This window comes from Actinomadura sp. WMMA1423, from assembly GCF_006547145.1.
GTDB lineage: Bacteria > Actinomycetota > Actinomycetes > Streptosporangiales > Streptosporangiaceae > Spirillospora.
This window is the reverse complement of record NZ_CP041244.1, coordinates 1792445-1848096: the sequence shown is the minus strand read 5'-3', so window position 1 is coordinate 1848096 and position 55652 is coordinate 1792445. Positions and strand designations below refer to the sequence as shown.

The window sequence follows — 55652 nt, the reverse complement described above, 5'->3', positions numbered from 1 at the left end:
CACGAGATCCGCGAGCGCACCGAGCGCGACGAGCGCGTCCTCGTCACCACCCTCACCAAGAAGATGTCCGAGGACCTCACCGACTACCTGCTCGAACTCGGCATCCAGGTCCGCTACCTGCACAGCGAGGTCGACACCCTGCGCCGCATCGAGCTGCTGCGCGAGCTGCGCGCCGGCGAGTTCGACGTCCTGGTCGGCATCAACCTGCTCCGCGAGGGCCTCGACCTGCCCGAGGTCTCCCTCGTGGCGATCCTGGACGCCGACAAGGAGGGCTTCCTGCGCTCCGAGACGTCGCTCATCCAGACGATCGGCCGCGCCGCCCGCAACGTGTCGGGGCAGGTCCACATGTACGCCGACACCGTCACCCCGTCCATGGAGCGGGCGATCGACGAGACGAACCGGCGCCGCGACAAGCAGCGGGCCTACAACGAGGAGCACGGCATCGAGCCGCGGGCGCTGCGCAAGCGCATCGCCGACATCCTCGACTCCCTCGCCCGCGAGGACGCCGACACCGAGACCCTCATCGGCGGCGCCGGGCGCCAGCAGAGCCGCGGCAAGGCGCCCGTGCCCGGCCTCGCGTCCCGCACCAGGGAGGTCGGCCGGCACGCCGCCGACCTGGTCGGCGAGCGCCCGCGCGAGGAGCTGGAGGGCCTCATCGAGCAGATGACCGAGCAGATGCACCAGGCCGCGACCGACCTGCAGTTCGAGCTCGCCGCCCGGCTCCGCGACGAGATCAAGGAGCTCAAGCGCGAGCTGCGCGACATGAAGGAGGCGGGCGTCAGCTGACGCCCCGCGGCCCTCACCCGAAGGCGAGCACGACCCGGTCCTCGACCGGGCGGTAGCCGAGCCGCCGGTAGACGCCGTTGCTGGTCGGGTTGGCGAGGTCGGTGAACAGCACGACCTCGCCGGCGCCCGCGTCCCGGGCGGCCCGGGTCACCGCGGCGGTCACCGCCGCCCCGTAGCCGCGGCGGCGGTGCTCGGCCGGGGTGTAGACGGGCGCCACCCGCGCCGCCCCGGCCACCGCCGGGGTCCGGCCCGCCATCGCCACCGGGCGTCCGCCCGCCTCCCACAGCGTGACGCCGCCCTCCGCGAGCCGCCCGTCGATCACCGCCGGGTCGGGGTCGCCGTGGCCGCCGGCGTCCCGGTGGAACGCCGCGAACCAGTCGCGCACGAGGTCGAGATCGCCGCCGTCCGCGACACGCGCGGCGCCCTCCGGCGGCGGGTCCGGCATGACGAGCCCCGCCAGCCGGTGCAGCCGCTGGCGCAGCTCCACCCGGGCCCGGGTCCCGGTACGGCGGGTCCACGCCTCCGCGAACCCCTCGGCGAGGTCCGGGCTCCCGTTGACGCCGGGGACCGCGGCGCCCCGCCCGGCCAGCTCGGCGGCCAGCGCCGGCGCGGCGGGCTCCGGCATCTCGCTGATCAGGACCGGATACGCCCCCGTCCACATGAAGGCGCCCGCGACGTCACCGCCCTCCGCCCACCAGCCGAACAGCGCGGTCCGGTAGAGGGCGGCTCCCTGCCTCCGGATGGCCTCGGCCACGGTCAGCGGGACGGTGTTGGCGACGGGATCGGCGCGCAGGAGCCCTCCCGCCCGCGCGAGGAACTCATGGACATCGTCGGTCAGCTTCCACGCCATGCCTCAGCATGCCCGCGCCCGCACGCCGGACGCAGCCCATTTACGCCCCTCCTCCGGTGCGGCGCAGGCGGTTCGGGGGCGTCGGGGCGGGTCGGTAGCGTGTCGGGCGTGGCTGACATGGCGGGCGCGGCGGGGGACCGGATGCTGGGGTGCCTGTTCGGCGGGGCGGTCGGTGAGGCGCTCGGCCGGCCCGTGGAGGGCCCGTCAACGACTCCAAGGGCTGCGCCGGCACGGTCCGGGCCGCGCCGGGGGGCTTCGGGCACCCCGCCCCGGGTGCCGTCTTCAGCCGGGGGCAGGGCGTCGCGGCCCTCACCCACGGCCACCCGTCCGGCCACCTGCCCGCGGGCGCCCTCGCCGTCGCGGTGTCGGCCCTCGTGCACGGTGCCACCCTCGTTGACGCCCTGGGGCGCGCCATGGCGGAACTGCGCGAGCACCCCGGCCACGAGGAGACGGCCGTAGCGTTGGAGAAGGCGCTGGAGCCGCCGCGCGGCGGCCCGGCGTCCGAGGCGCCCGAGCGGCTGGAGAGCCTCGGCCGCGGCTTCACCGGCCCGGAGGCCCTCGCCATCGCCGTGCGCGCCGCGCTGACGGCCGAGGCCGCGGGCGGGTACCCGCTGGAGATCGTCCCGCGCGGGCTGCTGCTCGCCGTCAACCACTCCGGTGACAGCGACTCCACCGGCGCGATCTGCGGGAACCTGCTCGGCGCCCGGTACGGCTCCCGGGCCGTCCCCGAGCACTGGCGCGCGGGCGTCGAGGCCGCCGGGACGATCGCCGCGCTCGCCGAGGGCGGCGCGGTGGAGTTCGGGCCGAGCCCGCCCGCCGACTCCTACGGCGAGCCTCCGATGGACTGGCACATGCGCTTCTACGGCTGAGCGGCGGCGGAAAACCGCGCGACCGGGCGTAGGGGAGGTGCCTACGATCGCGGCATGGTGCATGAGGTCCGGACGGCGCGGGACGGGGACCTGCCGGGGCTGGCGGAGATCGAGAACTCGGGCGACGCGATGTTCGCCGAGATCGGGATCGTCTTCCCGCCCGGTCCCACGGTGATCGAGCAGGTGGCCGGCAAGGGGGCCGAGATCGTGGTGGCCGGTGACCCGCCGGTCGGTTTCGCGGCCGTAGAGGAGGTCGACGGGGCCGCGCACCTGGAGCAGATCTCGGTGCGCGGCGACCTGGTGGGGCGGGGGATCGGCGTCCTGCTGCTGGAGGAGGTCAAGGCGAGGGCGGCCGCGGCGGGCTCGCCCGGGGTCAGCCTCCTGACCTTCCGGGACGTCCCGTGGAACGGGCCCTGGTACGCCCGGCACGGGTTCGCGGAGCTGCCCGAGGAGCGCTGGGGTCCGGGGATCAGGTCCTACTGGGACGCCGAGATCAGGGAAGGGCTGCACGAGCTGGGGCCGCGCCTCGTCATGTGGGCGCCGCTGGGGCCGCGATCCGGCACCCGTTAAAGATCTACAATGTAAAGGCCGGAACCCGGGACGGCCCCCGGACGTCTGGCCCTTGGGCGTCCGCGCCATGGACGCCGGGTTCGGGGACAGAAGGAGAGCGATGATCAGCCCGGTCGCATGGGTGCGGGGCCGCCTCGGCGAGCGGGGCGCCGCGCTCGCGCTCCTGGCGCTGCTGCTGGCGCTGGCGGTGGTCCCGCTGGTGGTGATGCCGGCGGCGCGGTGCGAGGCCTTCGGCAAGGGGTGCCGCGCTCCGGGCCCCGAGGGCAAGGCGGACCCGGTCGCGGCCACCCGCACGCCCACCCCCCTTGAGGTGGCGACGCGCGGGGCCTACGTGGCGCTGGGGGACTCGTACTCCTCGGGAGTCGGGGCGGAGGCGACCGTGGCCGACCAGAACCCCCTGGACCGGTGCCACCGGACGTCCAAGGCGTACTACCACGAGGTCTCGCAGGCCTTCCGCTTCGCGAAGGGCACCGCGTTCTGGGCGTGCTCCGGCGCCACCACCGACGACGTCCTGGACGGCCGGGGCGGCGAACCACCACAGATCGGCCGCATCGGGCGTGACACCAGCCTGGTCACCATCAGCATCGGCGGCAACGACGTCGGGTTCTCACGGGTGCTCGCCGGCTGCGTCATCAAGCTCCCGTGGGGGAGGGGCTGCACCGGGCAGGGCGAGGAGATCGCCCGCCGCATGGCCGAGCTCCGGCAGAGCCTGCCCGCCCTGCTGTCCAAGATCACCCAGCGGGCGCCGTACGCGCGGGTGGTCGTGATGTCCTACCCGAAGGCGTTCTCGGAGGTCAGCGGCGTGGACGGGGACAACATCACGGTCGCGGACCAGCGCTGGCTGAACGGGCGGGCCTACGAGCTGGGCGGGGTGATCAGGCAGTCGGTGGCGGAGGCCGACGCGCGCAAGGTGGCCGGGCACCGGCCCGGAAGCGTCGAGTTCGTGGACGCCTACGGCGCGTTCGCCGGGCACGAGGTAGGCAGCCGTGACGCCTACATGAACGGCCTGACGGTGAACCTTGCGGCGCTGGAGGCCGAGCCGCGCAGCTACCACCCGACGGTCGCAGGGCAGCAGGCGCTCGCCCGGCTCTTCGTCGACCAGATCAAGAAGGGGCCGGGACGCCCCCTGTCCTGATCGCCGAGGGCGGCGGGGGCCTCCCCGCCGCCCGGATTCCCCCTCGGCCGGTGAGGACCGTCCCGAACGGGCACGACTGTCCAAGGGGTTCTGCGATGCCCATCACGATCGCGCTCGCCGGGGACACGATGCTGGGACGGGGCGTGGCGGAGGAGATCGCCGCGTACGGCCCGCACGGCCTGTTCTCCGAGGGGGTGCGCGAGGTCTTCGGCGAGGCCGACCTCGCCCTGGTGAACCTGGAATGCTGCGTGTCCGACCGAGGGCGGCGGTGGGACCCGGCGGGCAAGCCCTTCCACTTCCGTGCACCGCCGGCCGCGGTCGACGCCCTCGCCGACCTCGGCGTCGACTGCGTGACGCTCGCCAACAACCACGCCCTCGACTACGGGCCGGACGCCCTGGCGGACACGCTCGACGTCCTCCGCCGGGCGGGAATCCGGACGGTCGGCGCGGGAGAGGACCTCGGGCGGGCGCGGGAGCCCGCCGTCGTGGAGGCCGGGGGAGCGCGGGTCGCGGTCCTCGGCGTCACCGACCATCCGGCCGATTTCGCCGCGGCGGAGGACCGTCCGGGCGTGGCCCACGCGGACCTGGAAGGCGGCGTCCCCGGCCACCTGCTGGAGGAGGTCCGGCGGCTCCGCGGCGCGCACGACGCCGTGCTGGTCATGCCGCACTGGGGCCCGAACATGATCCCGGCGCCGCTGCCCTACGTACGGCGCGCGGCGGGGAGCCTGGTGGAGGCGGGCGCGACGCTCGTCGCCGGGAGTTCCGCGCACGTCTTCCACGCCGTGGTGCGGCCGGTGCTCTACGACATGGGCGACTTCATCGACGACTACGCGGTCGACCCCCTGCTGCGCAACGACCTCGGCCTGGTGTTCCTGGTCACGCTGGACGCCGCCGGCCCCTCCCGGATCGAGGCGGTGCCGATCCGGCTCGACTTCTGCCGCACCCGCCTGGCCGGCGGCGCCGACCGCGCCTGGATCGCCGACCGCTTCACCGCGGCCTGCGCCGCCTTCGACACGCCCGTCTCCGTCCGCGACGGACGGCTGGTCGTCGAGCGGCCGTGACGGAACGGACGGCTGCGGCGGATCATCGAGCGGCCCGGACCCGTCCTCGCCGCACGGGAGATGCCTCCGGAGGCGGTCAGCGCAGCGCGGCAGCGACGACCCCGGTCACCGCCCTGCGCACGGCCTCCTCGTCCGGCGGCGCCGCGGCGCGGTCGGCGAACAGCAGGTGGGCCGTGCCGATGAGGGTGGGGGCGAGCAGGTCGACCTCGGCGTCGGGCGCGAGGCGACCGAGGTCGCGCTCGGCCGCGAGGTAGGAGGCGACCAGGTCGACGGCCTCCGTCAGCACCGGGACGCCCGCCGGCCAGGTCTCCCGCAGCCGGGCGCGCAGCTCGTCCCGGAAGGTGATGAGGGGCACGATCGCGACGGCGACCGATCCGAACACCGCCGTGAGCGCGGCGGTGAGGTTGCCGACGACGGTGCCGGCGCCGGCCGCGTCGCGCAGGGCGGCGGTCTCGGAGTCCATCCTGTCGACGCGGTCAAGCACGAACTCGGCGAGGAAGGCGTCGAAGTCGGCGAAGTGCCGGTGCAGGACGCCCTTGGCGCAGCCCGCCTCCGCGGTGACGGCGCGGCTGGTCAGCGCGCTCGCCCCCTCCTTCAGCAGGACGCGCTCGGCGGCGTCGAACAGCTGCCCGCGCACGTCGCGCATGGCGATCCCTGTCGGCACGGCGGATTCTCCTTGACGAGTGGGCATGCGCCCATTCATAGTGGGCGCATGCCCATTGTAGCGACCGACCCTTCCCCCGAGCCGCACCGCGCCCGCCAGGTGGCGGAGTCCTTCGGCACCGATCCCGACCGCTACGACCGCGCCCGGCCCCGCTATCCGGACGCCCTCGTGGAGCGGATCGCCGCCGCCTGCCCGGGGCCCGACGTCCTCGACGTCGGCTGCGGCACCGGCATCGAGGCCCGCCAGTTCCGGGCCGCCGGCTGCACGGTGCTCGGCGTCGAGCCCGACGCGCGGATGGCCGAGTTCGCGCGGCGCGGCGGGCTGGAGGTCGAGGTCGCGACGTTCGAGGCCTGGGACCCGGCGGGCCGGGACTTCGACGCGGTGGTCGCCGGGACGGCCTGGCACTGGGTGGACCCGGTGGCCGGAGCGGCCAAGGCGGCGGAGGTGCTGCGGCCGGGCGGGCGGCTGGCGGCGTTCTGGCACGTGTTCGAGCTCCCGCCCCAGGTGACGGAGGCCCTGGCCGCCGTCTACCGGCGGGTCGTGCCCGACTCCCCGTTCAACGCCGTAGCGAACAGGTCGGCCATGGAGACCTACCAGCTGATGTTCGACAGGGCCGCCGAGGGGATCGAGGCCGCGGGCGGCTTCGGCGAGCCCGAGCAATGGCGGTTCGACTGGGAGCAGACCTACACCCGCGACGAGTGGCTGGACCAGATGCCCACCCACGGCACGCTCACCTGGCTCCAGGACGCCCAGCGGGAGGCGGTGCTGGAAGGCGTCGGGGAGGCCATCGACGCCATCGGCGGCCGCTTCACGATCCCCTACGCCACCGTGGCCGTCACCGCGTCGAAGGCCGCCGGCGCGGCGTGACGGGCCGGGGCCGGTCAGGCCCGCGGCACGGGATCCACTCGGCGCCGGGTGTCGATGCCCGAGGCGTTGCGCGGGTCGCGGCCCGGCAGGTGCACCTCGTATCCGGTCGCGTCCGCGCGGTAGAGGCGCAGCGGGGCGTCGCCGCCGAGGTCGGCGGGCTCGAAGGCCACGGCGCCCGGATCGACCCGGGGGAACGCCTCGGCGCAGCGCTCCGGCAGCTCCTCGTCGGGCACGGCGGAGGCCGCGGCGTCGATGTAGACGGCGCGGCCCCGCCCGATCTCCGCCGAGGAGTCGTAGATGACGATGGCGACCTCCGGGCGGGCGGCGATGTTGCCCGAGTGCCGCGAATCCGGAGAGGAGACCCAGTAGAACGTCCGGTAGCCGGCGTGCGTGAAGTACACCGGTGAAAGGCGCGGCCGGTGATCGGCTTCGCTCGTCCCCAGGGTCATGTACAGGTTCCCGTCGATGACGGTCCGCGCCAACTCGTCCAAATCCTCTGGCAGGCTCATGTGAGTGAGTGTGGCGGGTGGGTCCGACACCGCGCCTACGAAGGAAGGAGTCCCATGACCGAGCCGATCGGGGATTCCGGCATCGCCATCAGGGCCATGCGGCCGGACGACGCCGAGCGGGTGTTGGCGATCTACCAGGAGGGCCTGGACGGCGGTCAGGCCAGCTTCGAGACCAGGGCCCCGACCTGGTCGGAGTTCGACGCGGCCAAGCTGGAGCGCCACCGGTACGTGGCCGCCGACGCGGCCCCCTCGGGTGAGGCCCTCGGCTGGATCGCCGCCGTCGCCGTCTCCGACCGCTGCTGCTACAGCGGGGTGGTCGAGCACAGCGTCTACGTCAGCCCCCGCGCGCAGGGCCGGGGCGTGGGCGCCGCGCTCCTGGCCGCCTTCATCGCCTCCACCGAGGAGGACGGCATCTGGACGGTCCAGTCCGGCATCTTCCCCGAGAACACCGCCAGCCTGCGGCTGCACGCCAAGGCCGGGTTCCGCACCGTGGGCGTGCGCGAGCGCCTCGGCCGCCTCCACGGCCGCTGGCGCGACGTCGTCCTCATCGAACGCCGCAGCCCCCTCGTGGTGTAGCGGCCACCTGGCGGTTCTCGCCCGCCCACCGGAGTGGTCAACCGGCCGGACGGCCGAACCGTACCGCCACGCCCGGCGAGTACAGCACGCTCGCCGGCTCCCCGAGCGGTCCCGGCAGACCCGCCGCCGCCACGAGGTTCTCCTCGCAGCGCAGGAGCGACGCCCGGTGCAGCGGCCACCGCGGATGGACGTTCGGCAGGAACGCGACACGTCCGAGAAAGGCGTTGTGCAGGCCCCAGCGGGCGGTCAGGAAGTGCTCCAGATCCGAGGGCTCCTCCACCCGCTCGCCGATCCGCACGGTGATCCGGCTGTAGGCGCCGCGCGGGCCCGGCCAGCGTCGCGAACCGGCATAGCTGATCACGTCGCCCCGGGCCCGGATGGCCATGCGCGACCACTGGTACGGCAGTCCGAGCCCCGCCCGCGCGATCAGCACAGGGAGCAGGCGAGAGGCGTCCAGCGAGCGGAAGACCACACCGCGCCGGCCCTGCGCGTCCACCGAGTACAGCCGGACGTTGGTCTCCGGGAACGTCCCGAAGTGCGGGACGCCGGGGAGCCGGAACCACCCGACCCGGTGCATCCAGAACGCGATAAGCCCGACATACGTGGCCCCATGCAGCGTGTCCGGAACGACGCCCTTCGGCAGTAGCGGCGCCACCCGTCGCGGGTCCACGCGCCAGTGGACGAACGCCAGGTCACGCCACGACTGCGTGACCCACGGCCTGGGGACCACGCCGGGTGGATCGGCCGCGATGGGCAGGGGAACGGGCACGGCCCCATCGTCCCACACTGTTGATCATGTCCAAGGTCAGGCCGTTCCCGAGGCCCGGGACGGGAGCACGGAACGGGCGACGGCCTCGCGTTCGGCCGCTTCGCGGTCGGCGGCCTCCCGTTCGGCGGCGGCGCGCTCGTCGTAGGCGGCGCGGGCGGCGGCGATGGCGTTCTGGTGCTCCTCGGTCCACACGACCAGCGCGCGGATGGTGCTGTGCAGAGTCGCGCCCATGGGCGTCAACCGGTAGTCCACGCGCGGCGGGACGGTCGCGTGCACCGTGCGGCTGACCAGGCCGTCGCGTTCCAGATGCCGCAGCGTGCGGGTCAGCATCCGCTGGCTGACGCCGTCGATCGCGCGGCGCAGCTCGGTGAAGCGCAGGCTCCGCTTGTCGAGCAGCGCGATCACCAGGAGTGACCACTTGTCGGCGACGCGGTCGAGGATCTGCCGCACCTCGCAGTCGGCGCGCTGGTCCCACTGGAGAACGTCGTCGTCGATGCCGGTATCCGCGCAGTAACCGAGGGACTCGGAAGTGCCGTCTTCCATGCTCACGGATGGTGCCAGACGATGTTGCCGGTTACAAGAGGGAACCGGCAGTCACCAGGGGAACCGCCCCGCCCGGTTCCCCCGTCGAAGGAGAGCCGGGCGACGATGTCCGATTCGAACGAGCGAATGAGCGGGCGCGCATGGGGCGTCCTGATGGTGCTGTGCGGCGCGATCTTCCTGGAGGGGATCGACGTCGCGATGCTGAACATCGCGCTGCCCTCGATCCGCGCCGACCTGGGCCTGTCCACCGGGATGCTCAGCGGCGTGGTGAGCGCGTACGTGCTCGGGTACGGGGGGTTCATGCTGCTGGGCGGCCGGGCCGCCGACCTGCTGGGGCACCGGCGGATGTTCGTCCTGTGGCTGTCGGTCTTCCTGGTCTTCTCCGGCGTCGGCGGGTTCGCCACCGGGGGCTGGATGCTGCTGGCCGCTCGCTTTCTCACGGGCGTCGCGGCCGCGTTCATGGCGCCCGCCGGTCTGGCGCTGGTCACCTCCACCTTCCCCGAGGGGCCGGCGCGCACCCGGGCGCTGGGCGTGTACGCGGGGACGGCGTCGGGCGGGTTCCTGCTGGGCCTGGTGGCGGGCGGCGTGCTCGCGTCCTTCGGCTGGCGGTGGGTGTTCTTCGCGCCGGTCATCATGGCGGCCCTGATCCTGGTCGCGGCGCTGGCCCTCCTCCCCGACGCGGGCGCGGTGCGGCGGCCGGGGGGTTTCGACGTCGCGGGGGCGCTGGCCGTCACGGGGGCGATGCTGCTGCTGGCGTACGGAGTGGTCCGGCTGGAGGACCTCGCCGCGGGTGCCGGCCTGACCGCCGCCGTGTTCGCCGGGGGCCTGGCGCTGCTCGGGCTGTTCGTCGCGATCGAGCGGCGGTCGAGGTCGCCGCTGGTGCGGCTCGGCATCCTGCGGACGGCCCCGCTGGTGCGCGTGAACGTGGCCGCGCTGCTGTTCCTGAGCGCGTTCGCGGGCTTCCAGTTCCTGGCCACGCTGTACTTCCAGGAGGTGCGCGGCTGGAGCACGCTGCGGACCGGCCTCGCCATGCTGGTGATCGCCATCGACACGGTGCTCGCGCCCACGCTGACGCCCCGCCTCGTGGAGCGCTTCGGCAACACCCGCGTGCTGTTCGCCGGGATGCTGCTCGCGGCGGCCGCCTACGCGCTGTTCCTGCCCGTCGGGGCGGACTGGACCTACGCCGCCATGCTGCCGTCGCTGGTCGTGCTCGGCCTCGCCTTCGCGCTGGCGTACGGGCCGCTGACGATGGCGGCGACCGAGGGCGTCCGGGAGGACGAGCACGGCGTGGCGGGCGGCCTGCTGTACACCTCCATCCAGTTCGGGACGGCGCTCGGGCTGTCGGCCGTCACCGCCGTCAGCGTCGCCGCCGGAACGGGCCTGGACGCGCTGCGCACCGCCCTCGTCGTCCCGGTCGCGGCGGCGGCGCTGGGCGCGGTCGTGATCGCGTTCGGCCTCCGCACGCCCCCGGCCCCGGAGGCCGCCCCGGACGGGGGCCCGCTCGCCGAACCCGCCAAGACCACCGTCTGAGCTGGAAGGAGACGCCAGTGGCCACGAAGGTGAAGTCGTTCGCAGAGATCCAGGGGCAGTTCGACGCCTACATCGGCGACATCGTGTACGCGACCATGACCACCGTCGACGCGAAGGGACGGCCCCGCGCACGCGTGCTCATCCCCGTCTGGGAGCCCCGTGACGGCGGCCCGCTGGGCTGGCTCGCCACCCACAGGACGCCCGTGAAGGCCGCGCATCTGGCCGGCAACCCGCACACCACGTTCTCCTACTGGACGCCGAGGCAGAACGCGGTGAGCATCGACGCCGTAGCCGCCTGGGCCGACGACCTCGGGACCAAGCGCCGCGTCTGGGACCTCTACCGGCGGACGAGCCCGAAGGGCGCCGGGTACGACCTGGGCCGGTTCTGGCGCGGCGGGCCTGAGGACCCGGAACTGCACGTCCTGCGGCTGGAGCCCTGGCGCGTCCAGGTGATCAGGGGGACCGACCTGCGCAGCACGATCTGGTACGCCGGAGGGAAACGCTGACCGGCTCGGCGAACGCGGCTCCCCGGCCCTGCCGCCGCTGTGGTGATCCCAGCGGGGGCAGGGCTTCGGGGGCTCCGCTCGTCGCAGGTCCAGGGGCGGGCGGTCTACTCCTCGCCGGTGATGCCGTTGAGGCGCTCCACGGCGTTCGCGAAGTCCTCGACCATGTCGTAGACGACCTGGCGGGCGGGCTTGACGGTGTTCATCAGGCCGACGCACTGGCCGACGAAGTAGTTCGCGAGCGCGCGGGCGCCCGGGTTGCCGGACTCGGCCACCTTGGTGATCTGCCGCATGGCGCCCTCCGCGACGATCATCTGGAGCGGCATGCCGAGCGGGCCGGGGCTGGCGGGGCCCTCCCACTCCTCCGTCCAGGCGGAGCGCAGCTGGCGGGCGGGCTTGCCGGTCCGCGACCGCGACCGGATCGTGTCGCGGGACGTGGCGGCGAGCATCTTCTCCTTCACCGCCGGGGGCGTCTCGGCCTCCTCGGTGGTGAGCCACACCGAGCCGCACCACACGCCGGACGCGCCGAGCGCGAGCGAGGCGGCCATCTGGCGCCCGGTGGCGATCCCGCCCGCGGCGAGGACGGGAATCGGCGCGACCGTGTCGACGACCTCGGGGACGAGCACCATCGTGGAGATCTCCCCGGTGTGCCCGCCCGCCTCCCCGCCCTGCGCGACGATGAGGTCGACCCCGGCGGCGACCTGGCGGCGCGCGTGCTCGGAGGTCCCGACCAGCGCGGCCACGGGGATGCCCGCCGCCTTCGCCTTCTCCACCATCAGCGGCGGCGGGGTGCCGAGGGCGCTGGCGATGAGGCCGATCGGATGGGCGAGCGACACGTCGATCAGCTCCGTCGCGCCCTCCTTGGTGACCCCGCCGCCGCGCGCGTCGGACCGCCTGGCCTTCTCGAAGTCGGGCAGCGGGACGTCGTACTTGGCGAACAGGCCGGTGAGGAACGTCCAGTGCTCGTCGGGGACGGCGGCGAGCAGGGCGTCCATCCCCGCGCCGCCCTCCGCCGCCTTGTCGATCTTGCCGGGGACGAGCACGTCGACGCCGTAGGGGCGCCCGTTCACGTGCTCGTCGATCCAGCGCAGCTCCTCCTCGAGCCGGTCCGGGGTGTACGCGACGGCGCCGAGGACGCCGAACCCGCCGGCGTTGGTGACGGCGGCGACCACGTCGCGGCAGTGGCTGAAGGCGAGCAGCGGGAACTCGATACCGAACCGTGCGCAGACCTCGGTGTTCATGCCCCGACGCTAATGGACCGAACGCCATTCGGTCTAGGGCGGTCGGGCGCCCCGATCCTTGAGACGGCCGAGGAAGCCGCTCCCGGCCTCGGGACGCGACGTGTCATTCGGCGGGGCGGAAGAGGACGAACGACTCGCCCTCGTCCGGATGCTCGAACACCGCGCGCAGCGGGAGCCCCTCGCGCAGGTCCGCGCGGGTCACGCCGTCCAGGCGGGTGTGCAGCCACGGTCCCTCGGCCAGCTCGACCAGCGCCAGGAAGACGGGCTGCTCCTTGGGCAGGATCGTCCAGGTCACCAGGGTCGCCGCGCCGCTCGCCTCGGCCCAGGCGAGGTTCTCCTCGCCGCAGCCGGGGCAGCTGCTCGCGTCCGGCGCGAACCAGCGGTCGCACGCCTCGCAGCGCTGGACGACGAGCCGGTCGGACGCGGCGCCGTCGAAGAACGGGTCGGTCCGGCCGTCGCGGCGCAGGATGCCGATGTCCACCGGCTAGGCCCCCTTCTCGTGCGGGCTGACGATCAGCGTGGAGTGGTGGTCGAGGATCCCGCCGTTCCCGCTGACCAGGATCACGTCGGTGGACGGCGCCTGCCGCTCCCCGCCGTCCCCCCGCGCCTGGATCACGGCCTCCGACAGCGGCGTCATGCCCCACATGTAGTACGCCGACAGCTGCCCGCCGCCGGTGTTGGTCGGCAGCGACCCGCCGGGCGCGAGCGCGCCGGACGCGGCGAACGCGCCGCCCTCGCCTTTGGCGCAGAACCCGTAGTCCTCCAGCGTCACGAGGACGGTGTAGGTGTAGCAGTCGTACAGCTCGCACACGTCGACGTCGGCCGTGGTGACGCCGGCCATCTTCATCGCGGCCGCGCCGGACGCCGCGGCGCCCGTCGTCAGGCCGTAGTCGCTGCCGAGCTCCTTGCGGTGCCCCGGGTGGCCCTGCCCCCAGCCCCACACGTGCACGGGCGGCCGGGCGAGGTCGCGGGCGCGGTCGTCGCTCGTCACGATGACGGCGATCGCGCCGTTGGAAACCAGGCAGCAGTCCAGCAGGTGGAGAGGCTCCGACACCCAGCGGGAGGCCTGGTGGTCCTCGATGGTGATCGGTTCGCGCATCTGCGCCCGGGGGTTGCCGGACGCCCAGGCGCGGGTCGCGACGGCGATCGCGCCGAGCTGCTCGCTGGTCGTCCCGTAGCGGGCCATGTGCCGCTGGGCGGCGAGGGCGTAGTGGGAGTTCACGCTGCGCAGGCCGAGCGCCGCCGTCATCCCCCCGAACCCGTACCATTCGCGGGCGTCGCGGTTGTAGGCCGAGCCCGCCGACTGCTTCGGCTTCAGCGGCGCGTCCGCGAACACGCAGGCGACCGTGGTCGCCGATCCGTTCAGTACCGACATCGCCGCGTACGACACCATCGCCCCGGCGGTCGCCCCGTAGGAGTTGACCAGCGCCAGCAGCCGCAGGTCGCGCAGGCCGAGGGTGTCGGCCAGCTCGATCCCGGGCGAGCCGCCCATGCCGTGGCTGACCAGCAGGCCGTCCAGGTCGCCGAGCTCCAGGCCCGCGTCGGCGGCGGCCAGCCGCACCGCGTCGGCCGCGAGCCGCCGGGGGCTGCGCCCGTACACCCTGCCGAGCTCGGTCATCCCGAGCCCCACGATCGAAGTGCCCATCGCCTCGCTCTCCTCGTCCGTGCCCGTTCACGGTACAGAATCGCATTCGGTAGACGTCCGGCGGGGTGATCAGCGGCCCCGGAACGCGCTCCGGTACGCCAGCGGCGAGGCCCCCACCCGCCGGGAGAAGTGGGCCCGCAGCGTCACCGGCGAGCCGAACCCCGCCTCGGCCGCGACCCGCTCGACCGGCAGGTCCGTGCTCTCCAGGAGCTGCTGCGCCCGGTGGACGCGGGCGCGCGACAGCCACTGCTGCGGCGTCGTCCCCGTCTGGTCGCGGAACCGCCGCGTCAGGGTCCGCACGCTGACGGACGCGTGCCGCGCGATGTCGTCCAGCGTCAGCGGGCGGTGCAGGTTCGCCTCCAGCCATGCCAGGAGCGGCTGGAGGGCGGCCCGCGCGTCCGGCGGGTCGTCGTGGCGGATGAACTGGGCCTGGCCGCCGTCCCGCTGCGGCGGCATGATGATGCGCCGCGCGGTCCGCGCGGCCGTCGCGGAGCCGTGGTCGCGGCGGACCATGTGCAGGCAGAGGTCGATGCCGGCGGCCACCCCGGCGGACGTGAGGACCTGGCCGCCGTCCACGTACAGCACCGACGGGTCCAGGTCGACGCCGGGGAAGCGCCGGGCCAGCTCGTCGGCGAACCGCCAGTGCGTCGTCGCCCGGCGTCCGTCCAGCAGCCCGGCGGCGGCGAGGACGAACGCGCCGACGCAGATCGACGCGATACGGGCGCCCCGGGTCGCCGCGTCGCGCAGCGCGTCCAGCACCGCGGCGGGCGGCTCGGACCGGACGTCATCGTGCCCCGGCACAACGATCGTGTCGGCCGCGGCCAGCGCGTCGAGCCCGAAGGGCGCCTCGACCCGGATCCGGCCGAGCACGGCGGACGTCTCCACCCCGCCCGGCGGCGCGCACACCCGCGTCTCGTAGAGCGGAACGTCCTCCGACGTGGTCGTCACCCCGAACACCTGGCCCGGGACGGCCAGATCGAACGCGACCACCCCGTCCAGCGCCAGCACCGCCACCACATGCATGGCCAGAACGTAGCGCATCCCGGCATTCCGGCCACTGGCCGCCTCCGGACCGGCCGGCGGACGATCGAGGACGACCTGCCGACCGAGGAGTCCCGATGACCGATGCCTTCGCCGAGTTCTCCCTCCCTGACACCGACCTTGCCCGAGAGGCGTACGACCTGGTGTTCGCCGCGGAGACGGTGGCGCTCGCCAACCACAGCGTCCGCACCTACCTGTTCGGCCGTGCGCTGGGGGAGGGCCGCGGCCTCCGCCCTGCCGACGGCTACGACGACGAGGTGCTGTTCCTGGCGAGCGTCCTGCACGACCTGGGCCTGACCGAGCGGGGCGACGGCGGCCAGCGCTTCGAGGTGGACGGCGCGGACGCCGCCGCCGAGTTCGTGAGCGGGCGCGGCCTGGACGACGCGCGAACGCGTCTCGTTTGGGAGGCGATCGCGCTGCACAGCAGCACCGGCATCGCCCACCGGATGCGGCCCGAGATCGCCCTCACCCACGCCGGGACCAGCGTCGACATCACCGGCCAGGGCGCCGGGGCCCTCCCCGAAGGCCTCGCCGACCGGGTCCACGCCGCCTTCCCGCGACTGGAGCGGGACTGCGGCCTCGCCCTGCCCGTCCTCGAACAGATCGCAAGGAACCCGGCCAAGGCGCCCTTCGGCACGCTGCCCGCCGAGATCGCCCGCCAGCACGGCATCGGCCCCGCGGTCCCCGCCTGGGGCGACCTCATGGCGGCGGCCTGGCCCGGCGTCGCCTGACACGGGGTCGTCTGACGCGGGGTCGCCTGACACGGCGTCGCCTGGCACGGGGCCGGGGCACCCGCCGGAACGAGAGTCGCCCGCGTCCCCGGGGCGACGGGGACGCGGGCGACGCGCGGGGACGCGGGTCCCCGGTCCGGTCAGGAGGCGAGGACGGCCTGCAGGAAGTCGCGGGTGCGCTGCTCGGACGGCTCGCCGAAGATCTGGTCCGGGGGTCCCTCCTCGACGATCTGGCCCTGGTCGAACATCAGGACCCGGTCGGAGATGTCCTTGGCGAAGGCCATCTCGTGGGTGACGCAGAGCATGGTCAGGTCGCTCTGCCGGGCGATGTCGCGCAGCAGGTCCTGGACGCCGACGACCAGCTCGGGGTCGAGCGCCGAGGTGACCTCGTCCAGCAGCAGCACCCTCGGCTGCATGGCGAGCGCCCGCGCGATCGCCACCCGCTGCTGCTGGCCGCCCGACAGCTGGGTGGGGTGCGCGCTCTCCTTGTCCGAAAGGCCGACCATGTCCAGCAGGCCGCGGGCGCGCTCGACCGCCTCGTCCTTGGACACCCCGAGCACGCGCACCGGCCCCTCGGTGAGGTTGCGCAGCACGTTCATGTTCGGGAACAGGTTGAACTGCTGGAACACCATGCCGACCTGCTTGCGCATCTCGTGCAGGTGCTTCTGGTTCGCCGGGACGCGCTTGCCGCCGCGGTCCATGTGCCACAGCGTCTCGTCGCCGATCCAGATCAGGCCCTCGTCGAGGGTCTCCAGGGTCATCAGCAGCCGCAGGATCGTGGTCTTGCCGGACCCGCTCGGCCCGATGAGCGTCACCCGCTCGCCGGGCGCGACGGTGAAGTCCAGCTCGCGGAGCACGACGTTGGAGCCGAACCGCTTGACCACCTTCTCGAAGCGGATGCCCGGCGCCTCGCCGCGCGGCAGCGCGGCGGACGGCTCGGCCTCCGCGACGGCGCCCTCGCGCGTGGAGACGCCCGCGCCGGCGTCCGCCTCCTGGGCGGAGGGGGCCTGCGCGGCGGCGTCCGAGGACGGGCGGTCCGCCACGCCCCCGGAGTCGATTTCGTCGGTGTTAGTTGGTGGCATAACGCCTCTCCAAGCGGCGGACGAGTATCGAGGATATGACGCTGACCACGACGAACAACAGACCGACCATGGTGATCGGCTCCAGGAACTGCAGGGTCCTGGACCCGACCTGGTAGGCCGAGAACAGCAGCTCCGCGACGTTGATCGCCAGCAGCATCGGCGAGTCCTTGAACATCGCGATCAGGTAGTTGCCGAGCGTCGGGATCACCCGCCGGATCGCCTGCGGCAGGACCACGTCCAGCCACACCCGCGAGCGCGGCAGGTTCAGCGCGGTGCACGCCTCCCACTGCCCCTTGGGGACGTCGGCGATCCCGGCCCGGTACACCTCGGCCGTGTAGGTCGAGTAGTGGATCCCGAGCGTGATGGTGCCCGCGGTGAGGGACCCGATGGTGATGCCCCACGCGGGCAGCACGAAGAACACGAAGTACAGCTGCGGGATCAGCGGCGTGGACCGGATGAACTCGGTGATCCACCGGATCACCTGGTTGAAGACCCGGCTCGGCGAGCGGCGCAGCAGCGTCCACACCAGGCCGAGGACCAGGGCGATCACGTAGCCGAGCAGCGTCGCGACCAGCGTGTAGCGCAGCCCGTCCAGCAGGTCGGGCAGGATCTCGCCGGAGTAGTGCCAGTCCCAGCTCATCAGGCGCTCACCCCCGCCCCGGGCGCGCCGGCGGAGATGGTCCCGAGGGACGGCTCAGCCGGCAGCCTGCGGCCCAGCATCCGGTCCACGCGCCGCTCGGCGTAGCGGACGAACAGCTGCAGGACCTGTGCGATCACGAAGTACAGGACGAGCACGACCGTGAACGCGGCGACGGTCTGGCCGGTGCTGCCCTGGATGTTCTTGGAGACGCGGGTCAGGTCGACCAGGCCGACCAGGGACACGATGGCCGTGCCCTTCATCAGCTCGATGATCAGGTTGCCGAACGGGGGCAGCATCAGCGCGAACGCCTGCGGCAGCAGCACGCGCCGCATCCGCTGGAACGGCGTGAAGTTCAGCGCGACCGTCGCCTCGTACTGGGCCTTGGGGACGGCGTTGATCGAACCGCGCACCACCTCGGCGCCGTAGGCGCCGACGTTCAGGCCGAGCGCCATCACCGCCGCGAACAGCGTGGTGAACCGGAGGCCGATCAGGGGGAGGGCGTAGAAGAACCAGTACAGCAGCACCAGGGTGGCGTTGCCGCGGAAGAACTCCACGTACACGCGGTTGAGGCCGCGCACCCCCGCGTGGCGCGACGTGCCCGCCATCCCGAAGACCAGGGCGAGCACCAGCGCCAGCGCGCCGCCGAGGAGGGTGAGCCTGATGGTGACCCACGCCCCGTCCAGCCACTGTGGATAGCTGTCGAGGACCTCGGACACGGGTCAGCCCTGGCAGAACTTGGCGGCGGTGTCGTCCGGGCCGGGCATCTCCGCCTGGGTGAAGCCGAACGGCTGCAGGACCGGCAGCAGCTTGTTGCCCTGCTGGAGCTTGGCGAGCTCGCCGTTCCAGGCGTTCAGCAGGTCCGAGTCGGCCTTGCGGAACGCGAACGCGCCCGCGCCGAGCTGCTCCTTGCCGTCGATGACGGGGGTGAACGCGTCGGTGACCTCGAAGCCCTCGCCCTTGTGCTTGGTCAGCAGGTCGGCCAGGGAGATGCGGGTCAGCCAGATGCAGTCGATGCGCCCGGCCTTCAGGCCCTCGTAGGCGCTCGCCTGGTCGGCGAAGGTCTTGATGTCGCCCTTCTTGACGCCCGTCTTCTCGGCGTACCCGGCCTCGACCGCGCCGGTGAGCACGCCGACCTTGACGCCCTTCTTGCCGGGGTCCTCGGCGGCCTTGAGGCCCTTGGGGTTGCCCTCCTTCACCATGAAGGCGCTCTTGGCGACGTACTCGGGGTTGGCGAACGCGGCCGAGGCGCACCGCTCCGGCGTGATGAACATGCCGGCGGCGATCGCGTCGAACCGCTTGGCGTTGAGCCCGCCGATGAGGCCGCCGAAGTCGACCTGGACGCCCTTGATCTCGTCGATGCCGAGGTTCTTGAAGATGGCGCGGGCGAGCTCGGGGGCCTCGCCGGTCAGCTTCCCGGACTTGTCGGTGTAGCCGTAGGGGGCCTCGTTCGCGAACCCGACCGTGATCACGCCGGAGTCCTTGGCCTTCTGCAGCGTGCCGCCGCCGGCCTTCTCCTGCTCCGGATCCGTCGTGGAGCAGCCCGCCGCCGCGAGGGGCGCCGCGGCGGACAGCAGCACGGCGGTGCGGAGGAAGTCTCGTCTCGAGGAAGTCATCGTTGAACTCCTGGTAGGTGTGCTCCGCGCCCGCAAGGAGGCCGAAAGGCCCCTTTACGGGCGCGGGAGCGGGGGTCGGGTTATCGAATTGTTAGGCTCAGACGCCGGTGGTGCCCTCCGCCGGCGTGCCTCCCGGGGCGCTCTCGGCCCCGACGGGAGTGAAGTCGCGGGCGCCGATGAAGGAGGGCCGCGGCGCGGGCGCCGAGAACGGCTCGACGCACGTGTTCTCCACGCTGTTGAACACGATGAACACGTTGGAGCGCGGGAACGGGGTGATGTTCCCGTTCGAGCCGTGCATGCAGTTGCAGTCGAACATGGTCGCAGAGCCCGCCGGGCCCGTGAACAGCTCGATCCCGTGCTTGTCGGCCAGGATCGACAGGCTGTTGGGGTCGGGCGTACCGATCTCCTGCCCGCGCAGGGACTCCTTGTAGTGGTCGTCCGGGGTCTCCCCGACGCAGGCCACGAAGGTCTTGTGCGAGCCAGGCATGATCATTAGCCCGCCATTGTGCACGAAATTCTCGGTGAGCGCGATGGAGATGCTCACCGCGCGCATCCGGGGCATGCCGTCCTCCGCGTGCCAGGTCTCGAAGTCCGAGTGCCAGTAGAAGTCCTTGCCTGTGAAACCTGGCTTGTAGTTGACCCGACTCTGGTGCACGTAAACCTCGGAGCCGAGGATCTGCCTGGCCCGGTCGACGACCCGGGGGTCGCGGACGAGCTCGGCGAACACGTCGCTGATCTTGTGCACCTCGAAGATGGAGCGGACCTCGTCCGAGCCGCGCTCGGTGACCGTGCGCTCGTCGGCCAGGATCTGCGGGTCGGCCGACAGGCGGCGCAGCTCGGCGCGGTAGTCCTCCACCTCCTCCGGCGCGATCAGCTGGTCGACCGACAGGAAACCGTTCGCTTCGAAGGACTCCAGGGTGGCGCCGTCGATGGGGCCGTCCTCCGGCGCGCCGTAGACGACCGGGTCCTGGCGGTACAGCAGCGCGGCCTCGGCGGCCTTCCGGGTGGGGTAGGCGTCGTCGATGGTCGGATGGGACTCGATGATGCTCATGCGTCCTCCTCGGTCAGCAGCGGGTACACGCCGTTCTCGTCATGGACCTCCCGGCCGGTGCAGGGCGGGTTGAACACGCAGACGGTCCGCACGTCGGTGTGTGCGCGCAGCGTGTGGTGCTCGTGGCCGTCGAGCAGGTACATCACGCCCGGCTCGATCTTGTGCTTCTCGCCCGTCTCGTCGTTGGTCAGCTCGCCCTGGCCCTCGACGCAGTACACGGCCTCGATGTGGTTGGCGTACCACATCTTCGTCTCGGTCCCCGCGTACAGGATCGTCTCGTGCAGCGAGAACCCGACGCCCTCTTTGGCCAGCACGAAGCGGCGGCTGCACCAGGTCGGCGCCTGCACGTCGCGCTCCGTGCCGATGATCTCCCCGAGGGAACGAACGATCATTGAGACTCCTTTGCTCTGTCGGTGCCGGCCGGCTCAGGCGGTGACCTTCTGGCGGACGGCCTCCACCGAGTCGGCGATGATCTCCAGGCCGGTGGCCAGCTCGGACTCCGTGGTGGTCAGCGGCGGCAGCAGCTTGACGACCTCGCCCTCGGGACCGGAGGTCTCCATGAGCAGCCCGCGGGCGAACGCCTCGCCGCACACCTTCGGCGCGGTCTCCGGGTCCTTCATCACCAGGCCCCACGCCAGGCCGCGGCCGCGGACGGAGTCGACGTCGCCGGCGTGCGCGATGGCGATCTCGTTCAGCGCCGCCTGGACCTGCTGGCCCTTGGCGAGGGTCTGCTTCTCGAAGTCGTCGCCGGTCCAGTAGTCCTCCAGCGCGCCGACGGCGGTGACGAACGCGGGGTTGAAGCCGCGGAAGGTGCCGTTGTGCTCTCCCGGGTCCCACACGTCCAGCTCGCGCTTCATCAGCGTGATGGCGAAGGGCAGCCCGTAGCCGCTGAGGGACTTGGACAGGCAGACGATGTCCGGGGTGATCCCCGCCTCCTCGAAGCTGAAGAACGGCCCGGTGCGGCCGCACCCCATCTGCACGTCGTCGACGATGAGGAGGATGTCGTGCCGGCGGCACAGGTCCTGCAGGCCGCGCAGCCACTCGGCGGTGGCCACGTTGATGCCGCCCTCGCCCTGCACGGTCTCCACGATGACGGCGGCGGGCTTGTCGAGGCCGCTGCCGCTGTCGTCCAGCATCGTCTCGAACAGCAGGAAGTCGGGCGTCCGGCCGTCGAGGTAGTTGTCGTAGGGCATCGCGACGCCGTGCCCGAGCGGCACGCCCGCGCCGGTGCGCTTCATCGAATTGCCGGTCACAGCGAGCGCGCCCAGCGTCATCCCGTGAAAGGCGTTGGTGAAGCTGACGACGGTCTCGCGGCCGGTGTACTTGCGCGCCAGTTTCAGCGCGGCCTCGACCGAGTTGTTGCCCGCGGGACCGGGGAACTGGACCTTGTAGTCGAGGCCGCGGGGCTTCAGGACGTACTCGTTGAAGCGTTCCAGGAACTCCCGCTTGGCCGAGGTGTACATGTCGAGGCCGTGGACCACGGAGTCGCCGGCGAGGTAATCCAGCAGCCGCTGTTTCAGCTGCGGGTTGTTGTGCCCGTAGTTGAGCGTCCCGGCCCCGGCGAAGAAATCGAGGTAGGCCTTGCCGTTCTCGTCGATCATGTGGCTGCCCTGTGCCGTGGTGAACACCGTGGGCCAGCTTCTGCAGTAGCCGCGGACTTCCGATTCCAGGCGGTCGAAGACGTCCATGTCTGCCTCCAGGCAGTGTCGGAGAGGAGCGGGTGGGGGGCGTGGTGAGGGGGTCAGTTCGCGGCGGTGACCGGGCCGATCCTGAAGAGCACCTCGGGCTCGTGTCCCCCCTCGGGGAAGTGCTCCGCGGCGAACAGCGGGCTGCGGGCGAGCTCGCACCCGCGGGCCCTGGCGAAGGATTCGAACATCGCGGTGGAGGCGGCGTTGTCCGGTGTGACCGTGGCCTCCATGAACCGGTGCCCCCTCGGGGCGAGCCGGTCGGCCAGGTGGTCGAGCATGCGGCGGGCGAGGCCCATGCCTCGGTGGTCGCGGTCGACCGCGACCTGCCACACGAAGAACGTGTCCGGACGGGACGGGCGGACGTAGCCGGTGATGAAGCCGCAGGGGCCCGCGTCGTCGCGCGCGACGACCGAGGTGTCCGCGAAATCGCGGCACCAGAGCGCGTAGCTGTACGGCGAGTTGACGTCCAGGACCTTTGAGTCCCGGGCGAGCCGCCAAAGCGCGGGTCCATCGGCGAGGCTCGGCTCCTGGAGTAGCACTTCCGCGTTCGTCTCGTTCTTCTCGGGGCGTCGGGTCGGTGATTCCAGGGGTTGCGCTGCCATGTCCAGGCAACTTAGCGAATCTCGCGCGATGATCGCAGAGGATTGTTATCGGCGAGATGTTTAGCCTCGCCTACTACTGGGTATGATTAAATGCTTTCCCAATTCGGGTGCAATTTCCGCGGTCTTGATGCGGGCCGCGATCCGCGTTTCCCCGTGATACGCAGGCGGTACTGCCGGATGCGCCGGAGATGTTGCGAGCATGCTTCCTGAATGCAACCTTAACGTTTCGGCGCGGCGCCGGGAGCGCCGTTTTATATCGGTTATGTGAGGTAAGTCACATTGATCGGGTGTCAACGGGGCCGGTGCGGCGGGCGTCACTTCGCATCGCCGGAGGTCGAGCCGCGCGCGGGCGAAGTGTGGCGGGTGTGGGCCAAGGCACTCCCCGAGGCCCTGTGGGCTTACCTTCAAGCGCCAGGTGCTCTACCCGTAGGGTAAGACCTGCCTGACCATTAGGACAGCGAATGTGGGTTTCGGTCCGCTTCGAGGGCGGCCGGGGCCCGGCGGGAAGACCGGGCCCCGGTTTACTTGCGGACGTCCGGAATCGCCGTAACGGTGTGACCGGTTCAGATCCGGCCTCGCACCGGCCGATAGCGCCACGCTATCACGCGGTCACAACGAGTGATCACCTCTCGGCGAAGCGGTCGGTCGCCTCGATCAGATGGTGCAGGATCCCCGGCTCGCTGTAGGCGTGCCCCGCGTCGTCGACGATGTGGAAGTCGGCCTCGGGCCATGCGCGGTGCAGGTCCCACGCCGTCGCCACCGGCGTGCACACGTCGTAGCGCCCCTGCACGATCACGGCCGGGATGTGGCGGATCTTGTCCACGTCCCGGATCAGCTGGTCCTCCTCGAAGAACCCCCCGTTGGTGAAGTAGTGGTTCTCGATGCGGGCGAACGCCACCGCGTACTCGGGCTCGCCGAAACCGCCGGCCAGCTCCGGGTCCGGCCGCAGCGTGATCGTGGAGCCCTCCCACGTCGCCCACGCCTTCGCGGCCGCGATCCGCACCTGCGGGTCCGGCGAGTCGAGCCGCTCGCGGAACGCCGAGATGAGGTCCTCGCGCTCGTCCTCGGGGATCGGCTCGACGTACTTCTCCCACAGGTCGGGGAACAGCAGCGACGCCCCCTCCTGGTAGAACCAGTACAGCTCGAACGGCCGCAGGGTGAAGATGCCGCGCAGCACCAGCTCGCTCACCCGGTCGGGGTGCGTCTGCGCGTACGCCAGCGACAGCGCGCTGCCCCAGCTGCCGCCGAACACCAGCCAGCGCTCGATGCCGAGGTGCTCGCGGAGCCGCTCCATGTCGGCGACCAGGTTCCAGGTGGTGTTGGCCTCCAGCGAGACCTCCGGGTCCTTCGCGTGCGGCAGGCTGCGGCCGCAGTTGCGCTGGTCGAACAGGACGATCCGGTAGGCCTCCGGGTCGAACTGCCGGCGGTGCGCCGGGCCGCACCCCGCGCCCGGCCCGCCGTGCAGCATCACCGCGGGCTTGCCGTCGGGGTTTCCGCAGACCTCCCAGTAGATACGGTTTCCGTCGCCGACGTCGAGCAGCCCGGAGTCATGCGGCTCGATCGGCGGGTACAGCGTGCGAAGCTCCATGGAGCGCGATTGTCCCACCCGGACCGCACGGCGGGCGGATGTGACCCACCGCACCCCGCGGACGGGTCCCACGGGGGGTGATCAGGCGTTCGGCGTGCGCGAACACCGGGCGGATGTCGGCAGGGCAAACCCCAAACTGGGCAAACGTTCCGCTGGTCGGGACTAGAGTGCCTCTAGTGAGCGAAGCGAGGAGCCACAGGGCCGGCAGCGGAGCGAACGAGATGTGCACAACGACCCCCGCGAACGCGGCCGCGCGCCGCCGGGCGAGGAGACACGTGAGCGAAATGACGGGCCGTCGGGCCGGTAACGCTGCGAGCAGGGCGAACGGCGTGCCGCCGGTCGGTCCGCTCCCGTCCGGGAGGCGAGGAGACCGGTGAGCGAGCTGAACGGATCCGGCGGTTCCCGGGGCGTCCCCGAGGGGGCGGCCCCCTGGCCCGCCATGGGACGCGACCCGGGCGGCGCGCAGCATGCGCTGCCGTCCCCCCAGCAGCCGATCCAGATGTCCAAGCCCGGCCAGCCGGGCCAGCCCGCGCAGCAGGGCCGGCACGGGCAGACGGGGGAGATGGTGCGCCCCGACGTCGAGCAGACCGAGGCGCAGCCCTGGGACATCGTCGAGCGGCTCCGCCAGATGGCCGACCTCATCGGCGACGCGCTCGCCGCCGGTGAGCGCAAGGTCAACGAGGCGCAGACCGAGACCGCCTCGCAGGTGGCGGCCGTCCAGCAGGAGAAGGAGTCGGCGCAGCGCGATGCGGCCGCCGCCTGGGGCGAGGTGCAGCGCGCCCGCGGCCAGGCCGAGCAGGCCGACCGCCGCGCCGTCGAGGCCGAGCGCCGCCTCTCCGAGGCCCAGAACGAGACCGCTTCGCAGGTCGCGGCCGTCCAGGCGGAGAAGGAGTCGGCGCAGCGCGACGCGGCCGCCGCCTGGGGCGAGGTGCAGCGCGCCCGGGGGCAGGCCGAGCAGGCGGAACGCCGCGCCGTTGAGGCCGAGCGCCAGGTCGCCGACGCCGAGCGCCGTGCCTCCGAGGTCCAGAACGAGGCCGTCACGCAGATCGCGGCGCTCCAGACCGAGAAGGAGAACGCCCAGCGCGACGCGGCCGCCGCCTGGAACCAGGCCCAGCAGGGCCGCGCCCAGGCCGACCAGGCCCGCGGCCAGGCCGAGCAGGCGCGCGTCCAGGCCGACCAGGCCCGCGCGCAGGCCGAGCAGACCCGCGCGCAGATGGAGCAGTTGCAGGCGCAGGTCGAGCAGGCCGAGCGCCGTGTCGCCGAGGCCGAGGCGACCGTCCGGCAGGCGATCCAGCAGCGCGACGCCATGAGCGAGGCCCGCGACGACGCCCTGCGCGCCGTCGAGGACGCCGTCGGCGGCCGCCGCTCCGCCGAGGCCGAGCGCGACCGCGTCGCCGAGCAGGCCGGGGAGCTGTCCCGCGCGCTGGAGACCGCGCACGGCGAGCTGTCGGCGCTGCGTGCCAAGGTCACCGACGCCGAGATGACCGCGCAGAACCTCCAGCACGCCGTCGTCGCCGCGGGCAAGGAGGCCGACGAGTCCCGGCGCCGCGCCGAGGTCGCCGAGCGCCGCGCCCAGGAGAACGAGCGCCGCGCGCAGGAGGCCGAGCGCAGGGTCCAGGACGCCGAGCGCCGCGCCCAGGAGGCCGCCGGACGCGCCGACGTCGCCGAAGGCGAGCGGCAGCAGGCCCTCGACACGGCCGCCCAGTCCCTGGAGGCCGCCAAGAAGGCCGAGCGTGAGCGCGACGGCAGCGCCAAGGCGCGCGAGTCGGCCGAACGCGCCCGGGAGGCCGCCGTCCAGGCACAGGCGCGCGCCGAGTCCGAGCTCACCCTGGCCCGCGGTCGCGCCGACCAGGCCGGACGCGAGCGCGACCAGACCGTCGCCGCGATGCGGCAACTGGCCGCCGAGCGCGACGCCGTAGCCGAGAAGCTCGCCGAGCGCGACCAGTGGGTCGACCAGCTGGCGCAGGCCGTCACCGAGCAGCGCGCGCAGATCGCCGAACTGTCCCAGGAACGCGACGCCGCCCGCCAGGCCGCCGACCAGGCCCGCTCCCTGATCGACGAGCTGACCAGGCAACTCCGCACCATCATGCCCACAGCCGCCACCCCCCGCCTGTAAGCCGCAGCCCAGCCACCGGACGCGACAACCGCCAAGCGCCGCCTCGACGGCAACGATCGCGTCCGGTGGGGACGTCTTAAGCCACCGCCGCGACCGAGAACGACCTTCAGGGCGACGGATCGCGCCCGGAGGCCAGCCCGGCAGGGCTGGCGGAGACCGCGACGGCAACGCCACAACGACGAGACAACCTCCGCCAACGCCTCCGAAGGATGCGGCGAGACGCACCTGCCGCAACCGGCAAGTAACGAAGTCCCCCGAAGGTGACGGCAGCGCAGCGACATCAGCCAGCACCGCAACCACGCAACGACCTCAATGGTTGCGATCGCGTCCGAAGGCAGGTTCGAGCTTGCGAGAACCTGATCGCGCAGCGAGCCGCCAGGCGAGTCGGAGCGATGCCAGCGATCGCCCGCAGTGCTCGACGATGGAGGGCCGCCAGGCCCGAAGGAGGAGAGCACTGCAGTAGGCACAGCACGCCGCCCTCAGCCGTCGCCGCAACCCCGCAACAACCTCAGGGGCCGCGATCGCGTCCGAAGGCAGAGGCAAGCGAAGCGAGCCTCTGATCGCGCAGCGAGCCGCTAGGCGAGTCGGAGCGATGCCAGCGATCGCCCGCAGTGCTCGACGATGGAGGGCCGCCAGGCCCGAAGGAGGAGAGCACTGCAATAGACACAGCAGCGAGCCGCAAGGCGAGCCGGAGCGATGCCAGCGATCGCCCGCGTTTCTCGACGATGGAGGGCCCTCAGGGCCCGAAGGAGGAGCGAAACGCAGGCAGTACAGAAATGCAATAAGCTAGAACCCCGTGGACAGTGCGGTACCGTCCGCCTCGCAACGACCACGGGAGCGCCTTCTTGCCTTCGGCTACCACTGGTAGGTCACGTCCTACCAAGCATCTCTTCGTCACCGGCGGTGTCGCCTCAAGCCTCGGCAAGGGTCTGACGGCGTCCAGCCTCGGGCGGCTCCTGGCCCTCCGCGGGCTCCGGGTCACCATGCAGAAGCTCGACCCCTACCTCAACGTCGACCCCGGCACGATGAACCCGTTCCAGCACGGCGAGGTCTTCGTCACCGACGACGGCGCCGAGACGGACCTCGACATCGGGCACTACGAGCGGTTCCTCGACACCGAGCTGCACGGGTCCGCGAACGTCACCACCGGCCAGGTGTACTCCAACGTGATCGCCAAGGAGCGGCGCGGGGAGTACCTGGGCGACACCGTGCAGGTGATCCCGCACATCACCAACGAGATCAAGGACCGGATCCGCGGGATGGCCGACGACGGCGACGTCGACATCGTCATCACCGAGGTGGGCGGGACGGTCGGCGACATCGAGTCGCTGCCGTTCCTGGAGTCGGTCCGGCAGATCCGGCACGAGATCGGCCGGGAGAACTGCTTCTTCCTGCACGTGTCGCTGCTGCCCTACATCGGGCCGTCCGGGGAGCTGAAGACCAAGCCGACGCAGCACTCGGTCGCCGCGCTGCGCTCGATCGGCATCCAGCCGGACGCGATCGTGTGCCGGTCGGACCGGCCGATCACCGACGGGCTCAAGCACAAGATCAGCCTGATGTGCGACGTGGACCGCGAGGCCGTGGTGTCCGCGGTGGACGCCGCCAGCATCTACGACATCCCGAAGGTGCTGCACTCCGAGGGCCTGGACGCCTACGTGGTGCGCCGCCTGGACCTGCCGTTCCGCGACGTCGACTGGGGCGCGTGGGACGAGCTGCTCCGCCGCGTCCACAAGCCCGCCCGCGAGGTCACGATCGCGCTGGTCGGCAAGTACATCGACCTGCCCGACGCGTACCTGTCGATCACCGAGGCGCTGCGGCACGGCGGGTTCGGCAACGACGCCAAGGTGCACATCCGCTGGGTGAAGAGCGACGACTGCGAGACGCCCGAGGGCGCCAAGCGGGAGCTCGACGGCGTCGACGGCGTCCTCGTCCCCGGCGGGTTCGGCGTCCGCGGCATCGAGGGCAAGCTCGGCGCCGTCCGGCACGCCCGCGAGAACCGCGTCCCGCTGCTCGGCATCTGCCTCGGGCTCCAGTGCATGGTCATCGAGGCCGCGCGCAGCCTCGGGGGGCTCGCCGACGCGGGCAGCGCCGAGTTCGACGCCACCACCGCCCACCCGGTCGTCGCCACCATGGCCGACCAGGTCGACGTCGTCGCCGGGGAGCGCGACATGGGCGGCACGATGCGGCTCGGCCTCTACCCCGCGGACCTGGCCGAAGGGTCGGTCGTCCGGGAGCTGTACGGGGAGGCGAAGGTGTCCGAGCGGCACCGGCACCGCTACGAGGTCAACAACTCCTACCGCGACCGGCTGGAGCAGGCGGGGCTGCGGTTCTCCGGCCTGTCGCCCGACGGGCGCCTGGTCGAGTACGTCGAGCTGCCCCGCGATCAGCACCCGTTCTTCGTCGGGACGCAGGCGCACCCGGAGTTCCGGTCCCGCCCGACCCGCCCGCACCCGCTGTTCACGGGCCTGGTCTCCGCGGCCCTCGACTACGCCGAGGCGCGCGCGGACGAGGGCCCGGCGGGAACAGCGGCCGCGTCATGAGCGGCGGTGAGGGGCTCGGGCCGGACGACGTCCGCGACGCGCCCGACCGGTGGAAGGTCGTGGAGTCCTCCACGGTCTACCGGGGACGCGTCTTCAACGTCCGCACCGACCGGGTCGAGATGCCGCGCGGCGACGCCGTGGAGGCCGTCGGCCGGGACGTGATCGAGCACGTCGGCTCGGTCGGGATCATCGCCGTCGACGACCGCGACCGGGTGCTGCTGCTGCGGCAGTACCGGCACCCGGTGGCGCGGCTGCTGTGGGAGGCGCCCGCGGGGCTGCGGGACGTGGACGGCGAGCCCCCGCACAGGCTCGCCGAGCGCGAACTGCTGGAGGAGGCGGGGTACCGCGCCGACCGCTGGGACACCCTGCTCGACGTGTACCCCTCGCCCGGGATGGCCGACGAGCGCATCCGGATCTTCCTGGCGCGCGGCCTCACCGAGGTGCCCGCCGACCAGATCGACTTCGAGCGCGTCCACGAGGAGGCCGACATGCCGGTCGTGTGGGTGCCGCTGGAGGAGGCGGTCCGCAAGGTGTTCGCCGGCGAGCTGCACAACATGATCGCGTGCATGGGGGTCCTCGCGGTGCACGCGGCCCGCGCCTCGGGCTACGCGGACCTGCGCCCGGTGGACGCGCCGGAGGACTGACCCGGATGCGGTCCCCCTCCGGCCGCCGGAGGGGGCATGATGGGCGGGTCCCCGGAGTCCACGGCCGGAAGAGGTGCCGCCCTGTCCCCGAGCCCGTCCTCCCGGAGCACCGCGCGGCGCCCGGCCCCCGACCCGGGCGCGGGGTCCCCGCTCGACTCGGCCGTGCGCGGCTACCTCGGGCACCTCGCCGTCGAGCGCGGCCTCGCCGCCAACACGCTCACCTCCTACCGCCGCGACCTGCGCCGGTACGCGCGGACGCAGGCGGAGCGGGGGCGCGGGGCGATCGGGGAGATCACCGAGGACGACGTCCGCGCGTTCCTGGTGGGGCTGCGCGAGGGCGACGACGACCACCCGCCGCTGTCGGCGGGCTCGGCGGCGCGGGCGCTGGTGGCCGTCCGCGGGCTGCACCGGTTCGCACTGCGCGAGGGCCTCGCCGCGGGGGACCCGGCGCACGACGTCAAGCCGCCGACGCCGCCGCGCCGGCTGCCGAAGGCGATCTCGCTGGAGGAGGTCGAGCGGCTGCTCGCCGCGGCGGCCGGGCCGTCCGGCGACCCCGGCACCGCGCGCGGCCTGCGCGACCGGGCGCTGCTGGAGCTGCTGTACGGGTCGGGCGCCCGCATCTCCGAGGCCGTCGGCCTGGACGTCGACGACCTCGACCTGCGGGACGGGTACGCCCGCGTCGCCGGCAAGGGCGGCAAGGCGCGGGTCGTGCCCATCGGCGACTACGCCCGCGAGGCCGTGGAGGCCTACCTCGTTCGGGCCCGGCCGGAGCTGGCGGGGGCCGGGCGGGGCGGCCCGGCGCTGTTCCTGAACGCGCGGGGCGGGCGGCTGTCGCGGCAGGGCGCGTGGATGGTCCTGCGCGCCGCGGCCGAGCGGGCGAAGCTGTCGGAGGTGTCCCCGCACACGCTGCGGCACTCGTTCGCCACCCACCTGCTGGACGGGGGCGCCGACGTCCGCGTCGTCCAGGAGCTTCTCGGGCACGCCTCGGTCACCACCACGCAGGTGTACACGCTCGTCACCGTCCAGCTGCTGCGGGAGGTCTACGCGACCTCGCATCCGCGGGCGCGGAACTGACCGCTCCGGGGCTGATCGGACACGCACCAAGGGACGAATCGGGCATCCGGTGCATCGACAAATCGCGACGTTCGTTGCGCGTCGGCTTGAGCGACGGGGTGGACGGCCCTAGAGTCCCGGTTCTGGATGGCATTTCCAGGCCGCCGGGGAGGGATCTGGTGACCAGCACTAACAGTGCGGATGGAGTCCTCTCCACCGCCACCATAGAGACCGACCCGAGCCGCGCCCTCGGGCCCACCCAGCGACCCGTGCCGGTCTTCCCGGACCCGGAGCCGCTGGCCGAGCACGGGCCCGCGCGGATCGTGGCCGTCTGCAACCAGAAGGGCGGCGTCGGCAAGACCACCACGACGATCAACCTGGGCGCCGCGCTCGCCGAGTACGGCCGCCGCGTCCTGCTCGTCGACTTCGACCCGCAGGGCGCCCTGTCGGTCGGCCTCGGCAAGGGCGACCCGCGCCAGCTCGAGGTGACGATCCACAACCTGCTGCTCGAACGCGACACCGAGTGGGAGGACGTCGTCATCGAGACCGGCGTCGACGGGATGGACCTGCTGCCGAGCAACATCGACCTGTCCGGCGCCGAGGTCCAGCTCGTGCACGAGGTCGGCCGCGAGTACATCCTGCAGGGCGCGCTGAAGTCGGCCGTCGAGCACTACGACTACATCCTGATCGACTGCCAGCCGTCGCTCGGCCTGCTCACCGTGAACGCGCTGGCAGCCAGCGAGGGCGTGCTGATCCCGCTGGAGTGCGAGTACTTCGCGATGCGCGGCGTCGCGCTGCTGATGGAGACGATCGAGAAGGTGCAGGGCCGGATCAACCCGGGCCTGGTCATCGACGGGGTCCTCGGCACCATGTACGACTCGCGGACGCTGCACACCCGCGAGGTCCTCGGGCGCATCGTGGAGGCGTTCGGCGACAAGGTGTTCCACACCGTGATCAACCGCACGGTGCGCTTCCCCGACGCGACGGTCGCGGGGGAGCCGATCACGTTCTTCGACCCGAGTTCGATGGGCGCGAACGCCTACCGCAGCCTGGCCCGGGAGGTCCTGATCAGGTGGGCCGAGACCGAGTGAGGCCGTCCAGCGCCCGCTGACCCCCGACGGAGCGCACCATGGGCCACCCCCCGCCCTTCCCGCCGCCCGGCGCCGTGCCGCCCCCGCCCGGCCGCCGGCCGGGCCCGCTGGTCTTCGTGCTGGTCGCCGCGGCCGCCGCGGTGCTCCTCGCGGCCGCCGGGCTCGGGGCCTATCTGGTCCTGCGCGACGACGGCGACGGCTCGTCGGCCGCCGCCTCGCCCGGCCCGGTCGACCTGCGCGTGCCGCTGACGTTCCGGCTGCTGGCCGGCGCCTCCGCCCCGCCGTGCGCGGGCGGTTCGCTCACCGTCCCCGGCGCCTCCGAGTGCTACACCCTGGGCCCGGACGCCCTGACGGTGCGCCGGCTGGACGAGGTCAGAGCCGCCCCGCCCGATCCCGCGCGCGGCCGGACGGGCTGGTCGGTCGAGCTGTCCCTGACATCGGCGGACGCGCCCGGCTTCGCCGCGCTGACCCGCAAGGCCGCCGACGCCTACGCCGCCCAGGCGCCGGGCGGACGCATGGCGATGCTCGTCGGAGGGACGCTCGTGTCCGAGCCCGCGCAGGTGACCCAGGCCATCACGGGCGGCGATGTGGCGATCAACGGGCCGCCCGAGAGGTTCACGCGCGCCTACACCGAGGCCCTCGTGCACCGGCTGACCGGGAGGTAGCGGCGCCGCCGGGCGACCCGTCACCGCCGGTGACCGCGGCTGGCGCGATCGGGCGGCGGGGCATGGGACGATGGGGCCGGTGAGCACAGCGCACGACGAGCTCTCCGCTACCGTGAGCGACGTGGACGCGACGTCGCCCGAGCCGGGGCAGGAGGCCGAGGAGGAGCAGGGGTTCCGCGTCCGCCTGGACAACTTCGAGGGACCTTTCGACCTGCTGCTCGGGCTGATCTCCAAGCACAAGCTCGACATCACCGAGGTGTCGCTGCACAAGGTCACCGACGACTTCATCGCCCACATCCGCTCGCACGGCTCGGAGTGGGACCTCGACCAGGCCAGCCACTTCCTGCTGGTCGCCGCGACCCTGCTCGACCTCAAGGCCGCCCGGCTGCTGCCCTCCGGGGAGGTCGACGACGAGGAGGACCTGGCGCTGCTGGAGGCCCGCGACCTGCTGTTCGCGCGGCTGCTGCAGTACCGGGCCTACAAGGAGGTCGCGCGGGTGGTCGCCGCGCGCATCGCCGACGCGAGCCGCCGGTTCCCGCGCCTGGTCCCGATGGAGCCGAGGTTCGCGAACCTGCTGCCGGAGGTCCTGCTCGGCCTCGGCCCGGAGGAGTTCGCCCGGCTGGCCGCGAAGGCGCTCGCGCCGAAGGCGCCGCCGTCGGTCTCGGTCGAGCACATGTACCAGCCGAAGGCGAGCGTCAAGGAGCAGGCCGCGATCGTCGTGGAGCGGCTCCGCCGGCTGCGGCAGACCACGTTCCGCGTCCTGGCGTCCGACGCGGAGGGCACCTACGAGGTGGTCGCGCGGTTCCTGGCGCTGCTGGAGCTGTACCGGGAGCAGGCGGTGACGTTCGAGCAGCACGAGCCCCTCGGCGAGCTCCACATCACCTGGACCGGCACCGACGACGGTGACGTGGAGGTCGGCGACGACTACGAGGGCGCCCCGCGCAAGGACGCCGAGGGCGCCGCCGCCGAGGACCCCGCCGGAGCCGGCGGGAAGAGCCGCGAGGACGGGGGAGACGATGAGTGAGCAGCCCGGCGCGGACGCGCCGGAGCTTCCGGGGCTGCGCGCCTCGATCGAGGCGATCCTGCTCGTGGTGGACGAGCCGGTCACCGAGATGATGCTCGCGCAGCTGCTGGAGCGCCCCCGCGGCGAGGTCGCGGGGACGCTGCGGGAGCTGGCCGCGGAATACACCGAGCAGGGCCGGGGGTTCGACCTCAGGGAGGTCGCCGGCGGCTGGCGGTTCTACACCCGGGACGTCTGCGCCCCGGTGGTGGAGCGGTTCGTCACCGACGGGCAGCAGGCGCGCCTGACCCAGGCCGCGCTGGAGACGCTCGCCGTCGTCGCCTACCGGCAGCCGGTGAGCCGGGCCCGGGTGTCGGCGATCCGGGGCGTCAACAGCGACGGCGTCATGCGGACGCTGACGCTGCGCGGCCTGATCGAGGACGCCGGGCAGGACCCCGAGTCCCAGGCCCACCTCTACCGGACCACCGGCTACTTCCTGGAGCGGCTGGGGCTGCGCGACCTCGACGAGCTTCCCGAGCTCGCCCCCTACCTCCCCGATGACCTGCCAGACGACATAGTTGAGGACGCGTGAGCGAAGTGACGAGCCCCCGGGCGTGGAACGCAGCGAGGCGGGCGGGCGCGGCGTCGTCCGCTCCGGGCCCCCGAGACGCCCGGTGAGGGGACCAGTGAGCGAGAACGAGGGCGTGCGCCTGCAGAAGGTCCTGGCCGAGGCCGGGATCGGCAGCCGCCGCCACTGCGAGGAGCTGATCGGCGAGGGCCGCGTCACCGTCAACGGGAAGAAGGTGTTCCGGTTCGGTGAGCGCGTCGACCCGCAGCGCGCCGTCATCCACGTGGACGGCAAGCGGGTCGAGACCCGGTCCGAGATGCGCTACTACGCGATCAACAAGCCGCGCGGCGTGGTGTCGACGATGGCGGACGAGCGGGGCCGCAAGTCCCTCGCCGACTACGTGGAGGTGCCCGAGCGGCTGTTCCACGTCGGGCGGCTGGACACCGACACCGAGGGCCTGATCCTGCTCACCAACGACGGCGAGCTGTCGCACCGGCTGACCCACCCGTCCTACGGGGTGTTCAAGACCTACCTGGCGGAGATCCACGGCCCGATCCCGCGCGACCTCGGCAAGCGGCTCAAGGCCGGGGTCGTCCTGGACGACGGGCCGGCGAAGGCCGACAAGTTCCGCGTGTTCGACCAGGTCGGCCGGCGCGTCCTGGTCGAGATCACCCTGCACGAGGGGCGCAAGCACATCGTCCGGCGGCTGCTGAAGGAGGTCGGCTTCCCCGTCCAGCAGCTCGCCCGCGTCGAGTTCGGGCCGATCAGGCTGGGCCAGCTGAAGCCGGGCGGCATGCGGGCGCTCACGGTCCAGGAGATCGGCGAGCTGTACAAGGCCGTCGGGCTGTAGGGCCGGGCGGCACCAGCCCGGCCACCACGAGCCCGAGCACCACGAGCCCGAGCACCACGAGCCCGAGCACCACGAGGCATTCGGACACCAGAGGGGGTACGACCGTGGCGGTACGCGCGGTCCGCGGCGCGACGCAGGTCGAGGCCGACGACCGGGAGCAGATCCTGGAGGCGACGACCGAGCTCGTCTCCGAGGTGATGACCCGCAACGAGCTGACCACCGACGACGTGATCAGCGTGATCTTCACGGTGACGCCGGACCTGACGGCGGAGTTCCCCGCGCTCGCCGCCCGGGGGCTCGGGTTCCACGAGGTGCCGCTGCTGTGCGCCACCGAGATCGGCGTCCCGGGCGCGCTGCCGCGGGTCGTCCGGCTCATGGCCCACATCGCGACGGACCGCCCCCGCTCGGCGGTCCAGCACGTGTACCTGCGCGGCGCGACGGCGCTGCGGCTCGACATCGCACAGTAGGGTTTCGGGCGTGAACGAGGACGTGGTGGCGCGGCGGATCGTCGTCGTCGGGACGGGCCTGATCGGGACGTCGATCGCCCTGGCGATGCGGGAGCGCGGCGCGGAGGTGCTGCTGACCGACCGTGACTCGGCCGCGCTCGCCCTGGCCGTGGAGCTCGGCGCGGGCGAGGCGCTGCCGGACGGGGCGCGCGCGGAGCCCGCCGACCTGGCGGTCCTCGCGGTGCCGCCCGCGGCGGTGGCGGTCACGCTGCTGGACGCGCAGAAGCGCGGCCTGGCGACCGCCTACACCGACGTGGCGAGCGTGAAGGCGCTGCCGCTGGCGCAGGCGGCCGAGCTGGGCTGCGACCTGACGACGTTCGTGGCGGGCCACCCCCTGGCCGGGAGCGAGCGGTCCGGTCCGGGCGCGGCGCGGCCGGACCTGTTCCTCGGCCGCCCGTGGGCGCTGTGCGCGCCCCCGCAGGCGACGCCGGAGACCGTGGCGGTCGTGACCGGCCTGGCGAAGGCCTGCGGCGCGATGCCGGTGCAGGTGGAGGCCGCCGAGCACGACCGGGCCGTCGCGCTCGTCTCGCACGCCCCGCACGTGGTCTCGGCCGCGGTCGCCGCCCGCCTGACCGGCGCCGACGACGTGGCGCTCGGCCTGTCCGGGCAGGGCGTCCGCGACGTCACCCGGATCGCGGCGAGCGACCCGCGGCTGTGGATCGGGATCCTGTCGGCCAACTCCGAGCCCGTCGCCGAGGTGCTGGAGGCGGTCGCCACCGACCTCGCGGTGGCGGCGTCGCTGCTGCGCGACGGCAGCGAAGGGGCCGCCACGCACGTCGCCGACCTGCTGCTGCGCGGGAACGCGGGCCGGTCCCGGATCCCCGGCAAGCACGGCGGCGACCAGCCCGCCTACGCGACCGTCCAGGTGGTCATCCCCGACCGGCCGGGCGAGCTGGCGATGATCTTCCAGGCGGCGGGGATCGCGGGGGTCAACATCGAGGACGTGGCGATCGAGCACTCGCCGGGCCGCCCGCTCGGCGTGCTGGAGCTGTCGGTCGTCCCGGAGGAGGCCGAGCGGCTGGCGCAGGAGCTGCGCGGCCGCGGCTGGGCCGTGCCCGGCTAGGCCGCAGTGGTGCCGGGAGGCCGGTAGCCTGGGGCGCCGAAGGCTTGTTCCGGGGGACTTCTGCGCACCGGCGCGGCGACGGGCGCCGCCCGCTTCACGACGAACAGAGAGGGAGCGATCGTGCCGCTCGTCATCGCCATGGACGGTCCGTCCGGGTCGGGGAAGTCCAGCGCGTCCAAGGGCGTCGCCCGGACGCTCGGGCTGCGCTACCTCGACACCGGCGCCATGTACCGCGCCATGACGTGGTGGATGCTGGAGCACGGCGTGCCGGTCGAGGACGGCGCCGCCGTCGCGGCCCGCGCGCAGGACCCGGTGATCGAGTCCGGCACCGACCCGGCGGCGCCGACGATCACGGTGGACGGGACGGACGTGTCCGCCCCGATCCGCACCCGCGAGGTCACCAACGCGGTCAGCGCCGTCAGCTCCGTCCCGGCGGTGCGCGCCCGGCTCGTGGAGTTGCAGCGCGAGATCATCGGGGCCGGCGGGATCGTGGTGGAGGGGCGCGACATCGGCACGGTCGTCGTGCCGGACGCGCCGGTCAAGGTGTTCCTGACGGCGAGCGCCGAGGTGCGCGCCGCGCGCCGCGCCAAGGACCTGGCCGCGGACCCGGGCGCGTCGGTGACGGTCACCCAGGCCGAGCAGGAGCGGCGCGACCGGCTCGACTCGACGCGCAAGGCGTCGCCGCTGGCCAAGGCGGCGGGCGCGCACGAGATCGACTCGTCCGAGCTGAGCCTGGACGAGGTCATCGAGGCGGTCGTCCGCCTCGCCAAAGAGCATGAGTGAGCGGGCGGCCTGACGGTCCCCGCCGGGGAATGTGACAGTGAGCGATTTCGAGATCGAAACGGTGGACGCCCCCCTGGAGGCCGACCAGGACGCGGGCCCGGCACCGGTCGTGGCCGTGGTGGGGCGGCCGAACGTCGGCAAGTCCACCCTGGTCAACCGGATCCTCGGCCGCCGCGAGGCCGTCGTCGAGGACGTCCCTGGCGTGACCCGTGACCGGGTCGCCTACGACGCCACGTGGAGCGGGCGCCGGTTCACCGTCGTCGACACCGGCGGCTGGCTGCCGGACTCCTCCGGCCTGGCCGCGGCGATCGCCGAGCAGGCCCGGCTGGCGGTCGACCTCGCCGACGTCGTGATGTTCGTGGTCGACGCGACCGTCGGCGCCACCGACGTCGACGAGGCCGTGGTGGAGATCCTGCGCCGCTCCGGCAAGCCGGTGGTGCTGGTCGCCAACAAGGTCGACGGCGTGGCCGCCGAGTCCGACGCGGCGCTGCTGTGGTCGCTCGGCATCGGCGAGCCGCACCCGGTCAGCGCCCTGCACGGGCGCGGCAGCGGCGACCTGCTCGACGCGGTGCTGGAGGCGCTGCCCGAGGAGCCCCCGGCGGAGACGTTCGGCGAGACGGGCGGGCCGCGCCGGGTGGCGCTGCTGGGCCGCCCGAACGTCGGCAAGTCGAGCCTGCTGAACAAGCTGGCGGGCGAGAACCGCGCCGTCGTCGACTCCGTGGCGGGCACCACGCGCGACCCGGTCGACGAGCTGATCGAGCTCGGCGGCAAGACGTGGCGGTTCATCGACACCGCCGGGATCCGGCGCCGGCACCGCGAGAACCAGGGCGCCGACTTCTACGCCACGCTGCGCACCCGGTCGGCGCTGGAGCGCGCCGAGGTCGCGGTCGTGCTGGTGGACGCCGACCAGCCGCTCGCCGAGCAGGACCTGCGGATCATCTCGATGGTGATCGAGTCGGGCCGCTCCCTGGTCATCGCCTACAACAAGTGGGACCTCCTCGACGAGGAGCGCCGCCACTACCTCGAACGCGAGATCGACCGGCAGCTCCACAACGCGCGGTGGGCCCCGCGGGCGAACATCTCCGCCAGGACCGGCCGGCACATGGACAAGCTGGTCCCGGCCATCGAGACGGCGCTGGAGGGCTGGGGCACCCGCGTGCCGACGTCCAAACTGAACCAGTTCTTCGCCGACCTCGTGAACTCGCATCCGCACCCGGTGCGGGGCGGCAAGCAGCCGCGGGTCCTGTTCGCGACCCAGGCCGGCGTGCGGCCGCCGCGGTTCGTTCTGTTCACGTCGGGGTTCCTCGAGGAGGGCTACCGGCGGTTCATCGAGCGGCGGCTGCGGGAGGAGTTCGGCTTCGACGGGACGCCCCTCGACATCACCATGAAGATCCGCGAAAAGCGCGGCAAGAGCAAGAAGTAGCGGAAATACCGCGCCCGCGGCCCGCCGGGGATCTTTCCCGGCGGGCCGTCCGCATGGCAGGATGCACCTGCGGGGCGAGTAAGTCTTCCATTACTCGCTGATCCCGCGACGGACGCGTTGGCGCGTCCGGGCGGCCGGGCCTCTCCGGGCGCCGGGACGCGGTCGAGGGGTGTGACGTGAAGCTGCTGCTGCTCATCTCCGTCGCCGTCGTCTGCGTGGCGCTCAGCTTCGCGTGGCGCGAGCCCTGGATCGGCGGCGTCGGCCTGCTCGTGGCCTTCGTCGCCATGTTCACCGACCGCGACGACGTGCGGCTGGACGACGAGCGCGGGAGCTACGAGACCACCAAGTCCGTCCGCAACATGCGGAGGGGCCGCTAGCGCTGGTCCCAGCGCGTGTCGCCGGCGACGTGCTGGTCTCCGGCCGGCGGCGGGCCCTGACCGGGCTTGTTCTCCCGCGCGTAGCGCCCGTAGACGAGCGGCTGGGTGGTGTTCGACCCGGGCGGTTCGGGCTCGCCCGTCATCCGGTGCTCGCGGACGCCGACCACCGCGAACCTGCCGAGCGCGAGCGCGGCGAGGAACACGATCACGACGCCGAGGCCGGTGAACCCGGCGAGCTGCTCGGCGACGTGCCGCCCCTCGGTGGTCCCGAGCGGCGCGCCGACGCCCGGCACGTCCCACAGCGTGGCGAGGATCGGGCCGACGGCGAACCAGGCGCCGCCGAGCGCGGCCAGCCAGCCGCCGAACATCCCGACCGCGCGGTTGGCGCTGAACAGCAGGATGAGCCCGCCCAGCGCGGCGGCGGCTCCGGGGGCGATGCTGAGCTGGAGGCGGTCGGTGTCGTAGACCCAGGTGTCGTCCGGCGCGAATCCGAAGTGGAAGTAGGGGCCGACGAGGGGCAGCAGCGCCCCCCACACCCCCAGCAGGATCAGCAGGATTCCGCTGAGGACGCCCCGGGTGCGCGGGACTCGCATGGTCCCAGCCATGATCGATTCCTCCTGACCGGGCGTGGGATTCTGTTATGAACAGCGTTTACCCGTAAGCGGGCGGTCCACACGAGCGGAGGGGAGGTGCCGCATGGGCAACGACGTCATCGTCGTCCACGCGCGGGAGGAGCCGCCGGACCGCTGGGACGCCGCCGTCTTCCTCGCAGGCCCCACGCCCCGGGCGCCCGGCGTCGCCTCGTGGCGGCCGGACGCCCACGCCGAGCTCCGCGCGCGCTGGTCGGGCGGCGGGCGGCTCGTGGTGTTCGATCCCGAGCACAGGGACGGCCGCTACGACGACTACGGCGGCCAGATCGAGTGGGAGGAGAGCTCCCTGCACCTGGCCGACGAGGTCGTCTTCTGGGTCCCGCGCGACCTCGCGACCATGCCCGCCTTCACCACGAACGTGGAGTGGGGGATGTGGCACGACAGCGGCCGGGTGGTCTTCGGAGCGCCGCGGGACGCGCCGAGGAACGGCTACCTGCTGCACTACGCGGAGAAGTCCGCGGTGCCGACGGCCGACGGTCTGCCGGAGACGGTGGCGGCGGCGCTGGGCCGGATCGGCGCGGGCGCGGCCCGGGCGGGCGGCGAGCGCGAGATCCCGCTGGTGCTGTGGCGGGACGCGGCCTTCCAGCGCTGGTACGCGGGGCGGCGGGCCGCGGGCGACGAGCTGCTCGGGGCGCGGGTCGTGTTCCGGTTCGGGGTGTGCTGGGGCCTGCACGTCCGGGTCCGCGTCGCCGCCGAGGACCGGGTCAAGGACAACGAGATCGTCATCGGGCGCCCGGACGTCTCCGCCGTCGTGCTGTACCGGCCCGGCGCCACGCTCGACGCGACGGAGGTCGTGCTCGTCCGGGAGTTCCGGAGCGCGGGCGGGGCCGTCCACGAGCTGCCGGGCGGCTCGGGGGAGGGCCGGCCGCCGGAGGTGGCGCTCGCCGAGGTCGCCGAGGAGACCGGGCTGGAGCTGGAGCCCGGCCGGTTGCGCGCGCACCGGTCCCGGCAGGTGAACGCGACGCTGAGCGCGCACCGCGCCCACCTGTTCTCCGCCGAGGTCACCGCCGCCGAGCTGGACCGGCTCCGGGGCGCCGGACCGTACGGGGTGGCGGAGGCGGGCGAGCGCACCTACGTCGAGGTGGCCGCCTTCGGGCGCATCAGGCGGGAGGGGCTCGTGGACGCCGCCAACCTCGGGATGATCGCCGAGGCGCTGCTGGAGGCGCGCTGACTCAGCCGTCCAGCGCGTCGCGGACGAACGCGCCGAGCGCGGCGACCGCCGCCCGCGACTCGGGCAGGTACGGCCCGAACATCTGGAACACGTGGAGCTGGCGGTCCCACACCTGGAGGGTGACCGGGACGCCCGCCTCGGCGAGCCGCCGCGCCATCAGCTCGGAGTCGCAGTACAGCAGCTCGGTGGACCCCGCCGTGAGCAGCACGGGCGGCAGGCCCGCGAGGTCGGCGCGGACGGGGGAGACCGCCGGGTCGGTGAGGTCGAGATGGCCGAGGAACCCCTCGACGAGGCGTTCCAGCAGCCCGCCGGGGTCGGACGGGTCGAGGCCCATGTTGGCGTGCGCGAGCTTGCTCGTCAGGTCCATGTCGAGCATGGGGGACAGGGCCGCGAGCGCGGCCGGCATGGGCAGCCCCTCCTCGCGGGCGCGCAGCGCCGTGGCGAAGGTGAGGTGCCCGCCCGCCGAGTCGCCCATGATCACGATGCGTCCGGGGTCGATGCCCCGGTCCTCCAGGAGCCACCGGTAGGCGGTGACGCAGTCCTCCACCTCCCGCTCGAAGGGGACGGCCGGGATCATCCGGTAGTCCACCGACAGCGCCGTGACGCCGGACGCGGCGGCGAACGAGGCGATCATCCGGCGGTGGGTGTTGAGGCCGCAGGCGATCCAGCCGCCGCCGTGCAGGTACAGGATCGCCTCGTCCCGGGGCGGTGCGGCGCCGGGCGTACCCACCCACTCCGCGCCGAAGCCGTCGAAGCGGACCTTCTCCACGCGGATCCGCCGCGGCGTCCAGGCCCGCGCCGCGAGCCGGTCGATGAGCGCCGCGCGCCGCAGCGCCGCCTCGTCGAACGGCCGGCCCGCGTACCGGGCGAGACCGGGCCGGACGAGGCGCCGGACGCCGGCCGAGACCGCCCGGGAGCGCAGGCTCGCCGTCCCGTGCCGCTCGATCACCAGGGTCGCGGGTCCTCGCCCCGTGCGGTCCTGCGCCATGCTGCCCTGCTCAGTGCTGCCCTGAGCCGTCTGGTCCTGCGCCGTCTCGCCTTGAGCTGTCACGGGGGGGTCCTCCTCGCGGACGGGGATGTAAGTAGATGGTGACATTCGGGGCGAGCCGCGGGGAAGGTGGGGAGGTGCCGGACCGCATATACGAGGGCGTTGATGTGAAATGCCTTGTATTAGCTGATACAGCGTGACTCTTCCTCTCGCATGTGCGTCTGGCTAGGCTTGACCGGGTGACGACGTTCAGGATCAGCGAGGCCGCCGCGCTGCTCGGAGTCAGCGCCGACACCGTCCGCCGATGGGTGGACGGCGGCCGCCTCCCGGCCTCCCGGGACGAGCACGGCCACCGGCGGGTGCCGGGCGCGGACCTGGCCGCCTTCGTGCGCGACCAGGCACGCGGCAGCGGGCCCGCCGACCACGCCGAGCGCTTCTCCTCGGCGCGCAACCGCATGCGCGGGATCGTCACCGAGGTCGTCCGGGACGGCGTGATGGCGCAGGTCGAGATCCAGGCGGGACCGTTCCGCGTCGTGTCGCTGATGAGCCGCGAGGCGGCCGACGAACTCGGCCTGGAGGCGGGCGTGGTCGCCGACGCCGTCGTGAAGTCCACCAACGTCGTCGTCGAAGTGCCGGACCAGGGCTGAGGAGAGAACGTGTTCAAGCGCACCACCGCGATGGCGGTCCTGTCGCTCACCGTGCTGGCCGGCTGCGGCGACGTCGCCGACGAGGGCTCCTCCGGGGCGGGGAAGGCGGGAGACGGCGAGACGCTGACGGTCTTCGCCGCGGCCTCGCTCACCGAGGCGTTCACGGCGCTCGGTAGGACGTTCGAGGGCGCTCACCCCGGCGTGAAGGTCAGGTTCCAGTTCGGCGGCAGCTCGACGCTGGCCCAGCAGATCACGCAGGGTGCCCCGGCGGACGTGTTCGCGGCCGCGAGCCCCACCACCATGAAGACGGTGACCGCCGCGGGGGACGCGTCCGGGCAGCCGCGGGTGTTCGCCCGAAACCGCCTGGTCATCGCCGTCCCGAAGGGGGACCCCGGCAAGGTCGCGAAGGTGGGCGACCTCGGCAGGCCGGGGCTGAAGGTCGTCCTGTGCGCGGAGCAGGTGCCGTGCGGCGCCGCCGCCGGGACGGCCCTGGACGCGGCCGGGGTCGAGGTGAAGCCGGTGTCGCGCGAGCAGGACGTCAAGGCCGTGGTGACGAAGGTGGGGCTGGGGGAGGCCGACGCCGGCCTCGTCTACCGCACCGACGTGAAGGCCGCGTCGGGCAAGGTGACGGGCATCGAGTTCCCGGAGGCCGCGAAGGCGATCAACGACTACCCGATCGTCGAGGTCGCCGAGGCGCCGCACAGCGCGCTCGCCAAGGAGTTCATCGGGCTGGTGACCGGCGGGCAGGGCAGGTCGGCGCTGGGCGGGGCGGGCTTCGAGCTGCCGTGACGCGCCCGCGGAAGGCGTCCCGGAACGCGGGGGAGGCCGACCGGCTGCCGGGCCGGCCGCCGTGGGCGCTGCTCGTGCCCGGGCTGCTCGGGCTCGCCTTCCTGGTGCTGCCGCTCTTCGGCCTGCTGGTCAGGGCGCCGTGGTCGACGCTCGGCACCCGGCTCGTGCAGACCCAGGTCCTGGAGGCGCTCAGGCTCTCCCTCCTCACCGCGACGCTGGCCACCTGCCTGTGCCTGCTGCTCGGCGTCCCGCTCGCCTGGACGCTCGCCCGGGTCCGCTTCCCCGGCGTCCGGTTCGTCCGGGCCCTGGTGACCGTGCCGCTGGTGCTGCCGCCGGTGGTCGGCGGCGTCGCGCTGCTGCTCGTGCTCGGCCGGCGCGGGCTGGTCGGCGGGTGGCTGGACCGCTCCTTCGGCCTGACGTTCCCCTTCACCACCGCGGGCGTCGTGCTCGCCGAGGCGTTCGTGGCGATGCCGTTCCTGGTGATCAGCGTGGAGGGCGCCCTGCGCGCCGCCGACCTGCGCTACGAGGAGGCCGCCGCGACCCTCGGCGCGGGCCGCTGGACGATCTTCCGCCGGATCACGCTGCCGCTGGTCGCGCCCGGCGTCGCGGCCGGGGCGATCCTGTGCTGGGCGCGGGCGCTCGGGGAGTTCGGCGCGACGATCACGTTCGCGGGCAACTTCCCCGGCCGGACGCAGACGATGCCGCTCGCGGTGTACCTGGCTCTGGAGACCGACCCGCAGGCGGCGATCGTGCTCAGCCTGGTCCTGCTCGCCGTCTCGGTCATCGTGCTGGCCGCGCTCCGGGACCGGTGGCTGGACGGCACCAGATGAGCGGGCACGGCGGGAAGGAAGGGGCACGGCCGGAGGGCGGGGCGCAGGGTCTGGACGCGCGGCTCGTCGTCCGCCGCGCCGCGTTCGACCTCGATCTCGCGCTCACCGCCGGGCCGGGCGAGGTCGTGGCGCTGCTCGGCCCGAACGGCGCCGGCAAGAGCACCGCGCTGCGCGCCCTGGCCGGGCTCGTCCCGATGGCGGGCGGGCACGTCCGGGTGGACGGCGCGGACCTGCGCGCGCTGCCGCCCGACCGCCGCGGCATCGGCATGGTCTTCCAGGACTACCTGCTGTTCCCGCACCTCACGGCGCTGGACAACGTCGCCTTCGGGCCGCGCTGCCAGGGCGCCGGGCGCCGCGCCGCGCGCCGCGCCGCCGCCGGCTGGCTGGAGCGGGTGGGGCTCGCCGAGTACGCCTCCGCCCGTCCCCGGACCCTGTCGGGCGGGCAGGCGCAGCGGGTCGCGCTGGCCCGCGCGCTGGCCGTCGACCCCCGCCTGCTGCTGCTGGACGAGCCGCTCGCGGCGCTCGACGCGCACACCCGGCTGGAGATCAGGGTCGCGCTCCGCCGCCACCTCGCCGGGTTCGAGGGCGCGGCCGTGCTCGTCACGCACGACCCGCTGGACGCCATGGTGCTCGCCGACCGCATCGCCGTCGTCGAGGGCGGCCGGCTCGTCCAGGAGGGGACGCCGGCGGACGTGGCGCGCCGCCCCCGCACCGGTTACGTCGCGCGCCTGGTGGGGCTGAACCTCTACCGGGGCAGGGCCGAGGCGGGCACGGTCGCCCTGGGCGACGGCGCCGCGACCCTCGACACTGTCGACTCACTCGAAGGCGAGGTGTTCATCGCCTTCGCGCCATCCTCGGTGGCGCTCTACCGGAGCCGCCCCGACGGCAGCCCGCGCAACCTCTGGCGCAGCCGCGTCGGCGCGATCGAACGGCACGGGGACCGCGTGCGGGTGCGGCTGTCGGGACCGCCTTTCGACGCCGTCGCCGACGTCACTCCGGCGGCCGTCGCGGAGCTCCAATTGTCGGAGGGCAGCCCCATATGGGCGGCCGTGAAGGCCACGGAGACCCACGTTTACCCAGCTTGAGCACGCCCACGCCGAGGGACGGCTCCGTGCCGCCTCCCGGCGGCGACGCCGGTGATATCCCTCACAAAAACGGGCACGATGCCCCAAAAGCGGACGGGATTGGTCCAGACCAAATGGCAAAAACGACGGGTCTTGTTCATCATGCAAACATCCTGCGAACAGCTGAAGGAGACGCCCGTGTCCAACCAGGTCCCCGGCCTCGACCAGGCCCCTACCGGCCATACCGAACTGATTGAGTGGGTACGCGGGATCGCCGAGCTGACCCGACCCGACCGGGTCGAGTGGTGTGACGGCTCGGAGGAGGAGTGGGAGCGCCTGACCGGTCTCCTCGTCGAGCAGGGCACCCTGACGCGGCTCGACCCGGCCAAGCGGCCCAACAGCTTCCACGCGGCCTCCGACCCCACCGACGTCGCCCGCGTGGAGGACCGGACGTTCATCTGCTCCGAGAAGCAGGAGGACGCCGGCCCCACGAACAACTGGATCGCGCCCACCGAGATGAGGGAGACCCTGAACGGCCTCTTCGAGGGCTGTATGAAGGGCCGCACCATGTACGTGGTGCCGTTCTGCATGGGCCCGCTCGGGGGCAACATCTCCCAGCTCGGCGTTGAGATCACCGACTCGGCCTACGTCGCCGTCTCCATGCGGATCATGACGCGGATGGGCGAGGGGGCGCTGCGGCTGATCGAGGAGCGCGGGTCGTTCGTCAGGGCCGTCCACTCCGTCGGCGCCCCCCTGGAGCCGGGCCAGGAGGACGTCAAGTGGCCGTGCAACTCCACCAAGTACATCACGCACTTCCCCGAGACCCGGGAGATCTGGTCCTACGGCTCCGGGTACGGCGGCAACGCGCTGCTCGGCAAGAAGTGCTACGCGCTGCGCATCGCCTCGACGATGGCCCGCGACGAGGGCTGGATGGCCGAGCACATGCTCGTGCTGAAGCTGACGCCGCCCACCGGTGAGACCCGGTACGTCGCCGCGGCGTTCCCCTCGGCGTGCGGCAAGACCAACCTCGCCATGCTGGAGCCGACCATCCCCGGGTGGAAGGTCGAGACGATCGGCGACGACATCGCCTGGATGCGCTTCGGCGACGACGGCCGCCTGTACGCCATCAACCCCGAGGCCGGCTTCTTCGGCGTCGCGCCCGGCACCGGCGAGAGCACCAACGCCAACGCCGTGAAGACGCTCTGGGGCAACAGCATCTTCACCAACGTGGCCCTCACCGACGACGGGGACGTGTGGTGGGAGGGCCTCACCGACGAGCCGCCCGCGCACCTGACCGACTGGAAGGGCAACGACTGGACGCCGGACTCCACCGGCCCGGCCGCCCACCCGAACGCCCGCTTCACCACCCCGGCCGGGCAGTGCCCGATCATCGCCGACGAGTGGGAGGACCCGAAGGGCGTCCCGATCTCGGCGATCCTGTTCGGCGGCCGCCGCGCCTCGGCCGTGCCGCTGGTCACCGAGTCGTTCGACTGGCAGCAGGGCGTGTTCCTCGGCGCCAACGTCGCGTCCGAGAAGACCGCCGCCGCCGAGGGCGCCGTCGGCGAGCTGCGCCGCGACCCGTTCGCGATGCTGCCGTTCTGCGGCTACAACATGGGCGACTACTTCGGCCACTGGCTGGAGATCGGCAAGGCGACCGACCCGGAGAAGCTGCCGCGGATCTACTACGTCAACTGGTTCCGCAAGAACGCCGACGGCCGGTTCATCTGGCCCGGTTTCGGCGAGAACAGCCGCGTGCTGAAGTGGATCGTCGAGCGCCTCAACGGCAAGGCCGACGCGGTGAAGTCCCCGATCGGGCACCTGCCGACCAGGGAGGCGCTCGACACCGAGGGCCTCGACCTCGACGACGCCGACCTGGAGACGCTGCTGTCGGTCGACACCGAGGTGTGGAAGCAGGAGGCCGCCCTCGTGCCGGAGTTCTTCGAGAAGTTCGGCGACCACACGCCGAAGGCGCTGTGGGACGAGTACAACGACCTGGTGCGCCGCCTGGAGCACTGACGCGCGGCCGCGACCGGGGACCGGTCGGGACCATGGCCCGGTCACGAGCTTTGCGAAGTTTGCGAGCTTTGCGAAGTTCGCGACCGGCCTTGGCCTTTCGCACAGGACCGTCGGCCCACACTGGAGAAAGTCAGATTCTCCGGGAGGCCCGAATGTCGGACCAGACGACGCGCCACTGGTGGGTGCTCGCCCTGCGCGGCATCTTCGCGATCATCTTCGGGATCATCGCCTGGGTATGGCCGGGCATCACGGTCTGGGCCCTCGTGGTCGTGTTCGCCGTGTACGCCCTGGTGGACGGCGTGTTCGCGGTGGGGCAGGCGATCCGCGGCACCTCCGGCGCTCCGCGCGGCCTGCTGGCGCTCGTGGGGTTCGCCGGGATAGCGCTCGGCGTCGCGGCGCTGGCGTGGCCCGGCATCACCGCCTTCGTCCTGCTGATGCTGATCGCCGCCTGGGCGGTCGCCACCGGCGTACTGGAGATCGCCGTCGCGCTCGCCCTGCGCAAGGAACTCAGGGGCGAATGGACGTACGCGCTCACCGGCGTCGTCTCGGTGATCTTCGGGATCCTGCTGTTCGCCTGGCCCGTCTCCGGCGCGCTCGCCATCGTCTGGCTGATCGGGCTGCTCGCCATCCTGGTCGGCGCCGCCATGCTCGGTGCGGCGTTCCGGATGCGCAGCATCGGCCATGCGGCCGAGCGCCGGGGCGGCGGGACGAGTCCAGCCGCCCACTACTGACCGGGTCGCCGCACCCGGCGGAGCAAGGCGGACCCGGCGGCACGGCCGGGTCCGCCGGGCCATTCCGCACAACCTCAACCGCGGTTGAGGAACGCGTAGGATGCGGTGCATGACGCGGCTGGAGCACCGGGTGCACGAACTGACCGTCGGGCAGCTCGCCGAGCGGAGCGGCGTGGCCGTCTCGGCGCTGCACTTCTACGAGTCCAAGGGCCTGATAAGGAGCCGCCGCACGGCGGGCAACCAGCGGCGCTTCGGCCGCGACACCCTCCGCCGGGTCTCGTTCATCAAGGTCTCGCAGCGCGTCGGGATCCCGCTCAGCGACATCCGCGACGCGCTCGCCACCCTCCCCGAGGAGCGCACCCCCACGGTGGCCGACTGGGCGCGGCTGTCGGAGGCGTGGCGCAGCGACCTCGACGAGCGCATCAGGCAGCTGGAGCGGCTCCGCGACGACCTCACCGACTGCATCGGCTGCGGCTGCCTGTCGATCAACAAGTGCGCGCTGGCCAACCCCTACGACCGGCTTGGGGACGAGGGGCCGGGCCCGCGCCGGCTGCTCGCCCGCGACGGTGCCGGGGAGCCCGCACTCAGTACGGCCGGCGGGGCGCGGCCCGCGCAGCACGACGACGACTGCGCGGGCCCCTGCCCTCCGGAGGACGGCCCCGCCTAGCGAACCCGCCTGGCGGCGCCGTCCAGCGCCTTTGCGCTAGCGGCGGCGCGGGTCGCGGCCGTGCGGGTCGATGCGCCGAGGGGCCGGCTCCCGCCCCGCGGGCTGCGTCACCGCCGGGCGCACCGGGATCTGCTCGATGGGCAGCTCGACGGGCTCGTCGGCGAGGGTGAACCGCTCGCCGTGGTGCCACAGCGTGAGGCCCCGGCCGTCCAGCAGCTCGTAGCGGGCCGACTCGCCGGTCACGCTGACCTTGATCCGGTTGCCCCGGTAGCGCATCCGGAACGCCAGCCGGCTGATCCCGCCGGGCAGCCGCGGCGCGAACCGGAGCGTGCCCTTGCCCGCCCGCATCCCGCCGAACCCGGCGACGAGCCCGCTCCACGCGCCCGCCATCGAGGCGATGTGCAGCCCGTCGCGGGTGTTGTGGTTGAGGTCGTGCAGGTCCATCAGCGCGGTCTCGCCGAGGTAGTCGTGCGCCAGCTCCAGCTGGCCGACCTCGGCGGCGACGACCGCCTGCGTCTGCGCCGACAGCGAGGAGTCGCGGACGGTCAGGCCCTCGTAGTAGGCGAAGTCGCGCTCCTTCTGCTCGTCGGTGAACGCGTCCCCGCACAGGTGCAGCGCGAGCACCAGGTCGGCCTGCTTGACCACCTGCTTGCGGTAGAGGTCGAAGTAGGGGTAGTTGAGCAGGAGCGGGTAGTGGTCGGGTTTGGTCGCGGAGAAGTCCCAGCGGGCGTGGTTGGTGAAGCTCTCGCTCTGCGGGTGGACGCCGAGCCGCTCGTCGTAGGGGATGAGCATCGCCGCCGCCGCGTCCCGCCACGACGCCGCCTCCTCGGCGTTCACGCCGAGCCGGTCGGCGACGTCCGGGTGGCGCATCGCCGTCTCGGCGGCCTCCTGGAGGTTCCGGCGCGCCATCAGGTTGGTGTAGACGTTGTTGTCCACGACCGCGCTGTACTCGTCGGGGCCGGTGACGCCGTCGATGCGGAACACGCCGCCCACGTCGTGGTGGCCGAGGCTCCGCCACAGCCGGGCCGTCTGGACCAGGATGTCGAGGCCGATCTCCCGCTCGAACTGCTCGTCCTGCGTGGCGTCCACGTACCGGACGACGGCGTCGGAGATGTCGGCGTTGATATGGAACGCGGCCGTGCCCGCGGGCCAGTAGCCCGAGCACTCGTGCCCGCGGATCGTCCGCCAGGGGAACGTGGCGCCCTCCAGCCCGAGCTGGTTGGCACGGTCCCGTGCGAGCGGCAGCGTCATGTGCCGCCACGCCAGCGCGTCCGCCGCGGCGCCGGGGGAGGTGTAGGTGAGCACGGGCAGCACGAAGGTCTCGGTGTCCCAGAACGTGTGCCCGTCGTAGCCGGGCCCCGTCAGCCCCTTGGCCGGGATCATGCGGCGCTCCGCGCGGGCGCCCGCCTGCAGGACGTGGAACAGCCCGAACCTGACCGCCTGCTGGATCTCGGCGTCGCCGTCGACCTCGACGTCGGCGCCCTCCCAGAACTCGTCGAGGTACTCGCGCTGCTCGTCGAGCAGGCCCTGCCAGCCGGTCTGCCGCGCGCCGGCCAGCGCCCCGACCACCTGGTCGTGCAGCGCCGGGCGCGACCGCCGGCTGGACCACCCGTAGGAGATGTACTTGACGATGCGCAGCCGCTGCCCCGGCTCCAGCCGCGTCGCGACCGTCAGCCGCCCCACGTCCTTGGAGCTCTCGGTGTCGATCGCCATCGACTCCGGGCCCTCGATGTCGTGCGACATCCCCGCGGCCATCCGCAGGCCGCTCTGCCGGGTCCGGTGCAGCAGCAGCACCTTGGTGCCGTTGGCGACGTGCTCCTCGCCGACGAGCGGGCTGCTCAGGATCGCCGAGGCGCGCGGGTCCTTGCCGCCGCCGGGCAGCGCCTCGTTGGCCACCAGCTCCGACTGGGCGACCACCCGGACCGCCTCGTCCACCGGCTCGACCTCGTAGCAGATCGCCGCCACGGCCCGCTGGGCGAGCGAGACCATCCGGACCGAGGTCACCTTGATCCTCTTGTCGGCCGGGGAGGTCCACTCCAACTGCCGGGTGAGCGTCCCCGCCCGCATGTCGAGGATGCGCTCGTGGTGGTGGAGGCGGCCGTAGCGCACGTCGAGCGGCTCGTCGTCGACGAGCAGCCGGATCACCTTGCCGTTGGTGACGTTGATGACCGTCTGGCCCATCTCGGGGTAGCCGTAGGCGGTCTCGGCGTGCGGCAGGGGGCGCTGCTCGTAGAAGGAGTTCAGGTAGGTGCCGGGGAGCCCGTGCGGCTCGCCCTCGTCGAGGTTGCCGCGCATGCCGACGTGCCCGTTGGACAGGGAGAACACGGACTCGGTCTGCGCGATACGGTCGAGCCGCAGCTCCGGCTCCCGCACGCACCAGGGCTCGACCGAGAACACGGGCCGGTCGGCGCCGGTCTGGCCGTCGCGCTCGCTCACGGCGCCTCCAGCAGCTCGGACAGGTCGTCGACCACCACGTCGGCGCCGTGCTCGGCGAGCGCCTTCGCGTGCTCGTCGCCGACGCGGTTGACGCCGACCACGTAGGCGAACTTCCCGGCCCGCCCCGCCTGGACGCCGGCGAGCGCGTCCTCGAAGACCACCGCCTTGGCGGCCGGGACGCCGAGCTCCTCGGCGCCCGCGAGGAACGTGTCGGGCGCGGGCTTGCCGGGCAGGTCCCGCTCCGCCGCGACGACGCCGTCCACCCGCGCGTCGAACAGGTCGGTGATGCCCGCCGTCCGCAGGACCTGGACGGTGTTGGCGCTGGAGGAGACCACGGCCGTCTTGAGCCCGGCCTCGCGCGCCTTGCGGACGTAGTCGATCGAGCCGTCGAACGTCTCGACGCCCTTCTCCTCGATGATCTTCAGGACGAGGGCGTTCTTGCGGTTCCCGAGACCCCGGATGGTCTCCTTCTCGGGCGGGTCGTCCGGATCGCCCTCGGGCAGCGTGATCCCGCGCGACTCCAGGAACGAGCGCGTCCCGTCCTCGCGCCGCTTGCCGTCGACGTACTTCCCGTAGTCGCGCACGGGGTCGAACTCGGTGAACGGCTCACCGGCCCGCTCCGCCCGCTCGCGCAGGAACCCGTCGAACATCTCCTTCCACGCCGCCGCGTGCACGGCGGCGGTGCGGGTCAGCACACCGTCGAGATCGAACAGACACGCGGCCGCCTCGTCCGGCAGTCCCAGCATCGCACCCCCTGGTAAGTGGCACCATCGAAGTAGATCCTTAAGCGCGCCCCTTTCCCGCGCCGAGCGCGGACATGCGGGTCCCGGGCGCTCGAACGGGGGGATCATGAGCCGCGTACAACCCCTTGGCCAGGGTCGCACACGAGGAGGAGTGAGCCAATGCAGAAGGCGCGAATCGGTGTCACCGGACTGGCGGTGATGGGGCGCAACCTGGCCCGCAACCTTGCCCGGCACGGGCATCCCGTGGCCGTGCACAACCGCACCTCGGCCCGGACCAAGGCGCTGGTGGAGGAGTTCGGCGACGAGGGGACGTTCCTGCCCGCGGAGACGCCGGAGCAGTTCGTGGAGTCGCTGGAGCGGCCCCGGCGGCTCGTCGTGATGGTGAAGGCGGGCGGCCCCACCGACGCCGTCATCGACGAGTTCGCGCCGCTCCTGGAGCCGGGCGACATGATCGTCGACGGCGGCAACGCCAACTTCGCCGACACCCGCCGCAGGGAGGCGGCGCTGCGCGAGCGCGGCCTCCACTTCGTCGGCACGGGGATCTCCGGCGGTGAGGAGGGCGCGCTGAACGGCCCGAGCATCATGCCGGGCGGCTCCGCCGAGTCCTACGAGGCGCTCGGCCCGCTGCTGGAGGACATCTCCGCCAAGGTCGACGGGACGCCCTGCTGCGTCCATGTCGGCCCCGACGGAGCCGGGCACTTCGTGAAGATGGTGCACAACGGCATCGAGTACGCCGACATGCAGCTGATCGCGGAGTCCTACGACCTGCTGCGGCACGCCGCGGGGCTCGCGCCCGCCGAGATCGCCGAGGTCTTCCGCACCTGGAACACCGGCCGGCTGGAGTCCTACCTGATCGAGATCACCGCCGAGGTCCTCGCGCACACCGACGCCTCGACCGGCAAGCCGTTCGTGGACGTCGTCCTGGACCAGGCCGAGCAGAAGGGCACCGGCCGCTGGACCGTGCAGACGGCCCTCGACCTCGGCGTCCCCGTCGGCGGCATCGCCGAGGCCGTGTTCGCCCGGTCCGTCTCCGGCCACGCCGACCTGCGCGAGGCGGCGCGGCGCCTGCCCGGCCCGTCCCGCGGGGCCGTCGCCGACTCCGGCTTCGCCGACGCCGTGGAGAAGGCCCTGTACGCGTCCAAGATCGTCGCGTACGCGCAGGGGTTCCACGAGATCCAGGCGGGCAGCGCCGAGTACGGCTGGGACATCGACCTCGGGGCGATGGCCACGATCTGGCGCGGCGGCTGCATCATCCGGGCCCGCTTCCTGGACCGCATCCGCGCCGCCTACGAGGCCGACCCGCGGACGCCGACGCTGCTGACCGACGACCACTTCGCCGAGGCCGTCGGCGACGCGCAGGACGCCTGGCGCGACGTGGTCGCCACCGCGGCGCGACTCGGCATCCCCGCGCCGGGCTTCTCCACCGCCCTGGCCTACTACGACTCCCTGCGCGCCGACCGCCTTCCGGCCGCGCTCACGCAGGGCCAGCGCGACTTCTTCGGAGCGCACACCTACCGGCGCACCGACCGCGACGGCTCCTTCCACACCCTCTGGGGCGGCGACCGCTCCGAGGTGGACGCCTGACGGGGCGGCTCATGAGCCGTGCCGTCAGGCGCGGCTCATGAGTCCTCGTCGGCGTCGAGTTCCACGCCCGCGATCGGGTTGCCGTCGCGCGTCCCGCTCTCGGCGTCGCTCTCGTAGCCCTCCTCGGCGCTGTCGGTGCCGGGGACGACCCGCTCGTGCGGCTGGTCCTCCCGCCCCGAACTGGCCCCGGGCCCGTGCTCCTCGGGTTCCCTCTCGTCCATCGCTCGGCTCCTCTCGCGCGCCTCGTCTCGTTCCGCCCTTCCTTGCCGATCGGTCCGGCCCTAACCACCCGGGGCGGCTCCGGCCTATGGTCGTGGGGTGGAGATTCCAGGGACCGACGAGATCCGGGCCTTGCATCAGAGGTACGCGCCGACGGCGCAGGCGTTCGAGGTCGTGTGGACGCACTGCGTCATCGTGAGCGAGATCGCCGAGCGGCTCGCGGACGGGGCCGGGCTCGCGGTGGACGCCGACCTCGTACGGGCGGGGTGCCTGCTGCACGACCTCGGCGTCTACCGTCTGTACGGCCCGTCCGGCAGGATCGACCTCACGGGGTACGTCCGGCACGGGGTGCTCGGTCACGCGATCCTCCGGGACGAGGGGTTCCCCGAGGAGATCTGCCGGTTCTGCTCGTGCCACACCGGCGTGGGGCTGACCCGTGGCGACATCGCGAGGCAGGGGCTGCCCGTGCCTCCCGGCGACTACGTGGCCGTGACGGAGGAGGAGCGGCTCGTCATGTACGCCGACAAGTTCCACAGCAAGACCGAGCCGCCGACCTTCGTGTCCGCCCGCACCTACGCCGGACGCGTCCAGCGCTACGGGGCGGACAAGCTCCCCCTTTTCGACTCCATGCGGGAATCCTTCGGGGAGCCAGACCTCGGGCCCCTCCTGGAGAAGTACGGCCACGGGCTGGTCTAGGACGCGGGGCGGGGTCGCGCGGGGCGCCGCCCGGCGCGGGCAGTGGGCGATGGGGGGCAGGATGGAGGGGTGAGCCTTATCGATGAGCTTCCCTCCGGAAACGACGCCGACGCCGACTCGCTGTTCGAGGCGTTCGAGCGGTGGGTGTCGGGACGCGGGATCACGCTGTACCCCGCCCAGGAGGAGGCGCTCATCGAGGTGGTCTCCGGCGCGAACGTGATCCTTTCCACGCCGACCGGCTCGGGCAAGAGCCTGGTGGCGGCGGGGGCGCTGTTCGCGGCGCTCGGCAAGGACCAGGTCGGGTTCTACACGGCGCCGATCAAGGCGCTGGTGTCGGAGAAGTTCTTCGACCTGTGCGAGATGTTCGGGCGCGACAACGTCGGGATGATGACCGGCGACGCCAGCGTGAACGCGGACGCGCCGATCATCTGCTGCACGGCCGAGGTGCTGGCGAACATCGCGCTCAGGGACGGCGCGGACGCCGACATCGGCGTGGTCGTGATGGACGAGTTCCACTTCTACGCCGAGCCCGAGCGGGGGTGGGCGTGGCAGATCCCGCTGCTGGAGCTGCCCCAGACCCAGTTCCTGCTCATGTCGGCCACCCTCGGCGACGTCACGTTCTTCCAGAAGGACCTGACGCGCCGGACGGGGCGCCCGACGGCCCTGGTGACGTCGGCCGAGCGGCCCGTCCCCCTCATCTACGACTACCGGGTGACGCCGCTGCACGAGACCATCGAGGAGCTGCTGGCCGAGCAGAAGGCGCCGATCTACCTGGTGCACTTCACGCAGGCGGCGGCGATCGAGCGGGCGCAGGCCTTGATGAGCATCAACGTGTGCACCAAGGCGGAGAAGGCGCGGATCGCCGAGCTGATCGGCAACTTCCGGTTCACCACGAAGTTCGGGCGCAACCTGTCGCGGTTCGTCCGGCACGGCATCGGGGTCCACCACGCCGGGATGCTGCCCAAGTACCGGCGGCTGGTGGAGCGGCTCGCGCAGGCCGGGCTGCTGAAGGTCATCTGCGGGACCGACACCCTGGGGGTCGGGGTGAACGTCCCGATCAGGACCGTCGTCTTCACGGCGCTCAGCAAGTACGACGGGCACCGGGTGCGGCGGCTGCGGGCACGGGAGTTCCACCAGATCGCCGGACGGGCGGGACGGGCCGGGTTCGACACGGTCGGGTTCGTCGTCGCGCAGGCGCCCGAGCACGTCGTGGAGAACGAGAAGGCCCTGGCCAAGGCGGGGGACGACCCAAAGAAGCGGCGCAAGGTCCAGCGCAAGAAGCCCCCGGAGGGGTTCGTCGGCTGGGACGAGGACGTCTTCAACAAGCTCCAGGAGGCCGAGCCGGAGATGCTCCGGTCCCGCTTCCAGGTCAGCCACGCGATGCTGCTGTCGGTGATCGCGCGGCCGGGCAACGCCTTCCAGGCGATGAAGCGGCTGCTGACCGACAACCACGAGGAGCCCGCGGCGCGGCGCAGGCACATCTCCCGGGCCATCGCGATCTACCGGTCGCTGCTGGCCGGCGGCGTCGTCGAGGTGCTGCCGGAGCCGGACGACGTCGGCCGGTACGCGCGCATCACCGTCGACCTCC

At 72.8% G+C, this 55652-nt stretch carries 57 protein-coding genes and 1 pseudogene (2 of these 58 running past the window's edge); 35 read left to right on the top strand and 23 right to left on the bottom strand.

The genetic code is table 11. The annotated features are described in order from the left end of the window. Window positions 1-786 carry the end of an excinuclease ABC subunit UvrB gene (uvrB, locus tag FKD65_RS08575; RefSeq protein ID WP_141576959.1) on the top strand. Its footprint begins 1332 nt before the window's first position, so 786 of the gene's 2118 nt are visible here — the last part of the coding sequence; the start codon falls outside the window, past its left edge; its stop codon occupies window positions 784-786. Window positions 787-799: 13 nt separating this feature from the next. On the opposite strand, the gene FKD65_RS45440 is transcribed toward uvrB, so the two are convergent. Next, a complete protein-coding gene (locus FKD65_RS45440) occupies window positions 800-1636 on the bottom strand; it encodes a GNAT family N-acetyltransferase (RefSeq protein WP_141576958.1) in 837 nt (278 codons plus the stop codon). Window positions 1637-1833: 197 nt separating this feature from the next. On the opposite strand from FKD65_RS45440, the pseudogene FKD65_RS08565 reads away from it, so the two are divergent. From FKD65_RS08565 to FKD65_RS08550, 4 genes and pseudogenes are all read left to right on the top strand, one after another. After that, window positions 1834-2505 (top strand): annotated as a pseudogene (locus tag FKD65_RS08565) (ADP-ribosylglycohydrolase family protein); the annotation flags it as partial. A gap of 54 nt (window positions 2506-2559) precedes the next feature. Next, entirely contained in the window at window positions 2560-3075 is a 516-nt protein-coding gene (locus tag FKD65_RS08560) for a GNAT family N-acetyltransferase (protein WP_141576956.1), read from the top strand. A gap of 100 nt (window positions 3076-3175) precedes the next feature. Beyond that, window positions 3176-4210 carry an SGNH/GDSL hydrolase family protein gene (locus FKD65_RS08555; protein ID WP_141576955.1) on the top strand — a complete coding sequence of 345 codons (1035 nt, stop codon included), beginning with the start codon at window positions 3176-3178 and terminating at the stop codon, window positions 4208-4210. Between the two features lie 95 nt (window positions 4211-4305). Continuing rightward, a complete protein-coding gene (locus FKD65_RS08550; protein ID WP_141576954.1) occupies window positions 4306-5271 on the top strand; it encodes a CapA family protein in 966 nt (321 codons plus the stop codon). Between the two features lie 76 nt (window positions 5272-5347). Here the strand turns inward: FKD65_RS08550 and FKD65_RS08545 are convergent, their stop codons facing one another. Continuing rightward, window positions 5348-5935, bottom strand: coding sequence for a TetR/AcrR family transcriptional regulator (locus tag FKD65_RS08545; protein WP_141576953.1), 588 nt, complete (start codon window positions 5933-5935; stop codon window positions 5348-5350). Between the two features lie 48 nt (window positions 5936-5983). On the opposite strand from FKD65_RS08545, the gene FKD65_RS08540 reads away from it, so the two are divergent. Next, window positions 5984-6802, top strand: a complete 819-nt coding sequence (locus FKD65_RS08540; RefSeq protein ID WP_141576952.1) for a class I SAM-dependent methyltransferase — start codon at window positions 5984-5986, stop codon at window positions 6800-6802. Between the two features lie 14 nt (window positions 6803-6816). Here the strand turns inward: FKD65_RS08540 and FKD65_RS08535 are convergent, their stop codons facing one another. Further along, on the bottom strand, window positions 6817-7311 hold the full coding sequence (locus FKD65_RS08535; protein WP_141576951.1) for a pyridoxamine 5'-phosphate oxidase family protein: 495 nt from the start codon (window positions 7309-7311) through the stop codon (window positions 6817-6819). 54 nt (window positions 7312-7365) lie between these two features. Here FKD65_RS08535 and FKD65_RS08530 point away from each other — a divergent pair, with 54 nt between their 5' ends. After that, on the top strand, window positions 7366-7887 hold the full coding sequence (locus tag FKD65_RS08530) for a GNAT family N-acetyltransferase (RefSeq protein WP_141576950.1): 522 nt from the start codon (window positions 7366-7368) through the stop codon (window positions 7885-7887). Window positions 7888-7924: 37 nt separating this feature from the next. Here FKD65_RS08530 and FKD65_RS08525 read toward each other — a convergent pair whose 3' ends face one another. Together FKD65_RS08525 and FKD65_RS08520 are read right to left on the bottom strand one after the other, a co-directional pair. Then, window positions 7925-8656: a YqjF family protein gene (locus FKD65_RS08525; RefSeq protein ID WP_141576949.1), complete on the bottom strand. Its 732-nt coding sequence runs from the start codon at window positions 8654-8656 to the stop codon at window positions 7925-7927. A 36-nt stretch (window positions 8657-8692) separates the two neighbouring features. Further along, the gene (locus FKD65_RS08520; RefSeq protein WP_141576948.1) at window positions 8693-9199 is read right to left on the bottom strand and encodes a helix-turn-helix domain-containing protein; all 507 of its coding nucleotides are present in this window, start codon (window positions 9197-9199) and stop codon (window positions 8693-8695) included. 105 nt (window positions 9200-9304) lie between these two features. On the opposite strand from FKD65_RS08520, the gene FKD65_RS08515 reads away from it, so the two are divergent. Beyond that, complete coding sequence (locus FKD65_RS08515; protein ID WP_205718607.1) at window positions 9305-10729, top strand: MFS transporter; 1425 nt, start codon at window positions 9305-9307, stop codon at window positions 10727-10729. Between the two features lie 17 nt (window positions 10730-10746). Beyond that, window positions 10747-11235, top strand: a complete 489-nt coding sequence (locus tag FKD65_RS08510; protein WP_141576947.1) for a pyridoxamine 5'-phosphate oxidase family protein — start codon at window positions 10747-10749, stop codon at window positions 11233-11235. 104 nt (window positions 11236-11339) lie between these two features. On the opposite strand, the gene FKD65_RS08505 is transcribed toward FKD65_RS08510, so the two are convergent. From FKD65_RS08505 to FKD65_RS08490, 4 genes are all read right to left on the bottom strand, one after another. Beyond that, a complete protein-coding gene (locus FKD65_RS08505; protein WP_141576946.1) occupies window positions 11340-12473 on the bottom strand; it encodes a nitronate monooxygenase family protein in 1134 nt (377 codons plus the stop codon). 103 nt (window positions 12474-12576) lie between these two features. After that, on the bottom strand, window positions 12577-12954 hold the full coding sequence (locus FKD65_RS08500) for a Zn-ribbon domain-containing OB-fold protein (RefSeq protein ID WP_141576945.1): 378 nt from the start codon (window positions 12952-12954) through the stop codon (window positions 12577-12579). Between the two features lie 3 nt (window positions 12955-12957). Beyond that, window positions 12958-14118 carry a thiolase family protein gene (locus FKD65_RS08495; RefSeq protein WP_141576944.1) on the bottom strand — a complete coding sequence of 387 codons (1161 nt, stop codon included), beginning with the start codon at window positions 14116-14118 and terminating at the stop codon, window positions 12958-12960. A gap of 69 nt (window positions 14119-14187) precedes the next feature. Further along, window positions 14188-15159 (bottom strand): GlxA family transcriptional regulator, encoded by a 972-nt coding sequence (locus FKD65_RS08490; protein ID WP_240810032.1) that lies wholly within the window; start codon window positions 15157-15159, stop codon window positions 14188-14190. Window positions 15160-15236: 77 nt separating this feature from the next. On the opposite strand from FKD65_RS08490, the gene FKD65_RS08485 reads away from it, so the two are divergent. After that, entirely contained in the window at window positions 15237-15890 is a 654-nt protein-coding gene (locus FKD65_RS08485) for an HD domain-containing protein (protein WP_141576943.1), read from the top strand. Between the two features lie 140 nt (window positions 15891-16030). On the opposite strand, the gene ehuA is transcribed toward FKD65_RS08485, so the two are convergent. The 9 genes from ehuA to pip all read right to left on the bottom strand — a co-directional run bounded on the left by ehuA (window position 16031) and on the right by pip (window position 24154). After that, window positions 16031-16972: an ectoine/hydroxyectoine ABC transporter ATP-binding protein EhuA gene (gene ehuA, locus FKD65_RS08480; protein ID WP_205718606.1), complete on the bottom strand. Its 942-nt coding sequence runs from the start codon at window positions 16970-16972 to the stop codon at window positions 16031-16033. Further along, window positions 16959-17612: an ectoine/hydroxyectoine ABC transporter permease subunit EhuD gene (gene ehuD / locus FKD65_RS08475; protein ID WP_205718605.1), complete on the bottom strand. Its 654-nt coding sequence runs from the start codon at window positions 17610-17612 to the stop codon at window positions 16959-16961. Before ehuD ends, ehuA begins: the two co-directional genes overlap by 14 nt. Further along, window positions 17612-18328: an ectoine/hydroxyectoine ABC transporter permease subunit EhuC gene (gene ehuC, locus FKD65_RS08470; protein ID WP_141576941.1), complete on the bottom strand. Its 717-nt coding sequence runs from the start codon at window positions 18326-18328 to the stop codon at window positions 17612-17614. The genes ehuD and ehuC overlap by 1 nt, the downstream gene beginning before the upstream one ends. Before the next feature lie 3 nt (window positions 18329-18331). After that, window positions 18332-19225: an ectoine/hydroxyectoine ABC transporter substrate-binding protein EhuB gene (gene ehuB, locus FKD65_RS08465; protein WP_141576940.1), complete on the bottom strand. Its 894-nt coding sequence runs from the start codon at window positions 19223-19225 to the stop codon at window positions 18332-18334. A gap of 97 nt (window positions 19226-19322) precedes the next feature. Continuing rightward, a complete protein-coding gene (gene thpD, locus FKD65_RS08460; protein ID WP_141576939.1) occupies window positions 19323-20276 on the bottom strand; it encodes an ectoine hydroxylase in 954 nt (317 codons plus the stop codon). Further along, entirely contained in the window at window positions 20273-20668 is a 396-nt protein-coding gene (locus FKD65_RS08455) for an ectoine synthase (RefSeq protein WP_089312209.1), read from the bottom strand. Before FKD65_RS08455 ends, thpD begins: the two co-directional genes overlap by 4 nt. Before the next feature lie 33 nt (window positions 20669-20701). After that, a complete protein-coding gene (ectB, locus tag FKD65_RS08450; protein ID WP_141576938.1) occupies window positions 20702-21964 on the bottom strand; it encodes a diaminobutyrate--2-oxoglutarate transaminase in 1263 nt (420 codons plus the stop codon). A gap of 53 nt (window positions 21965-22017) precedes the next feature. Continuing rightward, the gene (gene ectA / locus FKD65_RS08445) at window positions 22018-22566 is read right to left on the bottom strand and encodes a diaminobutyrate acetyltransferase (RefSeq protein ID WP_141576937.1); all 549 of its coding nucleotides are present in this window, start codon (window positions 22564-22566) and stop codon (window positions 22018-22020) included. 622 nt (window positions 22567-23188) lie between these two features. Next, a complete protein-coding gene (pip, locus tag FKD65_RS08440; RefSeq protein ID WP_141576936.1) occupies window positions 23189-24154 on the bottom strand; it encodes a prolyl aminopeptidase in 966 nt (321 codons plus the stop codon). A 373-nt stretch (window positions 24155-24527) separates the two neighbouring features. Here pip and FKD65_RS08435 point away from each other — a divergent pair, with 373 nt between their 5' ends. The 14 genes from FKD65_RS08435 to FKD65_RS08365 all read left to right on the top strand — a co-directional run bounded on the left by FKD65_RS08435 (window position 24528) and on the right by FKD65_RS08365 (window position 38833). Continuing rightward, a complete protein-coding gene (locus tag FKD65_RS08435; RefSeq protein WP_141576935.1) occupies window positions 24528-26270 on the top strand; it encodes a hypothetical protein in 1743 nt (580 codons plus the stop codon). 845 nt (window positions 26271-27115) lie between these two features. Beyond that, window positions 27116-28810: a CTP synthase gene (locus tag FKD65_RS08430; RefSeq protein ID WP_141576934.1), complete on the top strand. Its 1695-nt coding sequence runs from the start codon at window positions 27116-27118 to the stop codon at window positions 28808-28810. Further along, on the top strand, window positions 28807-29454 hold the full coding sequence (locus tag FKD65_RS08425; protein WP_141576933.1) for an NUDIX hydrolase: 648 nt from the start codon (window positions 28807-28809) through the stop codon (window positions 29452-29454). Before FKD65_RS08430 ends, FKD65_RS08425 begins: the two co-directional genes overlap by 4 nt. A gap of 36 nt (window positions 29455-29490) precedes the next feature. Continuing rightward, window positions 29491-30528 (top strand): site-specific tyrosine recombinase XerD, encoded by a 1038-nt coding sequence (locus tag FKD65_RS08420; protein ID WP_240810031.1) that lies wholly within the window; start codon window positions 29491-29493, stop codon window positions 30526-30528. 203 nt (window positions 30529-30731) lie between these two features. Beyond that, window positions 30732-31598, top strand: a complete 867-nt coding sequence (locus FKD65_RS08415; protein ID WP_240810304.1) for a ParA family protein — start codon at window positions 30732-30734, stop codon at window positions 31596-31598. A gap of 38 nt (window positions 31599-31636) precedes the next feature. Next, window positions 31637-32263, top strand: a complete 627-nt coding sequence (locus FKD65_RS08410; protein WP_141576931.1) for a hypothetical protein — start codon at window positions 31637-31639, stop codon at window positions 32261-32263. A gap of 121 nt (window positions 32264-32384) precedes the next feature. Next, complete coding sequence (locus FKD65_RS08405) at window positions 32385-33287, top strand: ScpA family protein (protein WP_240810303.1); 903 nt, start codon at window positions 32385-32387, stop codon at window positions 33285-33287. Further along, window positions 33280-33855 (top strand): SMC-Scp complex subunit ScpB, encoded by a 576-nt coding sequence (scpB, locus tag FKD65_RS08400; RefSeq protein ID WP_141576929.1) that lies wholly within the window; start codon window positions 33280-33282, stop codon window positions 33853-33855. The genes FKD65_RS08405 and scpB overlap by 8 nt, the downstream gene beginning before the upstream one ends. Before the next feature lie 94 nt (window positions 33856-33949). Continuing rightward, a complete protein-coding gene (locus tag FKD65_RS08395) occupies window positions 33950-34681 on the top strand; it encodes a pseudouridine synthase (RefSeq protein WP_141576928.1) in 732 nt (243 codons plus the stop codon). Between the two features lie 104 nt (window positions 34682-34785). Beyond that, entirely contained in the window at window positions 34786-35148 is a 363-nt protein-coding gene (gene aroH, locus FKD65_RS08385; protein WP_141576926.1) for a chorismate mutase, read from the top strand. 10 nt (window positions 35149-35158) lie between these two features. After that, on the top strand, window positions 35159-36250 hold the full coding sequence (locus FKD65_RS08380) for a prephenate dehydrogenase (RefSeq protein WP_240810030.1): 1092 nt from the start codon (window positions 35159-35161) through the stop codon (window positions 36248-36250). 120 nt (window positions 36251-36370) lie between these two features. Beyond that, window positions 36371-37033, top strand: coding sequence for a (d)CMP kinase (gene cmk / locus FKD65_RS08375; protein WP_141576925.1), 663 nt, complete (start codon window positions 36371-36373; stop codon window positions 37031-37033). 52 nt (window positions 37034-37085) lie between these two features. After that, window positions 37086-38456, top strand: coding sequence for a ribosome biogenesis GTPase Der (der, locus tag FKD65_RS08370; protein WP_240810302.1), 1371 nt, complete (start codon window positions 37086-37088; stop codon window positions 38454-38456). Between the two features lie 176 nt (window positions 38457-38632). After that, on the top strand, window positions 38633-38833 hold the full coding sequence (locus tag FKD65_RS08365) for a hypothetical protein (RefSeq protein WP_141576923.1): 201 nt from the start codon (window positions 38633-38635) through the stop codon (window positions 38831-38833). On the opposite strand, the gene FKD65_RS08360 is transcribed toward FKD65_RS08365, so the two are convergent. Then, window positions 38830-39438, bottom strand: coding sequence for a hypothetical protein (locus tag FKD65_RS08360; protein ID WP_141576922.1), 609 nt, complete (start codon window positions 39436-39438; stop codon window positions 38830-38832). The genes FKD65_RS08365 and FKD65_RS08360 overlap by 4 nt on opposite strands. 91 nt (window positions 39439-39529) lie before the next feature. Here FKD65_RS08360 and FKD65_RS08355 point away from each other — a divergent pair, with 91 nt between their 5' ends. Continuing rightward, window positions 39530-40654 (top strand): nucleoside 2-deoxyribosyltransferase domain-containing protein, encoded by a 1125-nt coding sequence (locus tag FKD65_RS08355; RefSeq protein WP_141576921.1) that lies wholly within the window; start codon window positions 39530-39532, stop codon window positions 40652-40654. Window position 40655: 1 nt separating this feature from the next. Here the strand turns inward: FKD65_RS08355 and FKD65_RS08350 are convergent, their stop codons facing one another. Then, window positions 40656-41705 carry an alpha/beta hydrolase gene (locus FKD65_RS08350; RefSeq protein WP_240810029.1) on the bottom strand — a complete coding sequence of 350 codons (1050 nt, stop codon included), beginning with the start codon at window positions 41703-41705 and terminating at the stop codon, window positions 40656-40658. Window positions 41706-41881: 176 nt separating this feature from the next. Here FKD65_RS08350 and FKD65_RS08345 point away from each other — a divergent pair, with 176 nt between their 5' ends. The 7 genes from FKD65_RS08345 (at window position 41882) to soxR (ending at window position 48386) form a co-directional block, all read left to right on the top strand. Then, complete coding sequence (locus FKD65_RS08345; RefSeq protein WP_141576920.1) at window positions 41882-42289, top strand: molybdopterin-binding protein; 408 nt, start codon at window positions 41882-41884, stop codon at window positions 42287-42289. A gap of 9 nt (window positions 42290-42298) precedes the next feature. Beyond that, window positions 42299-43078: a molybdate ABC transporter substrate-binding protein gene (gene modA, locus FKD65_RS08340; RefSeq protein WP_240810028.1), complete on the top strand. Its 780-nt coding sequence runs from the start codon at window positions 42299-42301 to the stop codon at window positions 43076-43078. Continuing rightward, window positions 43075-43908 carry a molybdate ABC transporter permease subunit gene (modB, locus tag FKD65_RS08335; protein ID WP_141576919.1) on the top strand — a complete coding sequence of 278 codons (834 nt, stop codon included), beginning with the start codon at window positions 43075-43077 and terminating at the stop codon, window positions 43906-43908. The genes modA and modB overlap by 4 nt, the downstream gene beginning before the upstream one ends. Beyond that, complete coding sequence (locus tag FKD65_RS08330; protein ID WP_141576918.1) at window positions 43905-44993, top strand: ABC transporter ATP-binding protein; 1089 nt, start codon at window positions 43905-43907, stop codon at window positions 44991-44993. Before modB ends, FKD65_RS08330 begins: the two co-directional genes overlap by 4 nt. A gap of 177 nt (window positions 44994-45170) precedes the next feature. After that, window positions 45171-46988 carry a phosphoenolpyruvate carboxykinase (GTP) gene (locus FKD65_RS08325; RefSeq protein ID WP_240810027.1) on the top strand — a complete coding sequence of 606 codons (1818 nt, stop codon included), beginning with the start codon at window positions 45171-45173 and terminating at the stop codon, window positions 46986-46988. Window positions 46989-47140: 152 nt separating this feature from the next. After that, entirely contained in the window at window positions 47141-47719 is a 579-nt protein-coding gene (locus tag FKD65_RS08320; RefSeq protein WP_141576916.1) for an HdeD family acid-resistance protein, read from the top strand. Between the two features lie 100 nt (window positions 47720-47819). After that, window positions 47820-48386: a redox-sensitive transcriptional activator SoxR gene (gene soxR, locus FKD65_RS08315; protein ID WP_205718604.1), complete on the top strand. Its 567-nt coding sequence runs from the start codon at window positions 47820-47822 to the stop codon at window positions 48384-48386. Between the two features lie 36 nt (window positions 48387-48422). Here the strand turns inward: soxR and FKD65_RS08310 are convergent, their stop codons facing one another. Beyond that, window positions 48423-50822, bottom strand: a complete 2400-nt coding sequence (locus FKD65_RS08310; protein ID WP_141576914.1) for a glycoside hydrolase family 65 protein — start codon at window positions 50820-50822, stop codon at window positions 48423-48425. Continuing rightward, window positions 50819-51568, bottom strand: coding sequence for an HAD family phosphatase (locus tag FKD65_RS08305; protein WP_141576913.1), 750 nt, complete (start codon window positions 51566-51568; stop codon window positions 50819-50821). Before FKD65_RS08305 ends, FKD65_RS08310 begins: the two co-directional genes overlap by 4 nt. A gap of 156 nt (window positions 51569-51724) precedes the next feature. On the opposite strand from FKD65_RS08305, the gene gndA reads away from it, so the two are divergent. After that, a complete protein-coding gene (gndA, locus tag FKD65_RS08300; protein WP_141576912.1) occupies window positions 51725-53149 on the top strand; it encodes an NADP-dependent phosphogluconate dehydrogenase in 1425 nt (474 codons plus the stop codon). 35 nt (window positions 53150-53184) lie between these two features. Here the strand turns inward: gndA and FKD65_RS08295 are convergent, their stop codons facing one another. After that, complete coding sequence (locus FKD65_RS08295; RefSeq protein WP_141576911.1) at window positions 53185-53370, bottom strand: hypothetical protein; 186 nt, start codon at window positions 53368-53370, stop codon at window positions 53185-53187. A 97-nt stretch (window positions 53371-53467) separates the two neighbouring features. Here FKD65_RS08295 and FKD65_RS08290 point away from each other — a divergent pair, with 97 nt between their 5' ends. Together FKD65_RS08290 and FKD65_RS08285 are read left to right on the top strand one after the other, a co-directional pair. Further along, the gene (locus FKD65_RS08290) at window positions 53468-54064 is read left to right on the top strand and encodes an HD domain-containing protein (RefSeq protein ID WP_141576910.1); all 597 of its coding nucleotides are present in this window, start codon (window positions 53468-53470) and stop codon (window positions 54062-54064) included. Window positions 54065-54133: 69 nt separating this feature from the next. Beyond that, window positions 54134-55652: the 5' portion of an RNA helicase gene (locus FKD65_RS08285; protein WP_141576909.1), read on the top strand. Its footprint extends 989 nt past the window's final position; the window shows 1519 of its 2508 coding nt (coding positions 1-1519); its start codon is at window positions 54134-54136; the stop codon falls past the right edge of the window.

Excerpts from the sequence above, each read along its gene's own strand:
- FKD65_RS45440 (WP_141576958.1), bottom strand. The coding sequence starts at position 1,636 with ATGGCGTGGAAGCTGACCGACGATGTCCATGAGTTCCTCGCGCGGGCG.
- FKD65_RS08560 (WP_141576956.1), top strand. The coding sequence starts at position 2,560 with ATGGTGCATGAGGTCCGGACGGCGCGGGACGGGGACCTGCCGGGGCTG.
- FKD65_RS08555 (WP_141576955.1), top strand. The coding sequence starts at position 3,176 with ATGATCAGCCCGGTCGCATGGGTGCGGGGCCGCCTCGGCGAGCGGGGC.
- FKD65_RS08550 (WP_141576954.1), top strand. The coding sequence starts at position 4,306 with ATGCCCATCACGATCGCGCTCGCCGGGGACACGATGCTGGGACGGGGC.
- FKD65_RS08540 (WP_141576952.1), top strand. The coding sequence starts at position 5,984 with ATGCCCATTGTAGCGACCGACCCTTCCCCCGAGCCGCACCGCGCCCGC.
- FKD65_RS08535 (WP_141576951.1), bottom strand. The coding sequence starts at position 7,311 with ATGAGCCTGCCAGAGGATTTGGACGAGTTGGCGCGGACCGTCATCGAC.
- FKD65_RS08530 (WP_141576950.1), top strand. The coding sequence starts at position 7,366 with ATGACCGAGCCGATCGGGGATTCCGGCATCGCCATCAGGGCCATGCGG.
- FKD65_RS08520 (WP_141576948.1), bottom strand. The coding sequence starts at position 9,199 with ATGGAAGACGGCACTTCCGAGTCCCTCGGTTACTGCGCGGATACCGGC.
- FKD65_RS08515 (WP_205718607.1), top strand. The coding sequence starts at position 9,305 with ATGTCCGATTCGAACGAGCGAATGAGCGGGCGCGCATGGGGCGTCCTG.
- FKD65_RS08505 (WP_141576946.1), bottom strand. The coding sequence starts at position 12,473 with ATGAACACCGAGGTCTGCGCACGGTTCGGTATCGAGTTCCCGCTGCTC.
- FKD65_RS08495 (WP_141576944.1), bottom strand. The coding sequence starts at position 14,118 with ATGGGCACTTCGATCGTGGGGCTCGGGATGACCGAGCTCGGCAGGGTG.
- FKD65_RS08490 (WP_240810032.1), bottom strand. The coding sequence starts at position 15,159 with ATGCGCTACGTTCTGGCCATGCATGTGGTGGCGGTGCTGGCGCTGGAC.
- FKD65_RS08485 (WP_141576943.1), top strand. The coding sequence starts at position 15,237 with ATGACCGATGCCTTCGCCGAGTTCTCCCTCCCTGACACCGACCTTGCC.
- ehuA (WP_205718606.1), bottom strand. The coding sequence starts at position 16,972 with ATGCCACCAACTAACACCGACGAAATCGACTCCGGGGGCGTGGCGGAC.
- ehuD (WP_205718605.1), bottom strand. The coding sequence starts at position 17,612 with ATGAGCTGGGACTGGCACTACTCCGGCGAGATCCTGCCCGACCTGCTG.
- ehuB (WP_141576940.1), bottom strand. The coding sequence starts at position 19,225 with ATGACTTCCTCGAGACGAGACTTCCTCCGCACCGCCGTGCTGCTGTCC.
- thpD (WP_141576939.1), bottom strand. The coding sequence starts at position 20,276 with ATGAGCATCATCGAGTCCCATCCGACCATCGACGACGCCTACCCCACC.
- FKD65_RS08455 (WP_089312209.1), bottom strand. The coding sequence starts at position 20,668 with ATGATCGTTCGTTCCCTCGGGGAGATCATCGGCACGGAGCGCGACGTG.
- ectB (WP_141576938.1), bottom strand. The coding sequence starts at position 21,964 with ATGGACGTCTTCGACCGCCTGGAATCGGAAGTCCGCGGCTACTGCAGA.
- ectA (WP_141576937.1), bottom strand. The coding sequence starts at position 22,566 with ATGGCAGCGCAACCCCTGGAATCACCGACCCGACGCCCCGAGAAGAAC.
- pip (WP_141576936.1), bottom strand. The coding sequence starts at position 24,154 with ATGGAGCTTCGCACGCTGTACCCGCCGATCGAGCCGCATGACTCCGGG.
- FKD65_RS08425 (WP_141576933.1), top strand. The coding sequence starts at position 28,807 with ATGAGCGGCGGTGAGGGGCTCGGGCCGGACGACGTCCGCGACGCGCCC.
- FKD65_RS08420 (WP_240810031.1), top strand. The coding sequence starts at position 29,491 with ATGATGGGCGGGTCCCCGGAGTCCACGGCCGGAAGAGGTGCCGCCCTG.
- FKD65_RS08410 (WP_141576931.1), top strand. The coding sequence starts at position 31,637 with ATGGGCCACCCCCCGCCCTTCCCGCCGCCCGGCGCCGTGCCGCCCCCG.
- scpB (WP_141576929.1), top strand. The coding sequence starts at position 33,280 with ATGAGTGAGCAGCCCGGCGCGGACGCGCCGGAGCTTCCGGGGCTGCGC.
- FKD65_RS08360 (WP_141576922.1), bottom strand. The coding sequence starts at position 39,438 with ATGGCTGGGACCATGCGAGTCCCGCGCACCCGGGGCGTCCTCAGCGGA.
- FKD65_RS08355 (WP_141576921.1), top strand. The coding sequence starts at position 39,530 with ATGGGCAACGACGTCATCGTCGTCCACGCGCGGGAGGAGCCGCCGGAC.
- FKD65_RS08330 (WP_141576918.1), top strand. The coding sequence starts at position 43,905 with ATGAGCGGGCACGGCGGGAAGGAAGGGGCACGGCCGGAGGGCGGGGCG.
- FKD65_RS08320 (WP_141576916.1), top strand. The coding sequence starts at position 47,141 with ATGTCGGACCAGACGACGCGCCACTGGTGGGTGCTCGCCCTGCGCGGC.
- soxR (WP_205718604.1), top strand. The coding sequence starts at position 47,820 with ATGCGGTGCATGACGCGGCTGGAGCACCGGGTGCACGAACTGACCGTC.
- FKD65_RS08305 (WP_141576913.1), bottom strand. The coding sequence starts at position 51,568 with ATGCTGGGACTGCCGGACGAGGCGGCCGCGTGTCTGTTCGATCTCGAC.
- gndA (WP_141576912.1), top strand. The coding sequence starts at position 51,725 with ATGCAGAAGGCGCGAATCGGTGTCACCGGACTGGCGGTGATGGGGCGC.
- FKD65_RS08295 (WP_141576911.1), bottom strand. The coding sequence starts at position 53,370 with ATGGACGAGAGGGAACCCGAGGAGCACGGGCCCGGGGCCAGTTCGGGG.